Consider the following 57,671-nt stretch of genomic DNA (forward strand, 5'->3'; position numbering starts at 1 on the left):
AAGATTATGCTGAAATGGACGGGGAAAAAGTATTAAGGCAAGGGTTAGACTTAATAGAAGACGGGCTCATGAAAGAATAAATGAGCTAAAATAATGAAAGAAACACAATCATGACAGCACTAAAAGGAGACCCTTATGACAGAAAAAGATTAGTTACAACAAAAAGCTTTTGGCATAATCGCAGAAGCAGGGAGTGCTAAAAGTTTAGCGATTTTAGCCCTCCAAGATGCAAAACAGCAACAAACTAAAGAGGCAGAACAGAAGCTAGAAAAAGCTAGACGTTACTTTAATGAGGCGCATCAGTATCATCGTGATCTAATCCAAAAAGAGGCTCAAGGCGATGATATCCAGTTATCATTAATTTTCATGCATGCAGAAGATCAATTGATGTCAACGGAGACGATTCTGATTCTCGTTGAAGAAATGTTGGCTATGTATCCACTTATTCACAAAAATTAAGAGAAGGTCATGATAGCAAAAACGAGAGGTATTAACCATTCGTCTCAACTCTTTGTGAGCGCAGTGTTAGTGCAGTAAAATGATAAACTTATGTTATACTACATGTGTGTGATTGGCGAAGCTATGGCTTGATTTTTTTTGAAAGTAGGGTGGATATGAAGTATCGTTATTTTTTGTTTTTAGCTGTGTTCGAATGCGTCCTTAGTATTGGGGTAGGACTATATAGTTATTCTCTCGGTAAATTCGATGTCTTTATCGTGGCACTGTTATTCATTGTCTTAATGGGGGCAGTGATTAATTTCGTCTTATACCGTTATTTTAAAAAGCTATCAACGCATACGGCAACAAATATAACAGAATAAACAAAAGGTGATCCGTTACGGTGGATCGCCTTTTTGTGTGAGTAATTATTGAGTGATTAATCCCTTGATTAAACATACGTATAAGAGTAGATGTAAGTAGGTGAATCACTTATATCTATGCGTATGTTTCCAACTAAAATCGAGAAAAATATAGCGCATTAAGGACTATTTACGGATAAAGATGTTATGTTTTTATAAAAAGTACTTGAATTCATCCGGACAAGTGACGATAATGTAAGTAGGAAGAACGAGAAAATATCTAGGAGTGGTACGAGTGAAAATTACTCAGAAATTATTAATGAATGCGATGATCGTCCTTGTTTTACTTGGGTTTGTTGGTTGGATGAGTATAGAAGCATTAAAAGAAACACGACAAAGTTCGGACGAAATGTACGAACAACGTATCGAGCCGATGCAAGATTTGAATCAAATGGTCCGGTTAGCTGAGAATGCGCAAGTGAACATGTTAACGGCGGTGACGTATGAAGATCCGTCATACATAGAAGTCGTAAGTGAGAATTTTTCAAAAATAGAGACACACATGACGAATTTTGAAAGCGCTATCCTAACAGAAGAAGAAGCAGAGTTGTTTAAAAAAGCGAAAGCTAATTGGATTAGGTTTGAACGTGTCGTCAATAATCATATGGTGATGATTGAAGCGGGTGACTATGAAACGTCAAGAGATGAACTGATGAATATCGGCATGTTTTATGAGTCATTAAGTGATTATTTAGAACAGTTGATGGACATGAATCAAGCGGCTGTCACTGACTTATATAGTGACACACAGACGGTCTTTCATAACAGCAAATGGATGATTTATATTGTTGTCGCTGTGGCGGCGATCTTTTCATTAGTGACAAGTACAATTTTAGGGCGCTCGATTACAGTACCACTTAAAGTTGTGACCAAACGCATGAAAGCCATGGCGACTGGGGACTTGACACAACAGCCATTATTTAAAAAGCGCCGTGATGAAATTGGAGAACTATCAAGACAGATGGCAGTTATGCAAAGAGATGTTACGGCGGTTATTTATGACATTAAAGAGACCGCTAAAGGTGTTATGGACCAAATCAACGTCCTCACGACATCCTCCCTACAAGTGAAAGAAGGTAGTGAGCAGATTGCCGAAACAATGACCGAATTATCGAGTGGGGCAGAAAACCAAGCACAACATGCTCAAGAACTCAACGAGTCCATGGAACGTTTCTTAGTGGCCGTCAACGACATGACACATGAAACAACGGCCTCTACAAAAGAAGCCGAAACGGTCATTGATTTAACAGCTAAGGGTGCTGATTCAATGGAACAAAGTGTCAAGCAGATGCAAGCGGTTGAGAAAGTCGTCAGAGCGGCGGTAGTCGGTGTGGAGGAGTTAAATACTGAAACAGAGAAAATCACAAAGTTAGTTGATGTGATTCAGAGTATCGCAGAACAAACAAATTTATTAGCGTTAAATGCGGCCATTGAAGCGGCCCGTGCGGGTGAACACGGTAAAGGTTTTGCCGTTGTCGCAGATGAAGTAAGAAAACTAGCAGAAGAAGTCTCTTCTTCTATCCATCAGATTACAACCATTACCGAGACGATTCAATCTGAGACCCAAACAGTGACAACAGGGCTAAAACGCGGGTATAGAGAAGTAGAAACAGGCTCCGCTCAAATTAATGAGACGAAAGCGATATTCTTAAACATGGACCAAGCTTATCATCGTGTCTCGCGTTCGCTGCAACAAGTAGCTGATCAATTACTATCATTAGAGAACGGCACAATAAACATGCAACAGTCCATTGAAGAAGTCGCATCACTAACAGAGCAGTCAGCCGCGGGTGTTGAAGAAACAGCGGCTTCGAGTGAAGAAGCCGTGCAGTCTATGAGTCAAATAACAACAGTGGGCCTTGAATTGACAACGCTCTCAAAAGAGTTAACAGATAAGGTGAATCGTTTCAAATTATCGTAAAGGCACCTTTAATGCATAGACCGGTTGTTATATTTTGGTCGCGTAGTTTAAGTGGACCATCTGGTATAGATTTGTCCTATTTTCGTGTATAATAGGCCTAAAGAGATGCAGAAATGAGGCGACTATGATGAGAAATGATGAACGATTTATTGTAGCTTTTAATAAGATTGAGAAATATTTTGATCAACAAATCCTTGATACACGCTACGTTCCTTTTCACCGCGCGGTCCAACGATTAAGAAAAACGAATCCGATTGTGAGTCATTATCAACAAGATTTACTGGAGTTTTCAGAACTTAGAAATGCGATTGTTCATGGGCGCACAGGGCACGAATATACGATTGCCGACCCGCATGATGATATTGTTGAATTGATTGAAAAAATCGAACAAGAACTTACCGCACCTAAAAAGGTCATTGATTTATTCGGTAAAACACTGCGGTCCATTCAAGCAGACTTAACGATTGAAGAAGTATTGAACATCATCAAAGAAACAACGTTTTCACAATTCCCAGTGTACGTAAGTAAGCAATTTATCGGTCTCTTAACGGATAAATGTATTTTACATTTTATCGCACAACATATGAATGGCGACTGTCGCAAGTTATTTCATACCGAAGTGCGTGAATTGGTACAGGAAGATGCGATAAAGGAAGCGAATTATCGATTTATTCCGAGTGATATGAGTGTATTTGAAGCGGAGGCCATTTTTATGGAAGCAATGAAAAAAGATAAACTGATTGATGCGCTTCTTATTACGGATACAGGTGAAAGTCATAAAAAACTAAAAGGCATGATTTCACCAACGGATCTTATTAAAATTGACTAAGGTTTTTTAACGTTTCATAAAACAAAACTAAAACACCTGGCATCGTGATGAAGTCAGGTGTTTTAGTCTGTGACAGACTCTATTCATTGTAATAGCCGTCAACGATTTTACTTACCTTGTCGCGGAACGGTTCGATTGGTACGATTCGCGCTTCTCTTAAATACTCTTTGCCATCCACAAATAGAATCAAAACGGGTACGGTAAAGATATTAAAGCGACCCGCCACCTCTGGTACATTGGCTTGATTAACATAAGCTGTTTTCACTTGTGGGAAATCTTCAAATACAGTTTCAATTTGTGGGAGTAAACTCACACAGACGCTGCAATTTGGTCTTGAAATGTACAGGAATGAGACACCTTCGGTTGATAAAAAGTCATCAAGAGTGTCGTTAGAATCAATGGTATTAAACGTTGTCATAGGTTCACCTCATTAAATGATTATCTGATGTGTATTTAAGCACGTCTGGCGAACTTCTGCAACCTAATTGCTTGGGCTTTAGTAAACAATCGGGATGACCGATATTAAAACTAGTGACTTAGGGACCGTTTATTGTTTGATAGGTAAGGGAATACTTATACATGAGTTTAAACATGATTTATGTCGGTTTGTTAAAAGTCACTGTTGGTTTAATATGATGTTTGGAGTGAATCGAATGAAGTCATCACTACGTATCACATCAATTTATTTTATTATTTCAGCTTTATGGATCACCTTTTCTGATTATCTCGTAGAAGATACAGACTTTAGGTTATTTGATGTTGTGTCTGTCCAAACGTTGAAAGGTTATTTCTTTATTTTAATGACATCTGTCCTCATCTACTACCTTGTTGATCGTCTTGAGATGAAACAACAAGAAGCGCTTAATCAACGTTTAAATAAAGAACGTGAACTAGAGGAAATCTCACACATCAATGCCCGTTATAAACATGTGATGGAACAGATCACACAAGGGATCGTGTTAATAAATCCGAATAAACCACATCATCCGGTTATCTTTATGAATCGCGCGGCTGAAAGCCTTACCGGCTTTAATGAAACGGATATGTTTGGTCGAGAGTATCTTAAGATGCACCAAGTGCCGATGCCTGAGTTGGAACAGCAGCGGTTAAATGAAGCGATAAAGGATCAACAGCCATATGCGACAATATTACCTAACGTCAAAAAGGATGGGACATTTTACTGGCAAGCGATTAAAATGTCACCGATCTTTAGTGCAACGTCTCAATTAGAAAATTATTTAGTCATTCAAGAAGATGTGACCGATCAAACAGAACAACAACGTCTGATTGAAAATCAATTAGATATGTTTGAAGCGATTATTCGAGTGAGGGAGGAACATCAATTGCTCGAGTACTTAATCGATCGGGTCAGACACCACTTGGAAGGTGAAGTAGTGTTTTTACGACTGACAGAACCGTCTCACACGCTTCGATTTTATTCGAAGAATGTAAAAAAACCAACCCGCGAATTTTTCGATGCGCAACCATTGGACGGTCGCTTCATGACGTATTTAAGTGAAGATAAACAGGTCATTCATGCACAAAAGGTAACGATAAAAGAAGTTGATCCGATCTTTAACCAACAGTTGGGCTACCGATCGATGTATTCTGTGCCGGTGTATTCTGAAGCGAAGGAAGTTTACGGCATTTTAATCGTCTTAGTATGTGATGATGTCACAACGTTATCGATTCTCGATTCCGCCGTCTTATCGTATACCTCACTGTTTGCGATTGCGATGCAAAAACTTCGTTTTATGCAACAAATTACAGAAAGTGAACGCGTCTATCGGCTAATTTCTGAACACTCAACCGATATGATTGTCTTAATCAATGAGAAAGAGGGCATTGATTATATCTCACCTGCGGCTGAAAAGTTCTTTGGTGAGCTGCCGCATATGTATCGCTTACTCATGCAGCTCCCTGCGCGTTATCGTGATCAATTTGAAAGTTTCTTGCGCTTAGTGAAAAATACAAAAGAAAGCGATACATTAGAGTTAGACGTTCATCATCCTTTAGATGGTGATATGACAATGGAAGTTAATGCGGCTGTCTTCTTTGATCATGATGATTTAGAGGAGAAGCTACTGCTTAACATCCGTGATATTAGCGAACGCAAAACATTTGAACAAGCACTTAACCGATCACTATACTTTGATCCGTTAACGCAACTGCCGAACCGGTTCTATTTTAAACAAAAATTAAAGGATCGACTAAAAAGTCATTTAGCAACGAGTTTAGTGATGATTAGTTTTGATGAAATCAATCATATCCAACACGCCTACGGTGAAGATACGATGACGTTTATTTTAAAAGAACTCTCAGATTTAATGTCACCTTATAGCTTCATTCAACTGTTATCTAGAACGGGTGAAAGTGAATTTTCTTTCATTGTCAATACGAATGAACAAGAGAAATTAGATGAATACATTCAGACGGTTATTAAGGCAATCGAAGAGCCGTGGCATTTAAATGAAAAAGATGTGATTACGACGATTTCTGTTGGGGTCTCGATTTCACAGGATCAGTCCATCGATCAATTAATGATCGAAGCAGAGATGGCTCTAAAAGAAGCGCAGTTAGATGATGAAGTGAAAACGCACTACTATCACCCTGACCAACGCGAACAATCTAAACGTCAACTACAACTAAAGAATGATTTGTATTATGCGAGTGATTACCAAGAGTTTGAGCTGTTTTATCAGCCGATTGTTGATGTAAGAGAAGAACGCCTCTATGGTTTCGAATCGTTATTACGATGGAAACATCCGTCATATGGTTATGTTAGCCCAACGGAGTTTATTCCTATTGCTGAACAATCCGGACGTATTGTTCAGATTGGTTATTGGGTGATGGAAAAAGCTTGTCAGCAATTAAAATTATGGGAAGATAGTGGTTTAGAAGCAGTTGTGTCTGTCAATATTTCATATCGTCAAATCATTGAGGAAGATTTTGTGGAACGCGTTAAAACGATTATCAATCATTGCGGGTGTCATCGACATCACTTAGTCTTTGAATTGACAGAGAATATTCTAATGAAAGATATTGCTTTATCCAATCGTGTACTGAATGAATTAAAAGCCATCGGCATCCGGATTTCGGTGGATGATTTCGGTATTGGTTACTCGTCGTTGTCGTATATTAAGAAGTTCCCGATTGATATATTAAAAATTGACCGAGCTTTCGTAAGAAATCTCGATGAAGAAACAAATGATTTAGCGATTATTCGAGCCATTGTGGAAATGAGTCGTTCGCTTAACTTACGTGTCGTGATTGAAGGTGTTGAAACGGAAGCGCAATTAAAGTTATTAAAACAATTACGCTGTCAACTCATCCAAGGTTATCTCTTTAGTAAACCCTTGCCACCTAAAGAGGTTGTGAAGCAAATAGCAGGTATTCAACAACATCTAGAAGGCATATCCTAACTGATTAAGCTTGGGGCTAAAGAAAAAAGCGATGATACAAACATTAGCTTTTTTCTTTTTTGCCCTTTTTACTTGCCTATCTATCTCATGCTGATGGTTAGTTTAAAAAAGTGGTAAAGATAGGCTGGGATGGGAGTCTGAATCTTGCCTAGCGCAGAGGATATAAAAAAACAAAACAAAACAGTTGACTAGATACCCTTAGGGGTATATAATCAAATTAACAACGAATCATTAGGAGGTTATCAAATGAATAAAGTCACTGTTTATACAACCAATTCTTGTCCTTACTGCGTCATGTTAAAAAACTTCTTAGAAGCACAAAATATTGAATATACAGATGTCAATGTCCAACAAGACCCATTAGCGATGCAATATGTGATGAATCAAACGGGTCAAATGGGAGTGCCGCAAACAATAGTGAATGAAGAATGGGTGCTTGGGTTTGACCCTGAAAAGATTATGTCTCTCGTTAACTAATCGCATAGTGTGAGAAATGTTGAGGAGCGTTTAAAATGAAATATGATAAAAAACTAACCAATCGTCTTAAACGAGTAGAGGGGCAAATTAGAGGTCTCATTAAAATGATGGAAGAAGATCAATCTTGTCGTGACGTTGTGACACAGATGTCCGCTGTGCGCAATGCGGTTGATAAAACGATGGGGCTTGTCGTGAGTGAAAATTTACAACAATGATTAATCAACCCGCAAAGTGATGAAGAAAAAGATCAACTCATCCAAGAGGCGATGGAATTATTAATTAAGAGTAGAAAATAACACGTTGTGTGTATCAAAGGAGAAAACGATGAAAGCTATTGCTATAAATGATATTATTGAGAAATTAGAGAATAAAGAAGACGTACATGTGATTGATGTACGTGAACCATACGAATTACTAGACGGGAAAATTCCAGGTGCTATCAACATTCCGTTAGGTCAGATTCCATATCGCTTAAGTGATTTAGAGAAAACTACGCCCTATTATATCGTCTGTTTATCTGGAGCAAGAAGTCAAAGTGCGGTACAGTTTTTAGAAAGTCAAGGGTATGACGTCACCAATTTAACGGGTGGTATGATGTTTTATCAGGGACCGCAAGGGGTATAGGTATATTAACGTTAAAATATGAGAAGGAGTGATGGATTCGATGTATCATTATGTTGTCACATCAGAAAAATCAGCAGCTGAATTAAAGGATGCTTTATATGAGGTCGTTCCGACCATACAATTCGGGATTTTAGGTGAGCTTGATTTAACGGCGATTATGCAGAAAAAAGGTGTGGATCATCACACGCAGTCATACGAGTTTGAAGTATGTAATCCAAAGCATGCTAAAAAGTTAATTGACCAAAACCCACTTGCGCACATGTTTTTACCATGTAAAGTAACGATTTTCGAAGCGGACGGAAAAACACACATCGGTATGCCGCGACCATCTACGCAAGCGAGCATGCTAGAAGATACTAAACTAGAAGAACTGGCAAAAGAAGTGGAAGATATTTTAATTGGTGCGATTGACCAAATTAAATAACGAATGATGAAGATGCCCCTTTTTATCTGTAGCTATCTGATAAAGAGGGGCGTCTTATTTTTGTGGGCAAATAAGTGTCAACTTAATACCATATAAGGTATAATACTATACGATAAGGTTTATAAAGGGGGAAGCAACATGTTACCAGAAGCCATATTACTAGGACCGCTCGTAATAAAAGCAACACTGATTGTGACAATTTTAGGTTTGCTCGGTGGTGCACTGTTCTTTTATTATACCAGTCCACATGATAAGGCATTAAAAAAAATACATAGCAATAAAATACTAGACGGTGTGTTATATACGATGATCTTTACTATTGTAGCGAAAGTGATACTTAACCTGCCGTTATTTATTGACGACCCCGTTGCGGTATTAGCTTATCCAAGTGGTTCAAGCGCCCTTTATTTAGCTCTCGTCGGTGTCGTAGGTGTACTGGCTTGGTCTCTCAATAAAGAAGCAATCCGTCATCATCCGTTCATGGATAGCCTTTTCCGTTTCATCGTAGGGAGTCAATTTGTTCAATTATTTTTAACATTAACCGTCACGACTTATCACGTATCAATCTACCAACTGGGTTTATTATTTATCACGTTACTGCTGTTAGTGTTGCTAACGAAAACCCAGCTTGCTTTACCTAAACTCATTGGCTTGATAGCTTTTTACAGTGTGACGTCATTTGGTTTATACTTTATTGAAACAGTTCCGTTTTTTAGCTTTTACGTTAACGGGAGCTACTATCTTGTTCTTGGTTTTCTATTGATAGGCACACTCGTATGGTCACAAACACACACAACAGAAAGTAGGTAAACAATGCAACCAGCAACTGATGTTACACTATGGCTTGCGCTTTCCGCAGGTATTCTATCTTTTATGTCACCTTGTACCTTGCCAATTTTTCCGGCATATTTATCCTATATTACCGGCGTTAGTGTGAAAGATTTAAATGAAAAAAGAGACATGAAATTACAAGGACGTTTACTGCTGCATGCGGTGTTCTTTTTACTAGGAATGTCGACGGTATTTTTAAGCCTTGGTTTATCGGTCTCATTTTTAGGTGAATGGCTACAAACTTTATTAACCGGGGATACCGGCTTGTTCGTTCAACGAATAGCGGGGATCTTCCTCGTACTTATTGGCTTAGTTGTCGGTGGATGGGCGAAGATTCCGTTCCTTATGCAAGAACGTCGGATGCGGATTAAAAATAAGCCGGCGGGTTTATTTGGTAGCTTCTTTGTTGGGATTGGTTTTTCCGCCGGATGGACACCATGTATCGGCCCGATTTTTGCCTCCATCCTTATTTTAGCGGCGACTAGTCCAGCAGCGGGAGCGCTATATACTGTTGTCTATATTATTGGCTTTAGCTTACCGTTTTTGCTCTTTACCTTTTTCTTAGGCTCACAGCGCTGGTTAGTGAAGTACAGTGAAAAGCTGACGAAAGTCGGCGGCATATTGATTATCATGTTTGGGTTACTGCTGTTTACGGGAGAACTTGCACGATTATCAAATTGGTTATTGCGCCTTGTCGAAGACACATGGTTTGAAAATCTAGGATAATGAAAGGAGAAAGGTGAATGAAAAAAATAATCATTGCGGCCTTATTATTGTTGATGTTTGGATATAGCTTATATGAATTTGTTGATCCATTTGGTGATGACGGGACAAGTGAAGACTTTGATATAGTAGAAGGCGACGGATCACTTGAAGAAAGTGATGAGGCCAGTGATCAAACTGACGCGGGTCCATCAGTAGGGACAAGTGTCGGTAACCTGGCACCTGACTTTACGTTGTCATCAACAAATGGTGAGACGGTGACACTATCTGATTATCGTGGCCAACGGATCATGGTTAATTTCTGGGGCACTTGGTGTCCACCGTGCCGTGCGGAAATGCCTGACATGGAGAAGTTTTACCAAGAAAACGATGTTGAAATCCTAGCGGTTAACTTAACGCCAACGGAGTCTAGCGTAAGTGATGTCACGGAATTTATCGATGAATTTGGCTTGTCATTTCAAGTGCTTTTAGATGAAGAGTTGGCCGTCTCGTCTCGTTACGGTATTCAACCGGTACCGACATCCTTTATGGTTGATTCAAACGGTATCATTCAGTACGTGGCCCTTGGAGCCGTTAATTATGAACAAATGGTCGAAGCGCTTAATACGATGGAGTAAGCACACTCAAATTAAATAATCTGTAAAGAAAACAGCGACACCAAGAGATGCTTGGTGTCGCTGTTTCTTTATTTAAACGTTTGTTTTAACTGCATTTGTTCTGTAAATAAGGTTGGATAGGATAAGAAACCTAACATAATACTCGTTAAAATCGCTGTTGTGAGTAAAATAAATAGAATTAATAGTTGAAACTGAACGGCTTGAATCGGGTCCGCACCAGCAATGATTTGACCACTCATCATCCCAGGTAACTGAACGAGTCCCATCGTTTTTTGTTTCTCAATCGTTGGCACGGTACTCGCTTTAATTGACGTGAGCAGTTGCCTGTGAATCGCTTGTTTTGTCGAACCGCCGAGTGAGAGAATGAGTTCAATTTCATCTTGTTTATCCTCAACTTCAGATGTTAATCGATTGAGGAACAGAATCGATAAAACCATCGCATTGCCGACAACCATTCCGCTGATGGGAATGACATATTGAGGTGTCGCGGGGGTAATATTTAAACCAATTAAGATGGCTTGTGTCAGCAGTTCAATTGTTGTATACGTTAAGATCAACTTCCACGTGATGCCTTTGTAATTGATCCCTTTTTTTCTGGCATTATGGGTGGCCGCAAAAATAATTAAGCCTACCATAAGCATCATAAAGATAGGAGAATCCTGGTCAAAGATAAACTGTAGTAAGTAACCGACAATCAGTAGCTGAATAACTGAGCGCGCGGTCGCCACAAGAATATCTTTTTCAATGCCTAACTTTAAATAGTAAGCCAGTAAGAGTGGAATCAGAACGAATAGTAATGTCAGTGACAGAGTAAAGTAAGTCATGATTGATCGCCTCCTTCTAAAAAGTCGATGACCCTTTGATCGGTTGCTTCATCTAATTGATTTGTTGGTCCTTGGTAACGGCATTTACCGTCAATTAATACCCATGTATTGTCGCTTAACCGTTTGGCTTGGTCAATATTATGTGTGATCCACAGAATCGTCTGATGATCCTCTTTGTTAAGCTGTTTAATTAATGTTTCGATTGCTTGGGTGGAGACTTGGTCTAATGAAGAGGTGATCTCATCCATTAATAAAACCTCGGGTTGATTGACTAATGTGCGGGCAATCGATACTTTTTGTTTTTGACCGCCTGAGAGCTCCTTCGCTTTTTTGTGTAAGAAGCGTTCTTCTAAACCAACCTTTAGTAAAAAAGACAGCGCGTCGTCTTCGCTCAATGTGTCATTCTGTAACTGACGAGGTAAAGCTAAATTGTCATACACTGTCCCCGGTGTCATGACGCCTTCTTGTAAGACAATGCCGATGTTTTTTCTTAAGATCATCGGATGTATTGTTTTAACATCTTCATTATTAAAAGTAATGGTTCCTTTTGTGTGGGTTTTTAATTGATTGATTAATCGGAATAAGGTGGATTTTCCAGCGCCAGATGGACCAACGAAAGCTGTAATTTTGCCAGCTTCAATCGTACCAGAAATGTCTTTAATAATAGCTACATCATCTATATGAAAAGACACGTGATCAAGTGTAAGTGCAGTTTGCGTCATCGTCATTCTCCTTTTTCTCCTTATTACTTAAATAAATTAATTGTCTGACTCTTATTTAATATGTTTTAAAAATAGAGAGTCGGGTATATTTAAATGTAAGTGAACACTAACTTTATTAATTCTCCTATATTATAAGATAGAAAAGGGATGAAAGTAAAATCATTTATCTTTTAATCCTAGCGCACAAAGAGTCAAAAATCGATTGACAAATAATTATTATTAGATTATAATAATTATAAAGTAATAATTAATAACTTCTCTTTTTTGAGGGATGTTTATCAAATTGAGAAAAGGGAACAGTAACAAGGGAGAGAAAACGATGCAGTTACAAACAATTCAAGGAGGCTATTGGATGACACAACTACACGATCACGTAAACACAATCGTCGCAACACAAGGGGTGCTTTTTACGAAGTTACACCAACACCACTGGTATGTGAAGGGCGATAAATTCTTTACGTTACATGAAAAGTTTGAAGAGTTATATGATGAAGTAAACGGACAATTTGATGCATTTGCTGAGCGTTTATTAACGATTGGTGGTCGTCCTTATTCGACGCTACAAGAATTTATTGACCACTCAAGTATTAGTGAAGCACCATACACAAAAGAGGTCTCATCAGAAGAGATGGTCAAGACCGTCCTAGCTGATTTTGGCACGGTCGTCAAAGACTTAGCTAAAGGGATTGAACTGGCTGGTGAAGCGGGAGACGATGTGACGGAAGATTTATGTATCGGCTATAAAGCGTCACTAGAGAAGCATATGTGGATGTTACGTTTTTACTTAGGTTAAGTTTTTTACGCTGTACAAAAATGCTTTTACAAAACACATGAACGCATGTTATCAACATCCATCTAAACATATTCAATAAACAAAAAGGAGCTGTTTTCATTGACACAACTACATGATCACGTAAACAAAATCGTCGCAACACAAGGGGTATTATTCACGAAGTTACACCAACATCACTGGTATGTAAAAGGAAATAAGTTTTTCGTTTTACATGAAAAGTTTGAAGAATTATACGATGAAGTGAATGGGCAATTTGATGAATTTGCGGAGCGTTTATTAACGATTGGTGGAAGCCCTTATTCTACACTACAAGAGTTTCTTGATCACTCAAGTATAAGTGAGTCGCCATATACGAAAGAAGTTTCATCAGACGAGATGGTTAAAACGGTCCTAGCTGATTTTGAAACAGTCGTTGAGGACCTAGAAAAAGGGATTGAACTGGCTGGTGAAGCAGGTGATGACGTGACAGAAGACATGTGCATCGGCTATAAAACATCACTTGAAAAACATATGTGGATGTTACGTTACTATTTAGGCTAAGTAATCAAATGAAGTAAGAGACGTCAAATAGACGCAATAGCAGAGTTTCGTAGTGGATGAATCGAATGAATAAACTATTAAAGGAGTTGTTTTCATTGACACAATTACACGATCACTTAAACAAAATTGTCGCAACGCAAGGGGTATTATTCACGAAATTACACCAGCATCATTGGTATGTGAAAGGACCGAACTTCTTTACGTTACATGAAAAATTCGAAGCGTTATACGATGAAGTCAATCAGCAATTCGATGAATTTGCGGAGCGTTTGTTAACGATTGGTGGAACTCCATATTCTACACTACAAGAGTTTCTTGACCACTCAAGCATTAGTGAAGCACCTTACACAGATAAAGTACCGGCAGAAGAGATGGTTAAGTCGGTCCTTTCGGACTTTGAAACAGTCGTCAAAGAGTTAGAAAATGGGATTGAACTTGCTGGTGAAGCGGGCGATGACGATACAGAAGATTTATGTATTGGCTATAAAACATCACTCGAAAAACATATGTGGATGCTTAAGTACTATTTAGATTAATTTCACATGAGTGAAGTCACCATTTGTTCTTTTGTCGATAGACATATAGGTGAACGCAAGCGAATGTAACTAAAATAGCATGAAACAAGAGAAGCGAAAGACGAGAAGATAGAAAAAAGACTCACATGGCGTGAGTCTTTTTGTATGTCAAGCTAGTCTTAATAGAAAGATGCGCCAACGATGACAAGTAAAATAAACAAAACAACAATTAAAGCAAACGTATTGTAGCTGTTTGATTGGCATGGGTTTGGTTGGCAAGGATACATAAACGTCACCACCTTTACTCGAGATATAATAGTATATCCGATTAGTGATAAAAAGGTAGGGCGATTATCTTTAAAGAAACAGATTCTATTTTGATTAGCTCAATACGAGCCAATACTATTTAATCAAACGTCTTCCGATTCTTTTGCATTTATAGTCAACGCACGTTCGATCGCTTTTTTTACCCCATCATCATTATTTGATGTGGTCGTATAGGCGGCGTTTGCTTTAATTAAATCTGCAGCATTGTCCATCGCGACACCGTATTTAACGTTTGTTAACATCGGTAAATCATTTTCGTTATCACCAATAGCCATAATCTCATCTGACGTAATGCCGAGCGACTTGGCGTAACGTAATAGCGCATGGCCTTTCGTTGCTTCTTTATGATTAAATTCAACATTATCAAATCCTGAGCTTGTCACATAAATGTCTTCTCTATTTGAAAACATATGACGCAACGATTCAAGATCACCTTTATTATAAGAGAAAGCAAGTAATTTATAGGGGATAATATTCGGGTCATGTAAGACTGATAGAAAATCATCTGTAAAGGTGAATGTTTCTTCTTGGAAACGTCGATCAATATACGCTTTAATTTCATCATCACTGAACCCAACAAACTTTTCTCGTAAAATCGTTAACAACATATCGATAAAGTGATCTTTTTCTGGCGCGTAGACGCCGTTGTTTGTATACATTTCTAAATAAATTTTATTTGTGTCAACCGCTGCAATAATTTCTTTTGCGATAGGCACATCAAAGGGTGTGTCCACGACAAGATTATGCTCATGGTCGAATAGATTAGCCCCATTCATGCAAAGAATAGGCACGTCAAGTCCTGCCTTTGAAATTGCTTGTTTTGCAGAGCCGTATGAGCGGCCAGTTGCGACCATAAAACGAATACCTTGTTGTTCTGCTTTGTTAATCATCTGAACGGTTTCTTTTGAAATCGTCCCACCTTCTTGTAGTAAGGTGCCATCTAAGTCTGATGCAATTAATTTAATCATTTGCTTGCTCCTCATTATGTTTATATAGTAAATGGATGTAAATAGATGTTTCTAATGAAACGAAGATCAGTTACGATGATGATTCAATAATGCCTAAATGAATAAAGGCATCATATAAGCCCCCTTCATCAACAGAGGTCGTCTGATAATCGCTATAAGCGATTAAGTCAGGATGAGCGTTCCCCATCGCGATACCGGTACCGGCAAGTTTCAACATGTCTTTATCATTCATTCCGTCGCCAATGGCAGCTACCTGTTCCATGTTTAGACCTTCTTGTTTTACAATGGCTTCGATTGCTTTGCCTTTATTGACAGCTTGTTGAATAATATCATAGTGATTAGTCATACCTTCGACGTGTACTTCAGAAAAGAAAAGTGTCTCATCTTTTTGATATAAGTAGATGTTGTCTTTTGGACAGTTCATTAAAGTCATACCATATATATGACTTTTTTGATCATCGGTGTATAAAGCGTTGTACACAATACCGAAGTGTTGAATAAACGTTTGAACAAAGTCAGGTTCAAAAGAGGTAAACAAATTATGTGTGTCAGAATATAACACGATTTCTTGATTATGAGCTTGTGCGGTCTGAATCAAATCATCGACAACTTGTTCATTCATATGTTGTTCATATAGAACACGGTCGCCTTTTCTCGCATAAGCCCCGTTATATCCAACAACATTGGTAATGCCGAGTGTGTCCATTAATGGCTTTAGTTCATGTACCGGTCGCCCCGTCGCGAGCCATAGTTCAACGCCTTTTGCTTTAGCAGCTTTAAGGGCGGCGATGGTTTTGCTGTGAATCGATTGATCATGTCTTACGATAGTACCGTCAACATCGATAAAAAGGTGTGTGATCTGTGTCATGGTTATTCCTCCGGATAAATAATTAGTGAAATATAAGCTATATTTAAAACGCCATGTTCATCGCTTGTTCTTCCTCATATTCTAGTGTACCATGAAAAGGAATCATCTGTGTATTGTAGAACATCATGTAAGGGCATACATATTAAAGGAGCGATTTTTTTGGGTAGTTTTAATCAACAATTCATTTTATCGATTATTATTATCGTGCTAGGTTTTTTTATTAACCGTTTCGGCTGGTTGGGAGAGAATGAGGGGGATGGCCTCTCGCGTTTGATCATCAACGTTACCTTACCAAGCTTAATTATCTATTCGTTTCATGATTTAACAATTGAACCCTCCTTGTTAGTACTTGTATTGTGTGGCATTATTTATGGTTTGATCTTAATGGGAGTAGGCTACTTGTTTTTTCGTAAGAAAGTAGGCAAATCAAAAGGCATGTTGCTTATGATGATGCCAGGTTTAAATATTGGCTTATTCGCTTATCCTTTAGTAGAAGGCTTATTTGGCCAAGAAGGCATTCAGTTTTTTGGGATGCTTGACGTTGGGAATGCTTTAATTACCTTTGGTATGTGTTATGTCATTGGTAGTTATTATTCAGGTCAACATCAGGCCTTTGATTTTTTATCCATATTAAAGAAGTTAGGGCGATCGGTACCGCTGATGACTTATCTCGTCGTCTTTATCCTTTCAGTTCTAAACTTGCAGCTGCCTATGCTATTGATTGATACGGCGGAAGTCATTTCAAGAGCGAATATGCCGCTGTCTTTAATTGTGCTCGGGATGTTTATTCATATCCACATGGACAAGTCACAACGCCATGATTTACTATCGTTTCTATCAGCGCGATTTGGGGTGGGTATAATCGTTGGTTTGATTTGTTATTACATGCTACCGCTAAGTGAGATGGTAAGACTCACATTATTCATTGGGGCGATTCTTCCCTTGCCACTTGTCCACTTACCGTATGCGGTTGATTTTGATTATGATCGCCGCTTTGTCGGGACGGTATCCAGTTTTTCGCTTGTTATCAGTTTTCTATTGATTTGGCTCGTCGCGATGTTGATCGTTTAACTTGTTTATAAATGAAGAAATTTAATTTGCTTGAACCGTTTTTAATCACAAGATTTAAGGGTATAGTCTAGCATAATCGTTATAAAGTGAGGGGTTTATTATGGATGACTACTTAAACATTTTACGTGTATTTGAAGATAATGTCTTAAAACTAAAAAAGCGTTACCGCTGGCGTTTTGACTCAAAAAGTATTGCGCTCGTATCACTACAATTTGCGCTTAGTCATCAACCGCTAGATTTAAATGTATTTGAGCATGTTAGTCAAACGCTCAGTAAAAAACTATCGCCTTTCTCCACGTTAAAACAATCGGAACAGTACTTTATTGCTGCATCTTTAATTATTAAGACAGACGATCCGATCGCAGCGATTGATGATTTTTTAACGCAACAAAAAGCGTTAATGAAAGAGGGTATGATCAAAGAAACGGTCAGTTATTACTTAGCACTTATGTTAGTAGAGAAAAAGGCGCCGCTTTCTTCTGTAGGGTCAGCTAATCAGCTGTATCGCCGCTTAAAGCATCGACATAGCTTTATGCTAAATCGAACCATTTTTCCATTTGTATTTAAAATTACTGTCGAACAACAGCATAATAAACGCTTGCAAGATGAACAAGCTGTTGTTGAAGTGATTGAATCGAATTATGATCAATTAGTCAAACATGGGTTTAAGGCGGGGACGCACCTTTATGTCATGAGTATGGTCTTTTCATTACCGGCCTTCCGTCACCATTTAAGTCATGCGATTCAGTTATTCAAACAGTTAAGTGAGGTAAACTTTACGATAGAACCAGAACAATATCTCTCGTTTGCGATTTTATCACATTCATCTTTTGAGAAGAAACATGTAATTGAACTGGAGATATTAGTTAATGACTTAGTGAAACGAACGAAAATTAAGCAAGATAAAAAGTTTCAAAAACAGTTAGCGATGCATATGCTACTGATTGATTATTTGCCGCATCAAACAGGGGCGAGTCAAGACGTGCTGACGCTTGCGTACGAATTAATTGAAGTGGAGCACATGGCCATTATGTCGGCTGTGTCATCTAGTTCTATTGGGTTATATTAAAAATAATTATAGGGAAAGTAGGAGAAGATTATATGGCGCAAATGACGTGTCACTTTTTTTCAGATGTTTTACAAAAGCATACGGGAATGACTGTGATAATTCCGGAACAAACAAGCAACCAATATGGCGGGGTAAATAAAGACCAACAAGCAAAGTTACCTCTTCTTTATTTACTTCATGGCTTTTCCGATGATCATACGATTTGGAGCAGACGAACATCAATTGAACGCTACGCGGATGAACATGGGATAGCTGTTGTAATGCCTGATGGTGACCATAGTTTTTATACTGATATGCATCAAGGGAGAAACTACTTTACTTTCTTATCGGAAGAGCTACCTAAAAAAGTGGCCTACTTATTTCCGGTATCAATGGAACCTAAGGATACTTATGTCGCCGGTTTATCGATGGGGGGATATGGGGCGCTTAAATGGGCGTTAAGTAGACCGGACGCTTTCCATAAAGTCGCTTCGCTCTCTGGGGCTGTTGATATGGCGAGACTACGACAAGAACGCGAGACGGGCGATATGGGACCATTAATGGATCGCATTTTTGCGGATAAAGATATTACCGATACGACACATGATCTGTTTTACTTACTCAAGCAGTTAATCAACAATAAAAAGGATGTACCAGATATTTATCTTGCATGTGGAACAGAAGACTTTCTTTACGAGGATAATCAACGTTTAGCAGAACAGTTAACAGCCTATGACCTTCGGTCAAAAGTGACGTTTGATTCAGGTACCCATGAATGGGGCTATTGGGACCGACATATAAAAGAAGTGTTGGACTGGATGATGAAATGAAACAGATCTCATAAGTCTTGCGTGTATTCGAGACTTAAACCTAGCGGTCCCCAGCGATCTCTAGGTTTTTTTAATACCTATATATGTGTTAAACAGGACCAGTAACATCGATAGGTGTGGTAGACTATGGTTAATGAGGTGAAAATAATGACAATATTAGTGGTAGAAGATGAAGTGAAATTGGCACGTGCTTTAGAACTTGAGTTAAAGTTTGAAGGTTATGATGTGTTATTATGTCATGACGGGAAAGAAGCACTTCAACTTATGTTAGATCAAACGTTTGAATTAGTCATTTTAGACGTTATGTTACCTAATTTAAGCGGGATGGATATTTTGCGTCGCTTACGAAAAGAAAATGAAACATTGCCAGTGATCATGCTGACAGCGCGTGATCAAATTTATGATAAAGTGAGTGGCTTAGACTACGGTGCGAATGATTATATTACCAAGCCGTTTGAAATTGAAGAATTGCTTGCTAGAATCAGAGTGCAACTGCGCAAGAATCCATTAGCGCTTGAGACCGATCAAGCAGATCAATTAGCTATCAAAGATGTCGTGATTTATTTAAGTACTTACGAAGTAAAGAAAGATGACCGACTTGTTGAATTAACGAAACGAGAATTTGAGTTAATGGCTTATTTAGCGAGGAATAAAAATCACGTGTTGACTCGTGATCAACTCTTGGCAGAAGTGTGGGGATATGATTATATGGGCGAGACAAACGTCGTTGATGTCTATGTCAGATATTTACGACAGAAGTTAGGTTATGAGCTGATTGAAACGGTGCGGGGTGTCGGTTATATGGTGCGGAGTGAATAAAGATGAAACTGAAGACAAAGCTTGTCTTATTTAACACGCTCGGCTTTCTCTTGTTTTTATTTGTGATTGAAGCGCTCATTTATTTTAGTTTTATTCAAATTATGACGAGTCAAGAAATCGACCGGATTGAAGCGCAAGCGACGACATTACTTGAAGCTTTTGCTCAAGATGAGGTCAGCAATGTAGACCCGGCCCAATTATTAAAAGCTTATGTTCCCGCTGATGGGATGATTCGTCTCATAGACGATGAAGGGGAGATTATTCAAGTCGTGACACAAGATGAACGCTTGACGAATCTTGATGCCTCATTTATTAATCGATCAGCGACAGAAGAATTCACTATCGAAGATGGTGAGCGCTTTGCTAAAGTATCTGTGCCAATTATTTATGTCGATCAACAAGTAAGAGCGCTCGAATTAGTGCAACCACTCAAATATATTGATGATGCCCTCGATGTCTTAATGCTCGTGCTCATCTTAAGTTTTTTCATTATGATCATTCCGGGTGTATTAATTGGGAAGACAATTGCCAGACTCATCATTCAACCAATCGAACGATTGTCGCACGCGATGCAACATAATCAAACGGATGGGAAGTGGGAAACGGTCGAATTTAGTGATCGGAAAGATGAACTTGGACAAATGGCGCTTAACTTTAATGAAATGAATACCCGACTTAAGTCAATGTTTGATACACAAGAACAGTTTGTCGCCAATGCTTCGCATGAATTAAAGACTCCCCTAGCGGTGATTAAGAGTTATGTAAGGTTGATGGAACGTCAAGGGAAGATTAATCCAGAGGTGATGGAAGAATCACTTGAAACGATAAATGATGAAACAGACCGTATGCATCGCTTAATCCAACAAATGTTAACGCTCGTATCAATTGAAAAAGGTGAGAGGTTTACGTTTGAACAAGTATCTTTAAGACCGCTTTTAAAACAAGCGAGTAAATCCATTGCTTTAGCTTTTGACCGAACCATTGCGCTAGATATGGTAGAACAAGAGATAACGATTGTTGGTGATCAAGAGAAGCTAAAACAATTGGTCTATATTTTGTTAGATAATGCTCAGAAGTATTCAGAAGCCGCTATTATGTTAAGGTTAAAACAAACGGCGACTGAGGCGATTATTGAAGTGGAAGATAAGGGTGAAGGATTAAGTGAACAAGATCAATTAGCTATTTTTGATCGGTTTTATCGTGTGGATAAGGCTCGTGCACGCGAAACCGGGGGAACAGGTCTCGGTTTAACGATTGCCAAAGCGATTGTTGACCAACATGATGGGCGGATTGAAGTAGCGTCAACCTTAGGTAAAGGGACGACATTTCGTATCTTTTTACCATTCTAACCATCTTCTCATTAATTTCTCATGAAGCCTTTACAGTGCTTTCATCTTCTATTGCTATACTAAAAGTAACAAAGGGAGGATGATAAAAATGAAATCAACAATGGTAAAAGTAATCGGAAGTCTTGTCGGTGGGCTGGCTGTCTTTCTTATCAGTGCGTATGTATTCCAATATGCTATGGGCACAACAGAAGCTAAGATGTCGATCGAAGAGATTGAGTCGCTTGCTAGCGAACGCTTTCCTGGAGAAGTAGTCGAAGTTGAATATGATGACAACACGTACGAAATTGAAATTAAAATGGATACGCAGTCATTTGAATTGGTATTAGATGCAACAACGGGAGAAATCCTTTACTTAGAAGAAAAGAATCATTCCGTCGCAACAGCGAATGATCGTGAACAAGCGGATCAACCTAAACAAGAAGCAACTGCTGATCAATCAGGTGAAGTAACAACGACAGATGAAGAACAAGTAGATACATCTACTGACTCAGATCCTGCCTCTGAATCTGACAGCTCAACTGTTGATGGAACGACAGATGACTCAAAAGAACCAGTGTCAGAACAAGAAGAATCGAAAGGTGATGAAGAACTGTCATCTAATCAATCGATTCCAAATGAAAATGCCTCCGATGTAGCTAAAGAAACAGTAGCCAATACACCGGCTGTTATGATTAATCGAGGACAGGCACAGAAAATCGCAAGAGAAAAAGCAAACAATGCAAAAGTGACTGAAATTGAACTTGAAGAAGATGATGGCATGACTTACTATCAAGTCGAACTTGAAAATGATACGCATGAATTTGAAGTAGAGATTGATGCTTTTACCGGAAAAGTGCTCATTATTGAGATGGAGCAGCGCGATGACCAAACAACCGCTAAAAGTCAAGTCATGTCACGTGATGCTGTGCGTCAATTATTAACTAAAAATTATGCGGACTATCGAATTGAAAAAATAGAGTTAGATAACGATGATGGTCGTATGGTATATGACATTGAATTAAAAGCTGGTCGGGTAGAAATTGAGATGGCATTAGATGCTGTCTCTGGCGATGTTTTAGACTTTGATAAAGAAGTAGACGACGAAGATGATCGGGATGATGATTAAAGTAAAAGGGGCTAAGGCCTCTTTTTTTCTTTTTTAAAACAACGCCATTATGGTGTAAGTCATTGATCACGATGGGTCATCTCACAAGTATATGCGGGGTTGATAAATAAAAATAATCAACAAAAAAAGGAAGCGACAGAATCGCTTCCTTTGTGTGTTAGGTCTAATTAGTTCTTTTCAACGTTAGCTGCTTGTGGTCCGCGGTTACCTTCTTCGATATCGAAAGTTACTGCTTGTCCTTCTTCAAGTGTTTTAAAGCCATCGCCTTGGATTGCTGAGAAGTGTACGAATACATCGTCTTGTCCTTCTACTTCGATAAATCCAAAACCTTTGTCTGCGTTAAACCATTTTACTGTACCTTGTGCCATATTACTTTTCCTCCTAGTGTGGTTATTCCACACAATTGTATTACTATTCTTGCTCAAGCATCAAAACGAAAACTTTCACGTTGCTAGTTACTTGAAGTGTTTTTGCAGTCGAACAAAATAGCTAAGTTCATTATAGCAGGCGTTTTTAATAAATGCAACCCTATCGGAAGAGAAATTGTTGCTTTCGTCTATAAAATTCTGACTTTTTTTAAAAATATAGAAATGAAGCTTGATATGATAGGGTTTAGCACGGTAAAAATAAAAGAAAAAAATATAAATTTATTTTGAGATAGCGCTTGAATAGCACGTTTTTTCGTTGGCTTCATCATTTTTTAGCTATATAATGAGAGGAAAAGGTTGCGTAAAAAGACGTGAACCTATAATATAAGTAAGTGATTTAACTGTACGGTGGATTTAACAACAAAGGGGAAATGATTTATGTCAAACAAACCATCCATTTATGGCTTAACGAAAGACCAATTAACCGATTGGTTTTTAAGTCAAGGATTAAAGAAATTTAGAGCGACACAAGTGTGGGATTGGTTATATGTTAAACGTGTTAAAAACTTTGAAGATATGACGAACCTACCTAAAGACACGCGTGATTTATTAGAAGCGCATTTTACGATCGGGACATTAGAAGAAGAGATCAAGCAGGAATCAAAAGATGGGACAATTAAGTTCCTATTTAAATTATCAGATGGTAACTTAATTGAAACAGTTTTGATGCGTTTTTCTTATGGTCTATCCGTATGTGTGACAACACAGGTTGGCTGTAACATCGGCTGTACGTTTTGTGCCAGTGGGTTATTAAAGAAGAATCGCGACTTAACGAGCGGTGAAATTGTTGAACAAATTATGAAGGTGCAACATGCCCTTGATGAAAAAGGTTTAGATGAACGCGTGAGTCATATCGTTGTGATGGGTATTGGCGAACCATTTGATAACTATGATCATACGATGGCGTTCTTACGTATCGTAAATGATCAAAAAGGATTATCGATTGGTGCACGGCACATTACTGTTTCAACAAGTGGTCTTGCGCATAAAATCAGAGATTTTGCTGATGAGAACTTACAAGTAAACTTAGCTGTCTCACTCCATGCACCAAATGATGAACTAAGAACGTCTATTATGAAGATCAATCGAGCTTTCCCGATTCAAAAGTTAATGGACAGTATTGATTATTACTTAAAAACGACCAATCGACGGATCACATTTGAATATATTCTTTTAAAAGATGTGAATGATCATGTGAAAGAAGCAAAACAATTGGCGAAGTTATTAAAAGATAAACGTCATTTGAGTTATGTGAATCTCATTCCGTATAATCCTGTTGCTGAACATAATCAATATGATCGTAGTGAAAAGAAACAAATTTTAGCTTTCTATGAAGCCCTACTTAAAGAAGGGATCAACTGCGGGGTCCGAGTTGAACAAGGGTCAGACATTGACGCGGCCTGTGGTCAACTGCGCAGTAAACAAATGAAAAAACAACAAGCTTAACTAAAAGACAAAACCTATGAGCATCATTCTAGGTTTTGTCTTATTTTTGTGGATGTATTAAACGTGCTGTTGATACTACCATAGCATTCCTTCAATTTATAGGAAGCGTATGTGAGAAAGTAAGAGACATAAATATTTTGACAGAAAGATCTAATCCTTGTATACCCATAGGGGTATATAAGGAGGGGTTGTATGACTCAATCAATATTTTTATATAGCATCATTATGCTATTGACAGCTTTATCATGGTTTAAGGACCGGCAAAAAACAAAAAAAGCGCTGATGAAAGCTAAAAATATGTTAGTCAAGCTCGCACCAGAGCTGCTAGCTATTTTACTGTTTGTCGGTTTAAGTTTATCCATATTCACACCCGAGACCATTTCATCATTGATCGGTGATCAATCAGGCGTTGTGGGTGTCTTCATCGCTAGTTTTATTGGATCATTTGCGATGCTACCAAGTTTTGTCGTGTTTCCACTGGCGGATACATTAGTGGACAATGGGGCAGGATTAGTCCAAGTATCAGCGTTTATTGCGACCCTTGTCTCTGTTGGTTTTGCTAGTTTACCGATGGAAAGAAAAATCTTCGGTAAAGAGTTTACGTACATGCGAAACTTATCAGCGGTACTCATGGCGTTTGTTTTTAGTTTCGTCATTTGGGTGGTGTTACCATGGCTATAATTAAACGCTTCCGTGCGCTGACCATCTTAAGTATTATCCTGCTTGGTTTGACATGGATCAGTCCTGACCGAGGGACGAATGCTTTATCACTGACAGGCGATAGCTTAATTGACATGTTTTCGTTACTACCACCTATTCTCGTCCTTGTTGGATTAATAGATCAGTGGGTTGATAAAAAAGTCTTAATTAAGTTTATGGGAGATGACTCGAAGTTTCTAGGTGTTATCGTCGCGTTGTTATTAGGAGGACTTGCGGCGGGGCCGATGTATATAGCCTTTCCAATCGCTATTACATTATTAAAGAAAGGTGCGAATATTCGTTATGTCGTGTTTTTCTTAGGGGTATGGACAACCGCAAAGCTACCGATTGTGTTATTCGAAGTGGCGGCATTTGGTTGGCAGTATACATTCATTCATGTGTCTGTTGGACTGATCTTCTTCTATTTTGTCGGTGTATTTTTCGAGAAGCGATTTGATCCAAAAACATTAGTAAAGGAAGATATTACAAGTAATGATAAATAGTCTGCTTAAAACCTCTCATGCGGTTTGTCCGTTTGAGAGGTTTTTTGTGAAAAAAACGTCGTCTTCTCTCAATTTGTATAAGAAAATAAGGTAAGGCATGCCAGGTCACTTTAAATGGATAAAAATAACGGGTGGATTTAAACAGAAAGAATGAAAGCTATTATAAATTAATTTAAGTAAATATATTGCGACCTGAAATGAATTGTGCTATTCTTTTGATAGCGATTAAGTGCAACCGTTTGCCTTAAGGTTTGTTATGGCTAATAATGTATCCGGTTGCAAATGATTTTATACTGTGGCTGATTTAGCGGTCATTCATAATTCGATTAACATGTAATGAGAGAAAAATAGTTATTTGTAAAAAATGCAAAATTGCGCAACTTTTTCATGAATAATATTAAGGAGGCATTAAAATGGGGAAATGGTGGCAAAATTCTACTGTCTATCAGATTTATCCACGTAGTTTTAATGATTCAAATGGCGATGGTATTGGAGATATTAACGGGATTACAGAGCGCTTACCGTACTTAAAACAGTTAGGTATTGAAGTCATTTGGTTATCACCGGTGTATCAATCACCGAATGATGATAATGGCTATGATATTAGTGATTATGAAGCCATTATGGATGAGTTTGGTACAATGGAAGATTATGATCGTATGTTAGCGGAAGCGAACCGGTTAGGATTAAAAATTATGATGGATTTAGTTGTAAATCATACATCAGATGAACATCACTGGTTTATTGAATCAAGACAAAGTAAAGCAAGTGAGAAACGAGACTATTATATTTGGCATGACCCAAAAACAAACGGTGAACCACCAACAAACTGGGCGGCCGCATTTGGTGGCAGTGTGTGGGAGTTTGATGAGGCAACGGGTCAATACTACTTACATCTTTTCAGTAAGAAACAACCTGATTTAAACTGGGAAAATGAAAATATGCGTCACGACATTTATCAGATGATGCGTAACTGGTTAGATAAAGGCGTCGCTGGCTTTAGAATGGATGTCATCAACATGATTTCAAAAGATCCGCGCTATCCAGAAGGTGAATTACTAAAAACGGGTTATAACGATGGCAGTCCGTATTATTTTAATGGACCGAAGGTCCATGACTTCTTACAAGAGATACATCAGGAAGTGTTGGCGGATTATGAAACAATCACCGTTGGTGAAATGCCCAATGTGAATGTAGACCAAGCGAAGCTCTATACAGGTGAGGACCGGAAGGAATTAGATATGGTGTTTCACTTTGATCACGTCGGCTTAGGTGACGGTGAACTCGGTAAGTGGACACCGAAAGAATGGAAACTTACCGAATTAAAAAAGATTTTCACTCGTTGGCAAGAAGGGCTCGACCAAGTGGGGTGGAATAGCTTATATTGGAGCAATCATGATCAACCCCGGGCGATTTCTCGCTTTGGTGATGACCGCGCGCAATACCGGGAAAAGTCAGGTAAGATGCTTGCGACGTGTCTGCATATGTTGAAAGGTACCCCTTACGTGTTCCAAGGTGAAGAGATAGGCATGACCAATGTAAAGTTTGATTCGATTGACGATTACCGGGACCTTGAGTCGATTAATGCTTATCATGAATTAACGGACAAAGGTTTACTGACAGAAGATGAGATGATAAGAGCGATTCATCAACGCGGCCGCGATAATGCGAGAACACCAATGCAGTGGTCAAGTGAGAATCATGCTGGATTTACAACGGGTGAACCTTGGATCAAGGTGAATCCAAACTATCCAGATATTAATGTGAAAGACGCATTAGCACGGGAGGATTCGATTTTTTATTACTACAAACAATTAATTGAACTGAGAAAGCAACATGAGATTTTTGTTAAAGGACGTTATCAGCTGCTTCATCCTGACCGTGAGGATGTATACGTCTATGAGCGCGTATTAGATGACCAAGTGCTTGTTGTCTTAACAAACTTTACGGACCAAGTTGTTTCAGTCGATATGACTGTTGATTTAACGAAGGCTACATGCTTAATTACGAATGAAACAGAAGCAATCAAACAAACAGAAGCTGGCTATACATTACAACCTTACGGGGCGTATGCTTTTTTGTTAAAACGCTAAATAATACTGTAATGAAGTAAGCTGTAATAGCCAACTTAACAGTGTAAGCTATTTAATAACAGTTTTAAAAAAATGAAAGAGATAATAGGGGTGCAGCAACATGACAAAGAAAATTTGGTGGAAAGAAGCGGTCGCTTATCAAGTGTATCCGCGTAGTTTTAATGATTCAAATGGTGATGGTATTGGTGATATTAGAGGGATTATTGAAAAGCTCGATTACTTAAAGAATTTCGGCATCGATGTTATTTGGGTCTCACCGATTTATGAATCGCCTAACGATGATAATGGTTATGATATCAGTGATTACCAGGACATTATGGCTGACTTTGGTACAATGGAAGATTTCGATGAGTTACTTAAAGAAACACATAAGCGTGGAATGAAAATCATTATGGACTTAGTAATCAACCATACGTCTGATGAACACCCGTGGTTTATTGAGTCACGTGCGTCAAAAGATAATCCAAAACGTGATTGGTATATTTGGCATCCGGGGAAAGACGGAAAAGAACCGAATAACTGGGAATCTATCTTTAGTGGCTCTGTTTGGGAACATGATGCACAAACCGATGAATACTATATGCATGTCTTTAGTAAAAAGCAGCCGGATTTAAACTGGGAAAATAAAGACGTACGAGATGCTCTCTATGATATGGTTAACTGGTGGTTAGATAAAGGGATTGACGGCTTTAGAGTCGATGCTATCTCCCACATCAAAAAACGTGAAGGTTTTCCTGACTTACCTAATCCAGAGAATAAGAAGTATGTCCCGTCATTTGATCATCATATGAATCAACCGGGGATCGATACATTCTTATCAGAGTTCGCCCAAAAAACATTAAAAAACTATGATATTATGACTGTGGGTGAAGCTAACGGGGTTACGCTAGAAGATGCAGATAAGTGGATTGGCGAAGAAGATGGTTATTTTAATATGATCTTCCAATTTGATCATTTAAGTCTTTGGGGGACAAGTGTGGACGGCGGTCTTGATTTAGACGCCTTAAAAGCCGCTTTAACGAAATGGCAAGTTGGCTTAGATGGCCATGGTTGGAATGCGTTATTTTTAGAAAACCATGATCAACCGCGTTCGGTCTCAACGTGGGGGAATGATACCGATCTACGTCAAACATCCGCAAAAGCACTTGCGACCCTTTATTTCTTAATGCAAGGGACGCCGTTTATTTATCAAGGCCAAGAGATTGGGATGACCAATGTCCAGTTTGATTCAATTGATGATTATAATGATGTGGCGATTAAGAATCGTTACAAACATGAAAGAGAAGACGGCAAGTCTCATGAAGAAATCATGGCCTCGATTTGGAAAAACGGCCGCGATAATTCACGAACACCGATGCAGTGGGATCAGTCGCCTATGGCTGGCTTTACGACGGGCACACCTTGGCTTAAAGTGAATCCAAATTATCCAGATATTAATGTGAAGCACAACGTTGAAGACCCACATTCGGTCTATCATTACTACAAACGGTTAATTGAAATAAGAAAAGCGAGTGATGTATTAATCTATGGTCATTACACGCTCATTGAAGGTGAACATGAACAAGTCTATAGTTATTTACGTCACGACGAAGAACATGACGAAAGGTATATCATTGTCGTGAACATGTTTGATGTGAATACAACCATCGACTTTACCGGTGACTATGAGCTGGTCGATTGTGTCTTATCAAATTACGTTGTAACAGAAAAGACGCTAAATCTTCACTTACGTCCTTATGAGGCGCGGGTCTATAAAGTCTTACCGAAAAAATTAGTGTAACAAGTTAATTAAACATTAAATAGCCTTCTTTTATAGTAAGATGAAAAAAACCAAGTGACGGGTAAAATCTCGGCCACTTGGTTTTTTGTTTTTTAATCCCACTTAAACGGGGTTTCTTGATACACGTAATAGTTTAACCAGTTTGAAAACAGTAAATAGGCTAGCGAACGCCAGCGATTTCTAGGGGTGGCATCCGTATTGTTATTAGGGAAATAGTTTACCGGTGCATCAATTTTGATGCCTTTATTTAAGTCGCGAATAAATTCTTCATTTAAAGTATCGGCATCATATTCGATATGACCGGTAATCATCACGTGTCGTTCGTCTTTTGAGGCGATCAGTAACGGACCGGCTTCTTTTGAATCATCTAACATCAAGAGGTCAGGGTGATGTTTCAGCTGGTCATAGATTGCATCCGTGTTACGTGAATGTGGCGCTAAAAATTCATCGTTAATGCCGCGCATCAGCTTATTTGTCGCTTCTATTCGGTTATGCATAAAAATCCCAGAGATTTTTTTCTCGCGAGGCTGTTTATTAATGCCGTAATGATGATACAGAGCTGCTTGTGCGCCCCAACAAATATGCAAGGTTGAAGTGACGTGGTCTTTGGTCCAGTTCATGATCTCTACCATTTCAGGCCAGTAATCAACGTTTTCAAAATCGAGATGTTCAACCGGTGCACCGGTGATGATCATCCCATCATAGTGACGTGACTTTACAGCTTCAAAAGTTTGATAAAACTTTTCTAAGTGTGATTTAGTGACATTTTTTGATTCATACGTAGCGGTATGAATGAAGTCTACATTGACCTGAAGTGGTGAGTTACTGAGTAACCTTAACAGTTGTGTCTCTGTACGTTCTTTTTCAGGCATGAGATTCAACAACAATAAATTAAGCGGACGGATATCTTGTGTCGTCGCTCGATCGGATTCCATAATAAAGATATTTTCTTTTTCTAATATCGGTCGTGCAGGTAATGCATGTGGTACATTAATAGGCAATCAAAATCCCCCCGTTCGTCAAATCTATTTGTCTATTATAGCTTGATTGACGTATGTATTCAATAAATAAAGAAAATTCAGATATAAACCCATCATTGTCTATTATAAAAGAGACAATGATGGGTTATATTAGATTTTTAAGCGATCAGGTAAGGTAACAATTGACTCAATTAATGTGTTGAGTTTCGTTTCAATCCGGTGTAGTAAATAAAAGGTCACTACAATCGGAAAACCTAAATCAGCGATTAATTGGATCCATTGAGGGTCCATTTAAAATTCCTCCTCTCAAAAGGTGATAGACAAACAGGAGGCCGTATGGCCTCCTAATGTCAGGTCGGGTTATTAACCAAGCGTAATATCTGTAACTTGACGTTCAACGATACGCGCACTCTCTTTTTTAACGAGATCACCGCCTGATGAGATAAAGGCATTCTCGGTCACGATTGTATCCATGACCGTGTTGATTAAGGCAGGATCAACCGGTTCAACCGGTGCATCGAGTGACAATGTCACGATTTTATCATCGGCATTTCTAAATTTAAGTTCTAAAACTTTCATAGTATAGCCACCTCCTTTCTTAAAAAATCAGCGTGATTGATTACTCTGGAGAGATCAGAGACGTGTCATTACGCTTGATTTCCATTAAGGGATACTGTTGAAGCGAGCTAAGCGCGTTACTTACGACAAGTAATGCATCCGGTGTTGCGTCGGTTTTGACGTTGTTAAATGACTTTGTTTTCACAACGTCTTTACCTTCTAAATCTACGCCAGTAATGAAGTATAACTGTAAACGTGTGTTTGTGGTTACTTGAGTTGCCATGGTGCCTCACCTCCTTTCACAACTATAATCGTCATGAGAAAATAAAGGAGGCGGGAAATAGGTGACTAATTGTGCTATGATAATATCTAATTTTCAAATTATATTATCTAATCCAATTTTGAGTAGAGGTGCAAAATGATAACATATCCAGTATTTACAAATGATTCAACAATCGGAGTAACAGCGCCATCATCGGGTGTTGGAGAAGATCTACATAATATACTCAATCAAGCAATTAAAAGAATGCAAACTAAAGGATTTAACGTTGTTTCAGGGGACACTGCTTGGACTCAAATTAAAGCAAAGTCCGCATCTGCAATCCAACGTGCCAAAGAGTTTAACTCAATGATTCAAAGTGATGAAATTGAAGTTATTATTCCTCCATGGGGTGGGGAGCTTTTAATCGAAATACTAGAATATGTTGAATTCGATAAGGTGCAAAACAAGTGGATCTTAGGCTATTCTGATCTAAGTGTATTGCTATTAGCTATCACATTAACAAAAGGTCTTGCAACAGCCCATGGAACAAATTTAGTTGATTTAAGAGGAGAATATTCGGATGAAACAACGGCTATGTGGGAGCCTGTTTTAGCAACTAATAGAGATGAAACGATTGTTCAAAAGTCGTCACAACTATATCAAAAGGAGTGGAGTCACAATAGTCCATCACCTTGCGTCTTTAATCTAACTGAAAAAACGTATTGGAAAACTATCGATAATGAACCATTTCATATAGAAGGTCGTCTTCTTGGTGGGTGCATTGATGTAATTCGCCATTTAATTGGAACGCCTTTTGGTGACGTAAGAACATTTAGAGATAAATACATAACTAATGAACCAGTTGTATGGTATTTAGAGAACTGTGAATTGAATACGACTGATTTAAGAAGGTCTTTGGTACAAATGAAGTTAGCAGGTTGGTTTGAAGGATGTTCAGGCATACTATTCGGTCGAAGTGATGCAAACGTACCTGTAAGTGGTTACACAATTGAAGACGTGTATGCAGATATTGCCCGTGAATTGCAAATACCGATTGCCTATGATATTGATTGCGGCCATGTGCCGCCACAGATTACTTTTATAAATGGGGCATATGCAGAACTCCGAGTAGAAGATGGAGAAGGCACTGTAAAACAGACTTTTAAGCCTTGATAAACACACTATCTAGAACAGGGATGTATGACGGTTAGTATCGGAAATGTCACTACATAAATACCGAATTCACCCATTAGAATCCGATGTAGTTTTATCAACGTATTTTTTACTGACAAGACAACAAATATAAATACACTCCGAAGCCTCTATATGTAAACATATTGACTGAATCATTGGTATTGTTATTTTGATTGGTGTGATAAAGTGGCTTACGTACCTGATGGCGGAGCCATAGAATCAAATCAGAGCCGTGTTTCTTATCGCATGAAGAAGCGTGGCGTGCATTGGAGTTAAGCAGGTGCTCTAGGTATGGTCAAGCTTCGTCAAGTACGCGCGAATAACATGTTAAGAACTGTGTGCCTAAATCATTCATCGCGGTAGAAAAAAACGCACACTTAAATCTTTATTTAATCATCTTACCGAGAACAACTTGATACACACTGACTAAAATGTCCGACAGAAATTCCACGATAGATATGGTATACTATTGGGAGAAATTAAAAAGAGACAAAGGCGGGAGCAATCATGACAAAAAAACTCATCTTCTTCGATATTGATGGCACGCTGTTAAACCATGATAAACAGTTACCAGAAAAAGCGATCGAAGCGATACACAGATTAAAAGAAAAAGGCCATATCGTCGCCATCGCGACTGGACGTGGTCCATTTATGTATGAAGATATTCGCAAAACACTCGGCGTAGATACTTACGTCAGTTATAATGGATCGTTCGTCGTCTATGAAGAAAATGTGATTTATACAGCACCTCTTGATAAGCGTGCCCTGCTTCAACTTGAAGTAGAGGGACATGAAAATAACCATCCGATGATGTTTATGGATCATCAAAATATGCGTCAAAACGTGGAGAATCACCCATCGATTGATGAAAGTATCGCGACCCTTAAGTTAACTTTTACCCCAGATTATGATCCGAGTTATCATGCAGGACGTGACCTTTATCAAGCATTGTTCTTTGTGGACCAAGAAGAAATCAAACAATATGAAGGTCGTTATCCAGAGTTTGAATTTGTCCGTTGGCACCCACTTTCCGTTGATATTTTACCGGCAGGTGGCTCGAAATGGCGCGGAATTAAACAATTAATTGACTACTTAAACATCGACCCAAGTGATGTCTATGCTTTTGGCGATGGATTGAATGACGTTGAGATGCTCGAAAATATTCACAACAGTGTGGCGATGGGCAACGGCTGTTCAGAGGCGAAGCAAGTCGCAGATTATGTAACGGCTGATGTTGACGAAGATGGGTTGTATCTAGGTATTAAAGAAATGGGCTTGATTTAAAGCGTAAAACAGTTCAAATGCATAACTGTACGAAGAATTAGGAGGGTCTGGTGGATGGATAAAGTGCTACATCTGTTGCTGGTGATCATGTTACTTGTTATAGTGGTATTAACGTATCGTGTTTTTTTTCATTTACCAACGGACCCACTAGCATTAGGAGAGCTCCAAGTAAGTCTAGCCAGTGCTTACCTGATTTTTTTAGTCCTATTATTTTTTCAACAACATAAAAAGTAACCCGATTTTCTTGAATAATGAAGGCATAACAAAAGACTATTACTTTCAGCGCTTTTTCTGAAGGGTAGTCTTTTTTTATTGTATGATAATGGTAAGACAGTGAGCGAAGACTGATTCAGTGCTTATCTGACTAGTGAATAAGCAAAAGAAGTTCGTTCGTTAGACTATTCGTTTTCATTATTTTCTGATATTATATTAGTCATTGGGATAAAGAGGTGAGGTAGTGATGGTATGTTATGGGTGCACTGAAACAGTCAGGCGTACACCAGAAGAAGTGGAACAACTCGTGAGTGAACAATTATCGTTTGAAACAGACCTTGTTTCAGAAGATACTTATCAAAAACGACTGGCACATTGTTACGCTTGTGATCAGTTAGATTATGATACAACGTGCCGTGTATGTGGCTGCTTTGTGCAATTTAGAGCTAGACTCAGTTATAAAGCGTGCCCACATATAGAAGAAAAAAGATGGGATAAGGTTAATACATAAACGAAGGGGAAGATAAAGATGGAACAACAAATATTTGACTGGATGGATCAGATTGAACAGGATTTACTTGATATTCGGACGCACTTATTTGAAAACCCAGAGCTCGGCGATCAGGAATTTATCGCACAAGAAACGTTAGTCGATTATTTAACGCAACATGCCTTTACGGTAGAGACGGGATTGGTTGAGCGACCAACGTCATTCCGGGCGACGTATAAAGGGAATAAAGAGGGTCCGACGATTGGTATTATGGCTGAATATGATGCCTTACCGGGTGTTGGTCATGGTTGTGGCCATAACTTAATTGCGACGATGGGAATTGGTGCAGGTATTCTATTAAGTAAAGTGATTGATGAATCTGGTGGCACAGTCATTGTTTACGGAACGCCAGCTGAAGAAACAAATGGTGCGAAAGTGCCGATGGCAGACGAAGGTCTGTTTGATGTGTGTGACGTGGCGATGATGGTGCACCCAGCAGGCGTATCAGCGAAAAGTGGCGAGTCACTGGCGATGGATGCGATTGAGTTTCGTTATGAAGGGAAGACAAGCCATGCGGCAGCGTCACCTGAAGAGGGCATTAATGCGCTTGACAGTGTGATTCAACTCTTTAACGGTATTAACGCTTTAAGACAGCACGTAAAAGATGACGTCAGAATTCATGGCGTGATTACAGAAGGTGGTCAAGCAGCCAACGTTGTCCCAGATCTTGCGATCAGCCAGTTCTATATTCGTGCAAAAGAACGTTACTATGTCGATGACGTCGTAGAAAAAGTGAAGAAAATCGCTGAAGGTGCAGCTCTTATGACCGGTGCAACGTTATCGATGAGAAATTACGAACTCAGCTATGATAACATGATTACGAATGAAACATTATCGAATATTTATACAGAACAACTTTATAAGGCTGGTGAGACGGAGATTGAAGAAGCGCGTGGTGGTTTAGGTTCTATGGACATCGGTAATGTCAGTCATAGAGTGCCGTCGATTCATCCTTACATTGGTATGGGTAAAGCAGGACTTGTCGCACATACGACGGATTTTAGAGACCAAACGATGACAGAGGGCGGGGAACTTGCCTTAAGACGTGGGGCGCTTTCGATGGCATTAACTGGCCTGAAATGCTTGACAGATCAAGATTTATTGGCAGAAATCAAACAAGAATTTGCGAACAGAAAAAAATAATTTAATGATTTTTAAATTTTTCACTTCCCAAAAGCAAATAAATTTGTTAAAATTCATAATCATGAATAAATATACAAATGAAGGGGAGAAAAAAATGAAAAAACTTACGATGCTTTTTCTTATGTTAGTGGCGACATTAATGATTGGTTTAACAGCTTGTGGTGCTGGTGAAGGAGATGCCTTACCAGATGTCGATAATACAGGCGGAGATGAATCAGCAGAAGATACAGACAGTGAAACAGATGATACAGACGCAGAATCAGATGATGAAGATAATATTTTAGTGATGGCCACATCACCGGATTACCCACCGTTTGAGTCATTAGATGTGGACGGGGAATTTGTTGGTTTTGATATTGAACTGGCGAAACTCATTGCGGAAGAACTCGGTATGGAACTTGAGATTCGCGATATGAAATTTGATGGGTTAATTGGTGCGCTACAAGCAGAGCGTGTGGATATGGTGCTTTCAGGCATGTCAGCAACAGAGAATCGTCGTCAAAACGTTGATTTCTCAATCGAGTATCACTCATCAGGTGAAATGTTTGTGACACGTAAAGATGAACCAATGACAGATTTAGCTGATTTAGAAGGAAAAACGGTTGGGGTTCAGCTTGGGACAATCCAAGAAGAAGGCGCAAAAGCGATTCAAGAAGACTATGACTTTGAGCTAAAAGCTTTAGATGATGCGCAGATGCTTGTCCAAGAACTAATCACAAACCGTGTCGATGTGATTTACTTAGATAAGCAAGTAGCTAAAGGCTTTATTGAAGCACAAGACTTAGCTGGATTTGACGATCCAACGGATGCTTCACCAGGTATGGCTGTTGCCCTACCTAAAGGAAGTGCTCTTTTAGAAGATGTGAACGCAGCGCTTGAGAGCATTATCGATAGTGGGAAACTACAAGAGCTAGAAGATGAGTTTTTAGCTGAAGAAGAATAAATAGTTTAAAAAAGTATTTTTAAACAAAACAACAAGAAATTTAATAAGGAATGAGGTGTAAGGCATGAATTTGGATTGGAGCCAAATCGTGCCTTATATTCCTTTTATGTTGGAAGGAATATGGGTCACGTTACAATTCGTCATCGTCTCGATTGTGATTGGATTTATTATTGGGACAGTACTGGCATTATTTAAAATAGGATCAATGAAACCGCTCCGTATATTTGCGGATTTTTATACATCGATGTTCCGCGGAACACCGCTGATTTTACAATTAATGATTATTTATTTAGCTGTACCGCAGTTAACAGGTTATGATATTTCGCCGTTCTTATCTGCCATCTTAGCGTTCGGGTTAAATTCATCCGCGTACGTATCAGAAATTATTCGAGCGGGTATTAGTGCGGTCGATAAAGGACAAACAGAAGCGGCCATGGCCCTTGGTGTGCCGTATCGACAGATGATGATTGATATTATCTTGCCGCAAGCACTTAAAAACATTTTACCTGCTTTAATGAACGAATTTATTACGTTAACAAAGGAATCGGCGATTGTGTCAACGATTGGTTATTTGGATTTGATGCGCCGTGGACAGGTCGTAGGCGCCAATCTTTACCGTCCTTTCGAGCCATTGTTGTTCATTGGTCTGATTTACTGGGGCCTCGTGATGGTGTTAAGCTTAATGGGTAAATGGGTTGAAGGGAGATTGAGTAAAGGTGATTAATGTCGAGCATTTATATAAGCGTTTTGGTAAAAACGAGGTATTGAAGGATATTTCGATTGATATTAAACAAGGGGAAGTTGTCTCCGTCATTGGACCGAGTGGTTCTGGTAAATCAACATTTTTACGTTGTATTAACTTACTTGAGACACCAACGGAAGGCAAAATCAGTGTCGCTGGTGTGGATTTAACGGATAAAAACACGAACGTCACAAAGGCGCGCGAAAAAATAGGGATGGTGTTTCAACATTTTCATTTATTTCCTCACCTAACCGTGCTTGAGAATTTAACTTATGCGCCGTTAAAGGTAAAACGATTGTCAAAAGCTGAGGCTGAAGAAAAGGCGTTAGTATTACTTGACCGTGTCGGTTTAAGTGATAAAAAAGATAGCTATCCAAATAGCTTATCGGGTGGACAAAAACAGCGGGTGGCCATTGCGAGAGCGTTAGCGATGGAACCAGACCTCATGTTATTTGATGAACCTACATCGGCCCTTGATCCAGAAATGGTAAAAGAAGTGTTAGATGTTATGAAAGACTTGGCTGAGTCTGGCATGACGATGCTTGTCGTGACCCATGAGATGGGCTTTGCGCGTGAAGTCGCAGACCGGGTGATTTTCTTAGATCAAGGCTTATTAATTGAAGAAGGCGAACCTCATGCATTTTTCAGTCAGCCTAAATCAGAACGAGCGAAAGATTTTCTGGATAAAATTTTATAAACACACCCTCGAACATCAGTGGCACGTGCTACTGATGTTTTCTTGTTATCATCCATCCACTAAAGGTCATGGTCAAATGCGTTGCTTAATCAATAGAATCATCATATAATGTGACTAAGAGCACAAGAATGATAGTAAAACAGGGAGGAGGATCGTTATGCAAACCATTAACCCAAAGGCGTTACCCCCATTTATTCAACAAGAAATGGATAAAATTGCGACGATGATCCGTCCATTAATGAAAAAAGTGTCGCTCTTTTATATGATTGGCTTGCCGCTCTTCATTGTAGGGGTCTTAAATATGGTGTTGCCGTTTCTTAGTTCCGAATTCAGTTCGATTTCGATGACGGCTCGTACGGTATATGCGCTCGTTGCGGCCGTTGGTCTCAGTTTGTTTAGAGAATCACAGTTTTTGAAAAAACAAATGCACCAAATTGTAAAGCGTTATATCGCTGAACGCATTAAAAAAAGCCTTGTCATTGAAGAACATGAGAAAACACGCTACGTCACGCGAGTGAATAAACAAAAACAGATGGACTTGCCACTCTTCTTTCATTTTCTAACTGAAGAACATAAACGAAAAGAAAGACAATATAGGTAACGACTTAAACCAATCACGACGCTACGTGGTTGGTTTTTAATAGTTAAAACAAAGAAACGGCGGCATTGGTCGTAAAAATGTGTTTTTCTGTTGTTTTACATCGAATGATACATTAAAATGGAAAGAGATAATCTAGTGAAAGTGCAAGAGATGAGGTGAGAGAATGGATTTAATCAGAGCGGCGATGGCTGACCCATTTAATAATATTTTAGGCCTATTTATTTATTTCTTAGCTGTTGTAGGCATTACCGTACTAACATTGACTTTATTGTTACATTTGATTCCTAATCCGTTATCAAGGCGTATAAGAAGTGCGATTATCGGTACATTGACGGTCATCATTATTGTACTGTGGGTGTTGCTTGTTTTTTAATAAGTACGGTGAATAAGTGGTCTTCGGCCATTTATTTTTTTTGCTTTTTTGTAACCGCATTCAACTATGTTATAATGGGATTGATTAATATGTTAAAAGAGTAAAATAAAGGAGTGAGGACATGGAAGTCACAGAAATAAAACCGATGATGGACCAGATTAGAAAAGAGATACATAAAGTGATGGTTGGTCAAGACGCGGCGATTGATTTAGTATTAATGAGCTTACTTGCCAATCGTCATACATTATTAGAAGACGTGCCGGGTACAGGTAAGACGTTACTTGCCAAGACACTGGCTAAAGCGATTGATTGTTCGTTTAACCGAGTACAGTTTACCCCGGATTTATTGCCGAGTGACGTGATTGGTTCAACGATTTTCCGGCAAAAAGATGAAGTGTTTGAATTTAATCAAGGACCGATTTTTACGAATATCTTATTAGCCGATGAAATCAACCGGGCGACGCCAAGAACACAGTCAAGTTTATTGGAAGCAATGGAAGAACGTCAAGTCACCGTAGATCGAACCACCCACACATTAGCTTCGCCTTTCTTCGTGTTAGCTACCCAAAATCCGCTTGAAAGTCAAGGGACCTTTCCGTTGCCTGAAGCACAACTGGACCGGTTTTTTATTAAAATCAGCTTAGGCTATCCAACGCATGACGATGCTTTAGCGGTACTGAAGCGATTTAAAACAGCGGATCCTTTAACAACGGTTGAGCCGGTTATTACAAAGGAGACGTTAATTGAAGCTCAAGCAGTTTTTACCGATGTCTATATCGACGAGGTCATGTATGACTATATCATTCATTTAACTGAAGCAACGCGACACCATGAAGCGGTGGAAGTTGGATTATCTCCAAGAGGGATGCAAAATCTATTGCGGGCGACGCTTAGTTACGCGGCAATTAAGGGGAGAGACTACGTGATACCAGATGACGTGAAAGCAGTCTTTGGTCCTGTTGTGGCGCACCGCTTAAGTTTTGAACCCATGGCATCTGAACGACCTCTGGTCCTGGTAAAAGATATCCTTGAAAGTGTAGCAGCTCCAACAGAAGTTAAAGGTTCTGATTCAAAATGAATCTTGCCTGGCTGATTATCTTTGTTGTGGCGATTATTTATCTTCAAAGTGTTTTCTTTCAAAAGTTTGGTTTTAAAGGGCTCACGTATAACCGGTCATTTAATAAACAGACCGCATTTCCAAACGAAAAAATTGAAATTATTGATGAGATAACGAATCGAAAATTATTGCCGCTCCCTTGGGTGAGTGTTGAAGCGAAAATGAGTCGTTATCTTGTGTCTGTCGTTAATGAAGAGATCTTAGAAGAAGATGCGTTTCATCAAACGTTGTTCTCGCTATTACCTTATCAACAAATTAAGCGGCGCCACCATATGGTCGTTAAAAAACGCGGCGTCTATCATTTGGCCTCAGTTGCTCTTACTTTAGGAGATATGTTTGGTTTTAGCGATACCTATCAATCACACGAAACGACGGGTAAATTAATTGTTTATCCGAAACTGTACCGAAAAAACACGTTACCTGAAGATGTCCAAGTTTTTTTAGGTGAACATGCGGTGAATCGGTGGATTATTGACGACCCCTTTTTAAAAATTGGGACACGTGACTATCAAACAGGTGATGCCAGTCATAAAATCAACTGGAAACAAACAGCTAAAAGGCGAGACTTACAAGTGAATGAACATGACCATACGCGAGAACTTGACTTAACGATTGTATTAAATGTTGATCAATCGGATGATATTTGGTTACCGGTCAATGATGATGCGCTATTTGAGGAAAGTATATCTATCGTTGGTTCCATGTTTTATCAACTCAATCAACAAGCGGCGCCGTTTCGTTTCTTAACAAATGCGGTCACAATCAACAATCGTCAGCCAGATTTAAATGATGTTCAATTGTTAGAGCAAGGCGTAGGGCAAGGCCACTATCAACAAGGATTAACCACGCTTAGTTACTTAATACCCGAACGTCAACATCATTTTAAACATGTCTTAGACTATTTGATCCGCCGTTCAACAGATGAAACACTCGTTATTCTAACACCAGTCATCACCGAAGTTATTACCACTCGCGTGGAGGCGTTAAAGAAAAACGGGAACCAGGTGACGCTGATTCTAATTAAGGCACCAAAGGAGGTGAGGTGATGTTTGGTCGCGCACTGTTTTTTAGTATGCTGGAAGCCTTCAGTCTCTTTCCAGTCTTTCTCTGGTTAAATGCCTTACTATTTAACGGGGTGTTTGAGGGAGAACGCCTCTTATTGTATTTTCTGATTTATCCACTTGCGACCGCATTGAGTTATATGCATCATCATCTCGTCTCACGCATCGTTTATACGATAGGCATTTTAGCTCTATATGCTGCGATGATTGATTTTTCTTCACGTGCAGTGATGCTTAGTGTGGGGTTATTTATTGCGATAGCTGTCCAACGCGGCTTCTTATACCGCTTATCTGACGCTGAAGCGGTCTTTCCACGTACCTTAATGTGGACCGTTAGTCTGCCGAGTTATTTTGTCAGTTATTTTTTCTTTCAATCAAGCACATTAGAAGATTGGCTTGTTGGCAGTGCCATTATTTTGATAGTAGGGTTATTGTTGTTGACCAATCATGAGCATTTGCAAGCAAAAGACCGACATCATGCTCATCAAAAAAGTATGTTAACAACGATTAAACGACAGAACTCTTTATATTTATTTGTCATTGTGATCGGTATCTTTCTACTTGTAAGGTACAATGTTGTGGCAGCTGGTATTGTTTTTCTTTTACGTCAATTGTTCTACTTACTCGGTCAAGGTGAACCGACAGAAGCCCCACCTGAAGAGAGCATGGGTCCGGTGGCGATGGATTTATCGAATATAGAGGTAAAGGACCCCTCACTGTTTGCACAAATCATGGACAAAGTATTAGAAATCTTAGCAATCGGTATTTTCTCGGTTGTTATACTCTTTTTAATCTACGTGTTATTGAAACGGCTACCGGGAATCGGCAAAAAAATTGAACGAGTTGTTGTCCGCCTTTATCACGTCTTATTTCATCGGCGGTTTCGAACAACCGATGTATCTACGGCTGCTTTTGAGGACGAAACACAACAAGTATTTCAGTGGCAAGCTTGGTTAAACAAGCGCAAAAATAGCTGGAAGAAAGCTGATAAAACGGTAAATTGGCGTGAATTAGATGTGAACAGTCAAGTGCGCTATTTGTTTAGACAACTAGTGGAAAAGGGAACGGCGATGGGTCTAGACTACAGAAAAAGCCAGACGGCTGCTGAGTATGTGTCGATGATGCCAGACGAATTATTTGACCAAGACGACTGGCAATCTCATGTGACAGAGTTGTATCAATTGGCGCGTTATTCCAAACATGATAGCCAATCGGTCGTAAGCTACCTGGAACAACTTGAGCGCCATCATTGAAGTGATGCTTCGGATATGTTATATTTATCTTGAAGTCAAGATAAAAGGTTACGCGGACTTCATTCTTAACGCACAGAATTATTTGAGAGGAGTCGAATCATGAAACATCTCTTTATTGAAAAAGATAAACAAAAACCTGTCTTTTTATTGCTGCACGGGACAGGAGGAACAGAACGTGATTTAATACCGGTTGCTGAACATATAGACCCTGACGCCTCCATTTTATCAGTCAGAGGCAATGTGAATGAAAATGGTATGGCCCGATACTTTAAACGGTTACGTGAAGGTGTTTTTGATGAGGAAAGCCTCGTGTCAGAAACAGAGACGCTTCATCAATTTTTAAATCAAGCAGCGAAAGAATATGACTTTGATCGACAAAAACTTGTCGCTTTAGGCTATTCGAATGGGGCTAACATTGCAGGGAGTTTACTGATGCATTATGAACATAGTTTAAGAAAAGCGATGCTCCTGCACCCAATGGTACCAAGACGCGGGATTGCTTATCCAACACAAGACAAAGTCAAGGTTTTTATCGGAGCGGGTCATAATGATCCACTCGTAGATAAAAGTGAAACAGAAGAATTAGTCGGTCTCTTTGAAGGACAAGGCATCGATGTATCGGTGACCTACACCAATCATGGACATGCGCTCTCAAATGAAGAAATAGCGAGCGCTAAAGCGTGGTATGAACAAAATGTGGTACATGAATGATAAATAAGAGCTGATCAACTTATGAACACTTACAGAAGCATCTCTTCTGTAAGTGTTTTTTGGTGCGCTTTTTAACTTTTTAAAAGCTATAAAGTTAGGTCCTATTTTGTGAAAATATAAAATAATATTAAAATAGGTCTTTACAAATAGCATTTATATACTATACTAATAAGTGTACTACTTGAACTAATACAGTTAATACACGTCATACAGTTAAGGTATAAATAGATGATCTCTAAGCATCATAAGTGGATGAGTGAAGGAAGGGGTGAGCCAAGTGTTTGATATTGATTTGCGCAGCCGGGATCCCATTTATCAGCAGCTTGTTGATAAATTTAAACAATTGATTATGAATCATATTTTAGAACCAGATGAAAAACTGCCATCCGTTCGTCAATTGGCTGAAGAGTTAACGGTGAACCCTAATACAATTCAAAAAGCTTACCGTCAATTGGAACAAGAAAATTTTATTTACTCAGTTAAAGGACGGGGTAGTTTTGTCCAAGTTCTTGAAAGTAATGTCGCGAGTGAAAAAATTCAAGACATTCGTAAAGATTTTGAGCACTTGTTAAAAGAAGCGTTGTTTCTTGGTGTAGAGGAAACAACATTGATTGAATGGGTTCAATCCGTTACAAAGAAAGCGAAGGAGGTAAGTGAAGATGATTAATGTGAGACAGGTACAGAAAAAATTCGAAAAAGAGCTTGTGGTTAATATAGATGAAGTGACGATTGAGCAAGGGACGATTTATGGCTTACTCGGATCTAATGGGGCGGGAAAAACAACGTTTCTGAAAATGTTATCAGGTATCATCAAACCAACGTCAGGCACGATTGTATTTGAAGACGAACCCATCTACGAGAATAAAAGATTGAAAGAACGTGTGATTTTCATTCCAGATCAACCGTTTTTCTTTCAACATTACTCAATTAAGCAACTAGCTGACTTTTACCGGGAACAATATCCATCGTTTAATGAAGCACGGTTTAATGAATGCGAGCGGATTTTTAAACTCGATACCAAGAAAAAAGTGCATACTTTCTCAAAAGGGATGCAGCGCCAAGTATCTTTTTGGCTCGCGCTATCCGCGATGCCGGATTACTTAATCTTGGATGAACCGTTTGATGGGCTAGATGCCGTTGTGAGAAAGAAAATAAAAAACTTAATTGTCCGTGACGTTGCTGAGCGCAATATGACCGTATTGATTTCATCACATAACTTGCGCGAAGTTGAAGATCTATGTAACTACATCGGCATTATTCACCGCGGTAAATATGTCATACACCGTGATATTGATGATTTGAAGACGGATGTGCATAAAGTTCAGATTGCTTATAAAACAGCACCTGACGATTTATTTGATGCCTTTAACGTGTTACATCATGAATCAAGAGGTTCTGTTCATATGTTTATTATAAAAGGTGACTTAGATATAATTGAAGGCTATATTCATACGACGTCACCAATCTTATATGATATTTTACCACTGACACTAGAAGAAATATTTGTGTATGAAATGGAGGGGATTGGCTATGCGATGGATCACGTCTTGGTGTAAAAAAGAATTAACCAAACAAAATTTTAGATTAGCAGGCTGGCTCTCTGTTGGATATTTTATCGTTTTATTTTTAAGTATCGTGATAGGACAAATCGATCGGTTTTCCCATATTAATAAAAACCCAAGCAATTATTACTATTATGATAATTTAATGATACACGGGGGATTTATTCCGGCCGTCCTTCTATTTATTATGCCGACATTAACTGCACTTGTCTTGTTTCGTTATCTACATAAGCAAGATGCCAGTGACTTTATTCATAGCTTACCAAGCACCCGAAAGACGATTTACTTGCACCATACGGTCTTTGGTATATTCAGCATCTTAATACCGCAAATTCTAACATATATCAGTCTTTTTATTGTGGATCAAGCAATGGATCATCAGAATTTGCTTGATTTGGCTGATATTAACCGTTGGTTTCACTTAAGTGCTTCAACAGGCCTTATCGTCTTTGCGGTTAGTGTGTTTGTGGCTATGTTGACAGGGGTTACGCTCGTTCAACTGATTTTCACGTATATTTTCTTATTCTTACCAGTCGGTTTAACATTTCTAGTGGTATTCAATATGCATTATGCCTTGCCAGGTCTATCGATGAATTATCTCGTAGAGGATGTGATTATTCACTTTTCACCCCTGACAGATTTAGAGCACGTGTTTATGGAAACTGATATGAACTGGACAAAAGTGATGATTTATTACGGGCTTGCGCTAACCATACTCGTTTTCAGTTATTTTCTATACAAGCGTCGTCCCGTTGAATCAGCCAACCAAGCGATTGCGTTCCATTCGTTGAAACCAATTTTTATCTACAGTTTTACTAGTAGCTTTACACTCATAGGTGGGATGTATTCAGGTATCTTTCAATATGAATTACCCATACTCTTTTTAATGTATATCATTTTTTCAGTGATTGGTTATTACATTAGTCAAATGATTGTTGAGAAAACATGGCGTGTATTTGGGAAAGTGAAACAATTGGGTTACTTTTTTGTTGTTGCGGCGTTAGTAATGATTGGCTTTAGCTTAGACGTGACAGGTTTTGTTCATCGTGTACCAGACCCTGATAAGGTTAAGGAAGTCTACGTGATTGATGATGATTATAATTTTACTGAGCGCGTAAACTATTACGGTAGACAACCTGGGTTCAATGACCCCGAAGATATAAAAAACATTCAAGCCCTTCATGAAGATTTAATCGACTCAGTCGAGCGTCATGACTTTTTAAATTATTATCGTTCAATTAAGATTGTGTACATTCTAGAGAATGGTTCTGAGATGGTTAGAGAATATAGTTTGGATGATGAAGAGTTTGAGCTATACGAGAACTATCACATCACCAACCATCCGATGTACCGCCGCTACAGTGAACCGTTGTTTTATATAAATCCAGCAAAAGCAAATAAAATTGAGGTTAAGTCTGAACATTATAACTATAAAGAATTAAAGATAACGAATCGCGATCAGATAATCGAGCTCATTGAACGCTTGCGTCAAGATACGTTGGCCTTACCCCAGGAAGATCATCTTAACTATATGATGAATTACCTAACAATCCATACTCCTGGTGAACAAGAAGTCTATATTAACTTAGCATATGAATATGAATCAACTTTACAATGGCTTGACGAACAAGGTTTAACAAAAGAAGCGTTAATTCTAACGGAGGATGTAGAAAGAATCGTTATCACGCCGTATAAAGAGGATTTATATCATGAGGCGGCGAGCTATGAAACAGCCTTTACTGATGATGAACGGACTATTTATACATCACCGGAAGCGATTGATCAATTGCTTAGACAAATGACAGCCGGCACAGGTGAACCCACTTATATGATGATGGTTTATTTAAAACAACTGAGTGAACCGTTGATGCGATCACTTGATGAAACGATTGTCTTTCCAGAATAACTGTCTTAAACGTTCCTAATCTAACGAAAAAACATCAAAAAATAAAAAGGAGGTGATCACCATGGAAGCTGTTGCGATGAAAGAAACATCACTGGATATTCACCATCTCTTTAGCTATTATCAAGAAATGGTCTATGTAGCAAAACGGGTCGTCTATGATTACCAAAAGGCTGAAGATGTGGTACAAGAGGCACTGATGAAAGCGATGCGGTCCTACCAACACTTAAAAGAACAAGACAAAGTAAAAGCGTGGTTCCGTACCATCGTGATTCGAACCGCGATTGATACGTATCGAAAAGAGAAAAAAAAAGAACTTGTATCTTTTGACGTTTTAACAGAACAAGGTATTGAGCTTTGTTATTGCGATGATACGGTTGAAAAATCAGTGACATTTCAATGTATGTACCAAGAAGTGCATAACTTGCTCGATGATTTATCACCAAAGCTTAAAGAGGTGATCACGTTAAAATATGAAGATGATTTAAGTGATCAACAAATTGCGGACACGCTGGGTATTTCATTATCAGCAGCTAAAACCCGTATTCACCGAGCCAGAAAACAATTGACAGAATTACGTGAGCAATCGTTATGTCTTTAAAAAAATAGGTAAAGCTTTCATCTTATAGTTTAACCTCTTTCCGGACAAACTAACCGGTAAAGGAGGTGAAAGTGATGAAACAATCGAAAAAAATGTTGCCATTTGCTTTATCTGTTGGTGTAGGAGCGATCACGTATTTATCAATGACGAATAAAGAAACGAAAGACATGGTAAAACCTATGATGAACATGGTGAAGAAAACAACTTTTTAAACCTAACACTTAGCATGAGTATTGACCATATTGACGTGATTTTTAAAAAAATCTCACTAAATATAACCTCAATATCAATGTGCTAAGTAAGCTTATCCATTGATTAAGGCAAAAGAAGCAGATGACTTCTTTTGCCTTTTGTTTTAAAAAAAATAAAAAACTTGTTATAATGAACAGGGAATATACAAATATTTTGACAAAGGGAGACGATTAATTTTGGGACAAGTATTAACAGGCTATCTCGGTACATATACAAAAAAAGACAGTGAGGGGGTGTATCGCTTTACTTTTGATGTGGATAAAGAAAGCGTGACATCAGTGGATGCGGTCGGTGAGGTTGATAATCCAACGTATGTCACCCCTTCAGCAGATGGGAACTATTTATATGCGGTATCTAAAGAAGGTGATGAAGGTGGTGTGACGGCTTTTAAGGTTGATTCGGATACGAAAGCACTCACAAAACTAAATAGTGTATCAAAAGCAGGTTCTCCGCCATGTCACGTGAGTGTCAATCAAGCGAATACGTTACTTGTCACGGCCAATTACCATACGAAAGAAATTATAAGTTATCATTTAAATGAAGATGGTTCAATTAAAGGGATGGCGGATATTAAAGAACATGAAGGAAGCGGCCCACATGAGCGTCAAGAGAAACCACATATGCACTTTAGTGGTTTTACACCTGATGAGCGCTATGTGATCGCGGTTGATTTAGGAAGCGATAAAATCACGTCATATTTAGTCGAAGCAGACGGATCATTAACAAAAGAAGCGGTCTTTGTAGCACCGCACGGTAGTGGACCGAGACATATTGCTTTTCACCCGAATAAAAAAATCGCTTATGTGATGACGGAATTAACGTCGGTTGTGCTAACGTTGGCGTATGATGCAAATACGGGAATCTTTACGTTAATCAATACAATTAAAGCGATTCCGGATACACACACAACGGTGAATGATGGTAGTGCCGTCCACGTGACAAAAGACGGGAAGTTTGTGTATGTTGGAAATAGAGGGCATAATTCTGTCACCATCTTCAAGGTGAATCAATCAGACTTTAGTATTGAACTTGTAGATTATCAATCGTCACTCGGTGATTGGCCACGTGATTTCGCCTTAACACCAGATGATCGTTATCTTATCTGTTCTAATCAAAATAGTGGCACACTCACCGTGTTTAAGCGTGACGCTGAATCAGGTAAGTTAACACCACTTCAACAAGATACTACGGCACCAGAAGCTGTCTGTGTGAAATTTCTGTAGTAAATGACGCATCTCCATAAAAGGTTAATTTATCCTAGGTTATTCTTCATGTTTTATAGAATAGCCTAGGTCTTTTTAATGTGTATAACTAGAGAGAAGGGGTCAATTGAGGTACAATATGAAAGAGAAGGTATAGGTAAGAGAGAGGAGGTCTCATATTGAAGCCGATACGAAATAAAAGACAATCGCCTTCACATTTTCGTAAAAGGATTGTGATAGTGCTGATTGTTTTATTTGTAGGGTTGTTTTTTGTGAGCGATATAAGATTTGTCAAAAACGAGCCGCTTGTATTAATAGGCAATAGAGACCTTGCTCCGATTGTTTATGATGATGGACAAGCAAATGGTGTGGCAGTGGATCTTGCAGAAGCGATTGGAGAAGTGATTGATCGTGATGTCACAGTTAAAACAATGGATTGGGAAGAAGCACAACAACGGGTATTAACGGGAGAAGCAGATGGCTTACTTCATATTAATGCTGATACTGAGCGGCAAGAGTTATTTAGTTTTTCAGAAGATTTACTATTATCTGAGTTTGTCATCTTCACTCGCCAAGATAATCGAGATGTCAATGGTCTTGAAGATTTAAACGGTACATCCGTTGGTGTGGAACAATCTGGTTATCCATATCGGCTCATCCAAAGCTATGAGGCAATTAAACCAACGGTTATAGAAAACTGGAAGACAGCTTTTAGACAACTTGCCTCAGGCGAAATAGAAGCGATTTTAGTCGATCGATGGATTGGGGAATATGAGTTAGCCAAAAGTCGAGTCACGGGAATTCAAGCGTTAGATCAACCAGTCGATCAGACTTATTCAAGTATCGCAGTGAAAAAGGGAAATGACGTTGTATTAAGACAGCTTAATCAGGGGATAAGAGAGATCAAAGATTCAGGAAAATTAGTAGATATATTAGCGTCTTGGAGCGGCGAACGCGTGGTCTATTTAACAGAAAACCGTTTAAACCGCTACCTGTTGTTTGGTGTAATTACCATTCTTTCGGTTGCTATTCTATCTGTTGTGTTTGTCATGATTCATTTACGCAAAGTGAATCAAGGATTAGAAAAAGAAGTCAGGAGACGAACCCATGAATTAGAAGAAAAAAACCGTGAACTCAAAAAACTTAATCGACAATTAGAGAAAATATCACTTGTTGATAAGACAACAATGATTCCTAATAGGCGACGATTTGATATGGAGATTGAAAAATCATGGGCGATAAAAAAACAAGAACAAGAATTCTTAGCTGTTATAATGATTGACATTGATTATTTTAAAGACTTTAATGACCAGTATGGTCATATTGCAGGGGACAAATACTTGAAAAAAGTGGCACAGACATTACAGTCAGTCATAAGTAACCCTGGTGACATTGTCGCAAGGTATGGAGGAGAAGAGTTTATCGTTCAATTACTTCGGCAAGACCACAGTCAGGCAAAAGCTGTTGCTGAAAAAATGCGAATGGCTGTGAGAGACTTAAATATAAAGAATCATCAAGGATTGTTGACCATCAGTCTTGGTGTTAGCGCTGTTATTCCACATGATGACTTAACGTTAGAAGCGTTTATACACGAGGCTGACATGGCACTATATCAAGCAAAAGAAAGTGGAAGAGATTGTGTCGTTGTCTTTGAACAAAACTAGTAGAACCCAACCGTTAATTAACTCGGTTGGGTTCTACTAGTTCTTTAGTAAACAATATGCTCTTTTTCAAAAGCAGTAATTTTATCTTCGTACGTGAGGGTTACTGAAATTTCATCCCAACCGTTTAACAACATTTGACGCGAATACTCAGCTAAGTCAAACGTCGCCTTAAATCCGTGATTATCTGTGACAACTTTATTTTCTAAGTCAACCGTCAGGTGATAATCACCTTTTTCAGCGTTGTCCATTAGCTTCTGTACCTCATCTTCTGTAAGTACAACAGGCAAAATCCCGTTTTTCGTACAGTTGTTGTAAAAAATATCGGCAAAACTTGGGGCAATAATGATACGGAAACCATAATCTTCTAGTGCCCAAGGGGCGTGTTCACGTGATGAACCACAACCAAAGTTTTCACCACCAACTAAGATGGACGTGCCTTTATATTTAGGATCATTTAGTGAGAAATCTTCACGTGGACGATCTTTTTCATCAAAGCGCCAATTATAAAATAAATACTGACCAAATCCTTGACGCGAGATGCGTTTCAGGAATTGCTTTGGAATGATTTGATCGGTATCGACATTGCTTCGATTTAAAGGGTATACGAGACCTCTATGCATTTTTAGTGGTTCCATTTGAATGCCTCCTTTAGATTAAAATGAACGGACATCGACAAAATGTCCAGCAATGGCGGCCGCTGCAGCCATTTCAGGGCTCACAAGGTGAGTTCTTGCATCAGCACCTTGACGACCTTCAAAGTTACGGTTTGACGTTGATGCACATCGTTCATGTGGTGGAACAGCGTCACCATTCATCGCGAGACACATACTACATCCTGGTTCGCGCCATTCAAAACCTGCATCAATAAACAGTTTATCTAAGCCTTTTTCTTCAGCTTGTCGTTTAACCGTTTGTGAGCCAGGGACGACGATCGCCGTCACATTTTTATTTACTTTACGGCCATGAATCACACTAGCAGCTTGTTCAAGGTCTTCAACACGTGAGTTGGTACATGAGCCAATAAAGACGTGTTGAATGGGTACATCTGTAATTTTTACATCAGGCTCGAGTCCCATATAGGTTAACGCATGTTTGATTTCATTTTTATCATTTTCTGTTGTGACACTCTCAGGATTAGGTATCTGAGCATTAACCGAAATACACTGTGCCGGGTTTGTTCCCCATGTCACTTGTGGTTCAACTTCTGATGCGTTTAAAGTGACGGTTTTGTCATAAGTAGCTCCTTCATCAGAACGTAGAGACAACCACATCTCTTTTGCTTGTTCAAATGCTTCGCCTTTAGGTGCGTGAAGACGACCTTTAATAAAGTTCACAGTCGTTTCATCAGGCCCAACAAGTCCTGCGCGTGCACCGGCTTCAATAGACATATTACAAATCGTCATACGGCCTTCCATCGATAGGTTACGCACAGCTTCACCGGTGTACTCAAGCACGTAGCCGGTACCGAAGTTGACGCCGTATTTGGCGATTAAAGCAAGGACAAGGTCTTTTGCTGTGACGCCTGTACCGAGGGTGCCATCGATTTGTACGTTTAATGTTTTAGGTTTTTGCTGCCAAACCGTTTGTGTTGCGAGCACGTGTTCGACCTCACTCGTACCAATACCGAAGGCAAGGGCACCGAAGGCGCCGTGAGTGGAGGTATGAGAGTCACCACAGACAATCGTTTTGCCTGGTTGTGTTAGACCAAGTTCTGGTCCAATCACGTGAACAATCCCTTGATGTTCATGCCCCATGCCGGCAAGTGGAACACCAAACTCTTCACAATTTTTTCTTAACGTATCCATTTGTAGTTTTGAGATTTCATCTTTAATGACATTGGTATGCACAGTTGGCACGTTGTGGTCCATCGTCGCAAATGTTCGTTTCGGTTGTCGAACGGTGCGCCCCTTTAGACGTAAACCTTCAAAAGCTTGTGGAGAGGTGACCTCATGGACCAAATGAAGATCGATATATAAGATGGCCGGTTTACCTTCTTCTTCATAAACGACGTTTTTATCCCAAATCTTCTCAACAATAGTTTTTGGTGTTGTCATGTGTTGTCACTCCTTTATTCTTTCGTTATCTGTTTAATAATTTGATCAGTCATATCAGTAGTAGATAGGCATGTGCCACCTTCGACTTGTAAATCTTTTGTGTGATAGCCGTTGTTAACAGCTTGTTCCACGGCACGTTCAATCGCAGTTGCTTCAGCATCAAGATTAAAAGAGTGTCTTAGCATCATCGCAGCAGAAAGAATCATCGCTATTGGATTAGCTATATTTTGCCCGGCAATGTCAGGCGCAGAACCGTGAGCTGGTTCATATAGACCTACACCATTTTCTGCGAGCGAGGCAGAAGGGAGCATCCCGAGTGAGCCGGTTAGAACACTTGCCTCGTCACTCAGAATATCACCAAACATATTCTCCGTAACAATCGTATCAAAGTCTTTTGGTGAGGTAATGAGCTTCATCGCGCAAGCATCCACAAGGACGTGTTCAACAGTAACGTCTGGATAGTTTTTGCTTTCTGTTTCAACAATTTCGCGCCACATTTTACTGGATTCGAGTACATTCGCTTTATCAACCGACGTTAATTTTTTGCTGCGTAACTCAGCGCTTTCAAATGCCTTTTTAATGATACGCGTCATCTCATTTTTCGTGTAATGTAACGTATCGACAACGACGTTGCCATTGTCACGACGTTCACTTGGACGACCAAAGTATAAGCCACCAGTAAGTTCACGAACAATCAGCAAGTCAGAACCTTCAATAACTTCACGTTTTAGTGGGGAAGCATCGGTTAATGTTTTAAATCCTTTGACGGGTCTAAGGTTTGCATATAAATCAAGGGCTTTTCTAATGCCGAGTAACCCACGTTCTGGACGTAAGTTAGACGGGTTTTGATCCCATTTGGGCCCGCCGACTGCACCAAGTAAGACCGCATCACTTGATTTAGCTTTTTCAATAGTTTCTTCAGGTAACGGTGTGCCTGCTTCGTCAATAGCAGCCCCACCAATTAATCCATCGGTTAAATGAAACGAATGACCAAATGTCTCGCCAATTGTGTGTAAGACGCGAATGGCTTGGTCCATAATTTCTGGACCAATACCATCGCCTCTTAAAATTAAAATCTGTTTATCCATACTTGTCACTCCTTTTCAGCTACCTGAATGATAAATACGCGGTTAATCGCATTTATAAAAGCATTCAGCGATGCTTCTAACACGTCTTGCGCTGTTGCTCGACCACTGACGGGTTGATCATTGACTGTCATACTAACGTGGACTTCAGCAAGGGCATCTTTTCCTTTACCAACGGAACTGAGGGTAAAGTCTGTTAATTGAATCTGTTCTTCAATTAATTCTTCAATGGTATTGTATAGGGCTTCAACGCTACCATTACCTGTACCTTGACCTTCAATTGTATCATGGTTAGGTGTCACAAGTGACACGGTCGCAGTAGGGGAGGTGGCTGAATTATATTCTACTTTAAAGTTGTTCAATTGATATTGCACGCGTGCTTTAATATCTGTTTGGACATCCATCAGAATGACGAATAAGTCATCATCTGTGACTTCTTTCTTACGATCGGTGAGTTGTTTGAATTGATCAAACGCCACCGATACTTTGTCTTCATCTAAACTAAAGCCAAGTTGTTTCATTTTATCTTTAAATGCATGGCGTCCGGAGTGTTTACCGAGGACGAGGCTATTAGACGTCACCCCAACAAGTTCTGGTGTAATAATTTCGTAAGTCTGAGCATTTTTAAGCACACCATCTTGGTGAATGCCAGACTCATGGGCAAAAGCATTACGACCGACAACCGCTTTATTGCCTGGAACCACCATACCTGTTAATTTCGAAATAATATCACTCGTACGTTTAATTTCATTTAATGTTAAATTCGTTTTAAATGGATAGAAGTCTTTACGAATCTCGAAAGTCACGGCCATTTCTTCTAAAGCGACATTACCTGCTCGCTCGCCAATACCGTTAATGGTTCCTTCGACTTGCGTTGCCCCATTTTCAACACCGGCAATAGAATTGATTAAAGCCATACCTAAATCATCGTGACAGTGGGTAGAGAGATCGACTTGGTCAATGTTTTTTACATGATTTTTCATATATTTAAACATAGCGCCGTATTCTTTCGGTGTTGTATAACCAACGGTATCAGGTAGGTTAATCACGGTCGCACCAGCATCAATCACTTTTTCAACAATAGTAGCTAAGAAGGGAAGTTCAGAGCGAGAGGCATCTTCTGCTGAGAATTCGATATCATCGCACTTACTTTTTGCGTAGCTAACCATGTTGACGGCAATGTCAATCACTTCCTCAGGTGTTTTCTTCAGTTTATCTTTCATATGAATAGGAGAAGTAGCGATAAAGACATGAATCCGAGGTTTTTTAGCGCCTTTAATCGCGTCCCATGCTCGGTCAATATCTTGTTTATTAGCTCTTGCGAGTGCAGCAACCGTAGATGTTGTCACCGTATCAGCAATTTTCTTTACCGCATCAAAATCGCCTTGTGAGGAAGCAGGAAAGCCTGCTTCCATCACGTCAACGCCTAAGCGTTCAAGTTGTTTAGCGATTTCAAGTTTTTCTAGTTGATTCAAGTTTACGCCCGGTGATTGTTCACCATCACGTAAAGTCGTATCGAAAATCTTAATTGTTGTCATTACCAGCCACTTCCTTTTTCGCTGTCTTTCTTTGATTCACGAAAGGCATTAAGTCGCGCAGTTCTTTACCTACCTTCTCAATTAAGTGATTATTTTCAGCATTATTGATAGCTGTAAATTGTGGACGATTGGCTTGGTTTTCTAACAACCATTCTTTTGCAAATTTACCCGTTTGGATATCGGTTAGAACATCCTTCATGCGTGTTTTTGTACCAGCGTCGATGACACGTGGGCCAGATACGAAGTCACCCCACTGAGCTGTATCAGAGATAGAATAACGCATGTTTTCAAGTCCACCTTCATAAAGCAAATCAACAATCAGTTTTAGTTCGTGTAGACATTCAAAGTAAGCAACCTCTGGTTGGTATCCAGCTTCAACAAGTGTTTCAAAACCAGCTTTGACAAGGCTTGTTGCCCCACCACAAAGCACAGCTTGTTCACCAAAAAGATCTGTTTCTGTTTCTTCTTGGAAGGTTGTTTCTAAGATACCGGCACGTCCGGCACCAATCCCCTTAGCGTAAGCAAGAGCGACTTCTTTTGCTTTTCCTGTGAAGTCTTGGTAGATACCAAATAGAGCTGGTACGCCAGCGCCTTCTTCATACGTACGACGTACAAGGTGACCAGGTCCTTTAGGTGCAACAAGGAATACATCCACGTTTTCTGGTGGTTGGATTTGGTTAAAGTGTACGTTAAAACCGTGAGCAAAGACTAACGCATTGCCTTCTTCAAGGTTATCTTTAATGCTTTCATTGTATACTTTTGGTTGGTATTCATCTGGAAGCAAGATCATGATCACATCTGCTTCTTTTGATGCTTCAGCGACTGATTTTACATCCACACCGTCTTCAACGGCTTGATCCCAAGACTTTCCTTTTCTTAAACCTACAACAACATCAAAACCACTTTCCTTTAAGTTAAGTGCGTGTGCATGTCCTTGTGAACCGTAACCGATGATGGCTACTTTCTTATCTTTTAATACTGCCTCATTAATATCTTGATTGTAAACTACTTTTGCCATTTGTCATCTTCCTTTCAATTTGTCTCATTATATTTTTATATGTGTAAATGTAAATACATCTAACAATAGGGTAGGGGGGAGGTTACTCCCCGGTAAAACTTTTAAATAAGTCGAGTTAATGTAGAAGGCTAAAGCTCGATTGATCAGAACTTGACGGTTGTTGACCACGTAAAAAGGCAGTTAAGCCTGTACGCGCGATATCTTTAACGCCGTAAGGTCGCAGTAATTCAATCAGCGCTTCCACTTTTTCTTGTTTACCTGTCACTTGAATTGACATCGTATCTTTAGATACATCGATCACCGTTGCTCTAAATGGATCAATGATGCTTTGAATTTCATGTCGTAATTGCGGGTTGCTTTGAATTTTAATTAAAGCAAGTTCACGCGCAACAATCGCTTTATCGGTAATATCAGAAACTTTAATCACATCGATTTGTTTATTGAGTTGTTTCGTGACTTGTTCAAGTTTTTGAAAATCTTCAACATCAACAACAAAGGTAATCCGTGACATTTCTTCATGCTCCGTGCGACCAACAGAAATACTTTCAATATTAAACTGTCGACGTTGGAGTAAGCCAGTAATGCGGTTTAAGACACCACTACGGTTTTTAACTTTGGCAGTAATGATTCGTTTCATGGTTTCACTCCTATCATTTCATGTAGTCCTTTGCCAGGGGCAATCATTGGATACACATTTTCTTGTTGCAAGACGCGTGCATCGATTAAGACGGGACCATCGGTATGAAGTAGCTCGTTTATTTGAGCTTCAAAATCAGCTTGTGATTCAATTTTCACACCTTTCACTTCATAAGCTGTCGCTAATTTAACGAAGTCTGGTTGAATGCTGAAAATCGATTCAGAATAGCGTTCAGAGTAGAACTTTTCTTGCCATTGTCTGACCATACCAAGTGCCGCATTATTCACGATAATAATCTTTACCGGAAGCCGACGTTCTTGAAGAATAGATAGTTCTTGAAGGGTCATTTGGAAACCACCGTCACCAACAATGGCGACAACGAGATCATTTGGTTTAGCAAGTTGTGCCCCAATCGAAGCAGGGAAACCGAAGCCCATCGTACCTAAACCACCACTAGTGACCCAACGATTTGGTTGATTAAACTTATAATACTGGGCAGACCACATTTGGTGTTGGCCGACATCTGTGGCAATAATCGCTTCACCTTTAGTCGCTTTGTATACTTCTGAGATCACCCATTGACCAACCATATCTTGTTCAGGTTTGTTAAACCATAATGGGTAGTCTGTTTTATTTTTTTGACAGTTTGTGAGCCATTCGTTAAAGTCAGGCGTGTCTTTGATTTGTTTTTTCATTTCTTTTAAAGCTTCTTTTGCATCCCCAACGATGGGGATGTGGGTATTAATATTTTTGCCAATCTCAGCCGGGTCAATATCAATATGGGCGACAATGGCTGATGGGGCGAAATGATCAAGATTACCTGTTAGACGGTCATCAAAACGTGAACCAATATTAATGAGTAAATCTGTTTCGTACAGGGCCATATTCGATGCATATGTTCCGTGCATCCCGCCCATACCGAGTGAGAGTTCATGTTCACCCGGGAATGTGCCAAGACCAAGTAGCGTGTTGACAACTGGAATTTGGTGTGTTTCCGCAAATTCAATCAGCTCTTTT

General features: G+C 39.2%; 66 protein-coding genes (2 of these 66 cut by a window edge). 48 read left to right on the forward strand and 18 right to left on the reverse strand.

Annotated elements, in window-relative coordinates; genetic code table 11:
• From BM390_RS04760 to BM390_RS04780, 5 genes are all read left to right on the forward strand, one after another.
• A protein-coding gene (locus BM390_RS04760) for a PTS sugar transporter subunit IIB (protein ID WP_062321494.1) crosses the window boundary here: on the forward strand, window positions 1-80 show its final stretch. 238 nt of this gene lie to the left of the window's left edge; the window shows 80 of its 318 coding nt (coding positions 239-318); its start codon lies beyond the left edge, outside the window; it ends in the stop codon at window positions 78-80.
• Between the two features lie 94 nt (window positions 81-174).
• A complete protein-coding gene (locus BM390_RS15835; RefSeq protein WP_255349950.1) occupies window positions 175-459 on the forward strand; it encodes a PTS sugar transporter subunit IIA in 285 nt (94 codons plus the stop codon).
• A 155-nt stretch (window positions 460-614) separates the two neighbouring features.
• Window positions 615-821, forward strand: a complete 207-nt coding sequence (locus tag BM390_RS04770) for a hypothetical protein (RefSeq protein WP_062321492.1) — start codon at window positions 615-617, stop codon at window positions 819-821.
• A gap of 274 nt (window positions 822-1,095) precedes the next feature.
• The gene (locus BM390_RS04775) at window positions 1,096-2,781 is read left to right on the forward strand and encodes a methyl-accepting chemotaxis protein (protein WP_062321490.1); all 1,686 of its coding nucleotides are present in this window, start codon (window positions 1,096-1,098) and stop codon (window positions 2,779-2,781) included.
• Window positions 2,782-2,908: 127 nt separating this feature from the next.
• Window positions 2,909-3,610: a CBS domain-containing protein gene (locus tag BM390_RS04780; protein ID WP_062321488.1), complete on the forward strand. Its 702-nt coding sequence runs from the start codon at window positions 2,909-2,911 to the stop codon at window positions 3,608-3,610.
• Window positions 3,611-3,689: 79 nt separating this feature from the next.
• Here BM390_RS04780 and BM390_RS04785 read toward each other — a convergent pair whose 3' ends face one another.
• Entirely contained in the window at window positions 3,690-4,028 is a 339-nt protein-coding gene (locus BM390_RS04785) for a thioredoxin family protein (RefSeq protein WP_062321485.1), read from the reverse strand.
• 235 nt (window positions 4,029-4,263) lie between these two features.
• Between BM390_RS04785 and BM390_RS04790 the strand changes: the two genes are divergently transcribed.
• The 8 genes from BM390_RS04790 to BM390_RS04825 all read left to right on the forward strand — a co-directional run bounded on the left by BM390_RS04790 (window position 4,264) and on the right by BM390_RS04825 (window position 10,728).
• Complete coding sequence (locus BM390_RS04790; RefSeq protein WP_177220627.1) at window positions 4,264-7,032, forward strand: bifunctional diguanylate cyclase/phosphodiesterase; 2,769 nt, start codon at window positions 4,264-4,266, stop codon at window positions 7,030-7,032.
• Window positions 7,033-7,278: 246 nt separating this feature from the next.
• On the forward strand, window positions 7,279-7,509 hold the full coding sequence (locus BM390_RS04795) for a glutaredoxin family protein (RefSeq protein WP_062321481.1): 231 nt from the start codon (window positions 7,279-7,281) through the stop codon (window positions 7,507-7,509).
• Window positions 7,510-7,544: 35 nt separating this feature from the next.
• A complete protein-coding gene (locus BM390_RS04800; protein WP_307725268.1) occupies window positions 7,545-7,724 on the forward strand; it encodes a metal-sensing transcriptional repressor in 180 nt (59 codons plus the stop codon).
• Between the two features lie 109 nt (window positions 7,725-7,833).
• Window positions 7,834-8,133, forward strand: coding sequence for a rhodanese-like domain-containing protein (locus BM390_RS04805; protein ID WP_062321479.1), 300 nt, complete (start codon window positions 7,834-7,836; stop codon window positions 8,131-8,133).
• 40 nt (window positions 8,134-8,173) lie between these two features.
• Window positions 8,174-8,557 (forward strand): DUF302 domain-containing protein, encoded by a 384-nt coding sequence (locus tag BM390_RS04810; protein WP_062321477.1) that lies wholly within the window; start codon window positions 8,174-8,176, stop codon window positions 8,555-8,557.
• A 138-nt stretch (window positions 8,558-8,695) separates the two neighbouring features.
• Complete coding sequence (locus BM390_RS04815; RefSeq protein WP_062321475.1) at window positions 8,696-9,367, forward strand: hypothetical protein; 672 nt, start codon at window positions 8,696-8,698, stop codon at window positions 9,365-9,367.
• A 3-nt stretch (window positions 9,368-9,370) separates the two neighbouring features.
• Window positions 9,371-10,114, forward strand: a complete 744-nt coding sequence (locus BM390_RS04820) for a cytochrome c biogenesis CcdA family protein (protein WP_089853114.1) — start codon at window positions 9,371-9,373, stop codon at window positions 10,112-10,114.
• Window positions 10,115-10,131: 17 nt separating this feature from the next.
• Complete coding sequence (locus BM390_RS04825; RefSeq protein ID WP_089853115.1) at window positions 10,132-10,728, forward strand: peroxiredoxin family protein; 597 nt, start codon at window positions 10,132-10,134, stop codon at window positions 10,726-10,728.
• A gap of 68 nt (window positions 10,729-10,796) precedes the next feature.
• Here BM390_RS04825 and BM390_RS04830 read toward each other — a convergent pair whose 3' ends face one another.
• Window positions 10,797-11,552, reverse strand: a complete 756-nt coding sequence (locus BM390_RS04830; RefSeq protein ID WP_062321473.1) for an ABC transporter permease — start codon at window positions 11,550-11,552, stop codon at window positions 10,797-10,799.
• Complete coding sequence (locus BM390_RS04835) at window positions 11,549-12,280, reverse strand: ABC transporter ATP-binding protein (RefSeq protein ID WP_062321471.1); 732 nt, start codon at window positions 12,278-12,280, stop codon at window positions 11,549-11,551. The genes BM390_RS04830 and BM390_RS04835 overlap by 4 nt, the downstream gene beginning before the upstream one ends.
• Window positions 12,281-12,626: 346 nt before the next feature.
• Here BM390_RS04835 and BM390_RS04840 point away from each other — a divergent pair, with 346 nt between their 5' ends.
• The 3 genes from BM390_RS04840 (at window position 12,627) to BM390_RS04850 (ending at window position 14,143) form a co-directional block, all read left to right on the forward strand.
• Window positions 12,627-13,067 carry a Dps family protein gene (locus tag BM390_RS04840; RefSeq protein WP_062322222.1) on the forward strand — a complete coding sequence of 147 codons (441 nt, stop codon included), beginning with the start codon at window positions 12,627-12,629 and terminating at the stop codon, window positions 13,065-13,067.
• Between the two features lie 99 nt (window positions 13,068-13,166).
• Complete coding sequence (locus BM390_RS04845; RefSeq protein WP_062322218.1) at window positions 13,167-13,607, forward strand: Dps family protein; 441 nt, start codon at window positions 13,167-13,169, stop codon at window positions 13,605-13,607.
• Between the two features lie 65 nt (window positions 13,608-13,672).
• The gene (locus BM390_RS04850; protein ID WP_062322216.1) at window positions 13,673-14,143 is read left to right on the forward strand and encodes a Dps family protein; all 471 of its coding nucleotides are present in this window, start codon (window positions 13,673-13,675) and stop codon (window positions 14,141-14,143) included.
• A 158-nt stretch (window positions 14,144-14,301) separates the two neighbouring features.
• On the opposite strand, the gene BM390_RS04855 is transcribed toward BM390_RS04850, so the two are convergent.
• The 3 genes from BM390_RS04855 to BM390_RS04865 form a co-directional block, all read right to left on the reverse strand.
• Window positions 14,302-14,409, reverse strand: coding sequence for a YjcZ family sporulation protein (locus BM390_RS04855; RefSeq protein ID WP_082394521.1), 108 nt, complete (start codon window positions 14,407-14,409; stop codon window positions 14,302-14,304).
• Between the two features lie 123 nt (window positions 14,410-14,532).
• Complete coding sequence (locus BM390_RS04860; RefSeq protein WP_177220628.1) at window positions 14,533-15,417, reverse strand: HAD family hydrolase; 885 nt, start codon at window positions 15,415-15,417, stop codon at window positions 14,533-14,535.
• Between the two features lie 70 nt (window positions 15,418-15,487).
• Entirely contained in the window at window positions 15,488-16,285 is a 798-nt protein-coding gene (locus tag BM390_RS04865; protein ID WP_062322210.1) for an HAD family hydrolase, read from the reverse strand.
• Window positions 16,286-16,444: 159 nt separating this feature from the next.
• On the opposite strand from BM390_RS04865, the gene BM390_RS04870 reads away from it, so the two are divergent.
• The 6 genes from BM390_RS04870 to BM390_RS04895 all read left to right on the forward strand — a co-directional run bounded on the left by BM390_RS04870 (window position 16,445) and on the right by BM390_RS04895 (window position 22,507).
• Window positions 16,445-17,356 (forward strand): AEC family transporter, encoded by a 912-nt coding sequence (locus BM390_RS04870; protein ID WP_089853121.1) that lies wholly within the window; start codon window positions 16,445-16,447, stop codon window positions 17,354-17,356.
• A gap of 100 nt (window positions 17,357-17,456) precedes the next feature.
• Window positions 17,457-18,425: a DUF4003 family protein gene (locus tag BM390_RS04875; RefSeq protein WP_062322204.1), complete on the forward strand. Its 969-nt coding sequence runs from the start codon at window positions 17,457-17,459 to the stop codon at window positions 18,423-18,425.
• Between the two features lie 32 nt (window positions 18,426-18,457).
• Entirely contained in the window at window positions 18,458-19,234 is a 777-nt protein-coding gene (locus tag BM390_RS04880; RefSeq protein WP_062322202.1) for an alpha/beta hydrolase, read from the forward strand.
• A 147-nt stretch (window positions 19,235-19,381) separates the two neighbouring features.
• Window positions 19,382-20,053, forward strand: a complete 672-nt coding sequence (locus BM390_RS04885; protein ID WP_089853123.1) for a response regulator transcription factor — start codon at window positions 19,382-19,384, stop codon at window positions 20,051-20,053.
• 2 nt (window positions 20,054-20,055) lie between these two features.
• On the forward strand, window positions 20,056-21,402 hold the full coding sequence (locus tag BM390_RS04890; protein WP_062322200.1) for a sensor histidine kinase: 1,347 nt from the start codon (window positions 20,056-20,058) through the stop codon (window positions 21,400-21,402).
• Between the two features lie 88 nt (window positions 21,403-21,490).
• Window positions 21,491-22,507, forward strand: a complete 1,017-nt coding sequence (locus BM390_RS04895; RefSeq protein WP_062322198.1) for a PepSY domain-containing protein — start codon at window positions 21,491-21,493, stop codon at window positions 22,505-22,507.
• Window positions 22,508-22,674: 167 nt separating this feature from the next.
• On the opposite strand, the gene BM390_RS04900 is transcribed toward BM390_RS04895, so the two are convergent.
• Window positions 22,675-22,875, reverse strand: a complete 201-nt coding sequence (locus tag BM390_RS04900; RefSeq protein ID WP_062322196.1) for a cold-shock protein — start codon at window positions 22,873-22,875, stop codon at window positions 22,675-22,677.
• A 438-nt stretch (window positions 22,876-23,313) separates the two neighbouring features.
• Between BM390_RS04900 and rlmN the strand changes: the two genes are divergently transcribed.
• The 5 genes from rlmN (at window position 23,314) to BM390_RS04930 (ending at window position 29,456) form a co-directional block, all read left to right on the forward strand.
• A complete protein-coding gene (rlmN, locus tag BM390_RS04910; RefSeq protein ID WP_062322191.1) occupies window positions 23,314-24,381 on the forward strand; it encodes a dual-specificity RNA methyltransferase RlmN in 1,068 nt (355 codons plus the stop codon).
• Window positions 24,382-24,573: 192 nt separating this feature from the next.
• The gene (locus BM390_RS04915; protein WP_062322190.1) at window positions 24,574-25,062 is read left to right on the forward strand and encodes a hypothetical protein; all 489 of its coding nucleotides are present in this window, start codon (window positions 24,574-24,576) and stop codon (window positions 25,060-25,062) included.
• Window positions 25,053-25,583, forward strand: a complete 531-nt coding sequence (locus BM390_RS04920) for a permease (protein WP_062322187.1) — start codon at window positions 25,053-25,055, stop codon at window positions 25,581-25,583. Before BM390_RS04915 ends, BM390_RS04920 begins: the two co-directional genes overlap by 10 nt.
• A 413-nt stretch (window positions 25,584-25,996) precedes the next feature.
• A complete protein-coding gene (locus tag BM390_RS04925) occupies window positions 25,997-27,676 on the forward strand; it encodes a glycoside hydrolase family 13 protein (RefSeq protein WP_062322185.1) in 1,680 nt (559 codons plus the stop codon).
• Between the two features lie 100 nt (window positions 27,677-27,776).
• Complete coding sequence (locus tag BM390_RS04930; RefSeq protein ID WP_089853125.1) at window positions 27,777-29,456, forward strand: glycoside hydrolase family 13 protein; 1,680 nt, start codon at window positions 27,777-27,779, stop codon at window positions 29,454-29,456.
• 92 nt (window positions 29,457-29,548) lie between these two features.
• On the opposite strand, the gene BM390_RS04935 is transcribed toward BM390_RS04930, so the two are convergent.
• The 4 genes from BM390_RS04935 to BM390_RS04950 form a co-directional block, all read right to left on the reverse strand.
• A complete protein-coding gene (locus tag BM390_RS04935) occupies window positions 29,549-30,457 on the reverse strand; it encodes a homoserine O-succinyltransferase (RefSeq protein ID WP_089853126.1) in 909 nt (302 codons plus the stop codon).
• Between the two features lie 129 nt (window positions 30,458-30,586).
• Window positions 30,587-30,727 carry a YvrJ family protein gene (locus BM390_RS04940; RefSeq protein ID WP_062322183.1) on the reverse strand — a complete coding sequence of 47 codons (141 nt, stop codon included), beginning with the start codon at window positions 30,725-30,727 and terminating at the stop codon, window positions 30,587-30,589.
• Between the two features lie 72 nt (window positions 30,728-30,799).
• On the reverse strand, window positions 30,800-31,015 hold the full coding sequence (locus tag BM390_RS04945; protein WP_062322181.1) for a DUF2922 domain-containing protein: 216 nt from the start codon (window positions 31,013-31,015) through the stop codon (window positions 30,800-30,802).
• Between the two features lie 40 nt (window positions 31,016-31,055).
• Window positions 31,056-31,277 carry a DUF1659 domain-containing protein gene (locus tag BM390_RS04950; protein ID WP_062322179.1) on the reverse strand — a complete coding sequence of 74 codons (222 nt, stop codon included), beginning with the start codon at window positions 31,275-31,277 and terminating at the stop codon, window positions 31,056-31,058.
• Between the two features lie 135 nt (window positions 31,278-31,412).
• Between BM390_RS04950 and BM390_RS04955 the strand changes: the two genes are divergently transcribed.
• The 21 genes from BM390_RS04955 (at window position 31,413) to BM390_RS05050 (ending at window position 50,322) form a co-directional block, all read left to right on the forward strand.
• The gene (locus BM390_RS04955; RefSeq protein ID WP_062322177.1) at window positions 31,413-32,429 is read left to right on the forward strand and encodes a S66 family peptidase; all 1,017 of its coding nucleotides are present in this window, start codon (window positions 31,413-31,415) and stop codon (window positions 32,427-32,429) included.
• 528 nt (window positions 32,430-32,957) lie between these two features.
• Window positions 32,958-33,734 carry a Cof-type HAD-IIB family hydrolase gene (locus BM390_RS04960; RefSeq protein ID WP_062322175.1) on the forward strand — a complete coding sequence of 259 codons (777 nt, stop codon included), beginning with the start codon at window positions 32,958-32,960 and terminating at the stop codon, window positions 33,732-33,734.
• A 54-nt stretch (window positions 33,735-33,788) separates the two neighbouring features.
• Window positions 33,789-33,968 carry a hypothetical protein gene (locus tag BM390_RS04965; protein WP_062322173.1) on the forward strand — a complete coding sequence of 60 codons (180 nt, stop codon included), beginning with the start codon at window positions 33,789-33,791 and terminating at the stop codon, window positions 33,966-33,968.
• Between the two features lie 226 nt (window positions 33,969-34,194).
• Window positions 34,195-34,458: a DUF6171 family protein gene (locus tag BM390_RS04970; RefSeq protein WP_062322171.1), complete on the forward strand. Its 264-nt coding sequence runs from the start codon at window positions 34,195-34,197 to the stop codon at window positions 34,456-34,458.
• 18 nt (window positions 34,459-34,476) lie between these two features.
• The gene (locus BM390_RS04975) at window positions 34,477-35,640 is read left to right on the forward strand and encodes a M20 family metallopeptidase (RefSeq protein ID WP_062322169.1); all 1,164 of its coding nucleotides are present in this window, start codon (window positions 34,477-34,479) and stop codon (window positions 35,638-35,640) included.
• A gap of 94 nt (window positions 35,641-35,734) precedes the next feature.
• Window positions 35,735-36,583, forward strand: a complete 849-nt coding sequence (locus tag BM390_RS04980) for a transporter substrate-binding domain-containing protein (protein ID WP_062322167.1) — start codon at window positions 35,735-35,737, stop codon at window positions 36,581-36,583.
• A gap of 64 nt (window positions 36,584-36,647) precedes the next feature.
• Window positions 36,648-37,307 (forward strand): amino acid ABC transporter permease, encoded by a 660-nt coding sequence (locus BM390_RS04985; protein WP_062322166.1) that lies wholly within the window; start codon window positions 36,648-36,650, stop codon window positions 37,305-37,307.
• Window positions 37,300-38,022, forward strand: coding sequence for an amino acid ABC transporter ATP-binding protein (locus BM390_RS04990; protein WP_062322164.1), 723 nt, complete (start codon window positions 37,300-37,302; stop codon window positions 38,020-38,022). The genes BM390_RS04985 and BM390_RS04990 overlap by 8 nt, the downstream gene beginning before the upstream one ends.
• A gap of 157 nt (window positions 38,023-38,179) precedes the next feature.
• Window positions 38,180-38,623: a DUF5392 family protein gene (locus tag BM390_RS04995; RefSeq protein ID WP_231631492.1), complete on the forward strand. Its 444-nt coding sequence runs from the start codon at window positions 38,180-38,182 to the stop codon at window positions 38,621-38,623.
• Between the two features lie 163 nt (window positions 38,624-38,786).
• Window positions 38,787-38,996 carry a hypothetical protein gene (locus BM390_RS05000; protein ID WP_062322161.1) on the forward strand — a complete coding sequence of 70 codons (210 nt, stop codon included), beginning with the start codon at window positions 38,787-38,789 and terminating at the stop codon, window positions 38,994-38,996.
• A gap of 121 nt (window positions 38,997-39,117) precedes the next feature.
• Window positions 39,118-40,074 (forward strand): AAA family ATPase, encoded by a 957-nt coding sequence (locus BM390_RS05005; RefSeq protein WP_089853129.1) that lies wholly within the window; start codon window positions 39,118-39,120, stop codon window positions 40,072-40,074.
• A complete protein-coding gene (locus BM390_RS05010; protein WP_062322160.1) occupies window positions 40,071-41,159 on the forward strand; it encodes a DUF58 domain-containing protein in 1,089 nt (362 codons plus the stop codon). The genes BM390_RS05005 and BM390_RS05010 overlap by 4 nt, the downstream gene beginning before the upstream one ends.
• On the forward strand, window positions 41,159-42,427 hold the full coding sequence (locus BM390_RS05015; RefSeq protein WP_062322158.1) for a DUF4129 domain-containing protein: 1,269 nt from the start codon (window positions 41,159-41,161) through the stop codon (window positions 42,425-42,427). Before BM390_RS05010 ends, BM390_RS05015 begins: the two co-directional genes overlap by 1 nt.
• Before the next feature lie 99 nt (window positions 42,428-42,526).
• Complete coding sequence (locus BM390_RS05020) at window positions 42,527-43,138, forward strand: alpha/beta hydrolase (RefSeq protein ID WP_089853132.1); 612 nt, start codon at window positions 42,527-42,529, stop codon at window positions 43,136-43,138.
• Window positions 43,139-43,415: 277 nt separating this feature from the next.
• Window positions 43,416-43,805: a GntR family transcriptional regulator gene (locus BM390_RS05025; RefSeq protein ID WP_062322156.1), complete on the forward strand. Its 390-nt coding sequence runs from the start codon at window positions 43,416-43,418 to the stop codon at window positions 43,803-43,805.
• A complete protein-coding gene (locus tag BM390_RS05030; RefSeq protein ID WP_062322153.1) occupies window positions 43,798-44,694 on the forward strand; it encodes an ABC transporter ATP-binding protein in 897 nt (298 codons plus the stop codon). The genes BM390_RS05025 and BM390_RS05030 overlap by 8 nt, the downstream gene beginning before the upstream one ends.
• The gene (locus BM390_RS05035; RefSeq protein WP_062322151.1) at window positions 44,669-46,606 is read left to right on the forward strand and encodes an MFS transporter; all 1,938 of its coding nucleotides are present in this window, start codon (window positions 44,669-44,671) and stop codon (window positions 46,604-46,606) included. The genes BM390_RS05030 and BM390_RS05035 overlap by 26 nt, the downstream gene beginning before the upstream one ends.
• Before the next feature lie 61 nt (window positions 46,607-46,667).
• On the forward strand, window positions 46,668-47,204 hold the full coding sequence (locus tag BM390_RS05040; RefSeq protein ID WP_062322149.1) for an RNA polymerase sigma factor: 537 nt from the start codon (window positions 46,668-46,670) through the stop codon (window positions 47,202-47,204).
• 74 nt (window positions 47,205-47,278) lie between these two features.
• Window positions 47,279-47,416, forward strand: coding sequence for a hypothetical protein (locus tag BM390_RS15380; protein ID WP_156321390.1), 138 nt, complete (start codon window positions 47,279-47,281; stop codon window positions 47,414-47,416).
• Window positions 47,417-47,632: 216 nt separating this feature from the next.
• Window positions 47,633-48,679: a lactonase family protein gene (locus tag BM390_RS05045; RefSeq protein ID WP_062322147.1), complete on the forward strand. Its 1,047-nt coding sequence runs from the start codon at window positions 47,633-47,635 to the stop codon at window positions 48,677-48,679.
• A gap of 158 nt (window positions 48,680-48,837) precedes the next feature.
• Window positions 48,838-50,322: a transporter substrate-binding domain-containing diguanylate cyclase gene (locus tag BM390_RS05050; RefSeq protein WP_062322145.1), complete on the forward strand. Its 1,485-nt coding sequence runs from the start codon at window positions 48,838-48,840 to the stop codon at window positions 50,320-50,322.
• 44 nt (window positions 50,323-50,366) lie between these two features.
• Here BM390_RS05050 and leuD read toward each other — a convergent pair whose 3' ends face one another.
• The 7 genes from leuD to ilvB form a co-directional block, all read right to left on the reverse strand.
• Window positions 50,367-50,957, reverse strand: coding sequence for a 3-isopropylmalate dehydratase small subunit (leuD, locus tag BM390_RS05055; protein WP_062322143.1), 591 nt, complete (start codon window positions 50,955-50,957; stop codon window positions 50,367-50,369).
• Window positions 50,958-50,975: 18 nt separating this feature from the next.
• Window positions 50,976-52,376 carry a 3-isopropylmalate dehydratase large subunit gene (gene leuC, locus BM390_RS05060; protein ID WP_089853136.1) on the reverse strand — a complete coding sequence of 467 codons (1,401 nt, stop codon included), beginning with the start codon at window positions 52,374-52,376 and terminating at the stop codon, window positions 50,976-50,978.
• A gap of 14 nt (window positions 52,377-52,390) precedes the next feature.
• The gene (gene leuB, locus BM390_RS05065) at window positions 52,391-53,464 is read right to left on the reverse strand and encodes a 3-isopropylmalate dehydrogenase (protein WP_062322141.1); all 1,074 of its coding nucleotides are present in this window, start codon (window positions 53,462-53,464) and stop codon (window positions 52,391-52,393) included.
• 5 nt (window positions 53,465-53,469) lie between these two features.
• Complete coding sequence (locus tag BM390_RS05070; RefSeq protein WP_089853141.1) at window positions 53,470-54,999, reverse strand: 2-isopropylmalate synthase; 1,530 nt, start codon at window positions 54,997-54,999, stop codon at window positions 53,470-53,472.
• Entirely contained in the window at window positions 54,986-56,017 is a 1,032-nt protein-coding gene (gene ilvC, locus BM390_RS05075) for a ketol-acid reductoisomerase (protein WP_062322138.1), read from the reverse strand. The genes BM390_RS05070 and ilvC overlap by 14 nt, the downstream gene beginning before the upstream one ends.
• Before the next feature lie 115 nt (window positions 56,018-56,132).
• Window positions 56,133-56,654 carry an acetolactate synthase small subunit gene (gene ilvN / locus BM390_RS05080; protein WP_062322136.1) on the reverse strand — a complete coding sequence of 174 codons (522 nt, stop codon included), beginning with the start codon at window positions 56,652-56,654 and terminating at the stop codon, window positions 56,133-56,135.
• A protein-coding gene (ilvB, locus tag BM390_RS05085) for a biosynthetic-type acetolactate synthase large subunit (RefSeq protein WP_062322134.1) crosses the window boundary here: on the reverse strand, window positions 56,651-57,671 show its 3' portion. It continues 704 nt past the right edge of the window; the window shows 1,021 of its 1,725 coding nt (coding positions 705-1,725); its start codon lies off the right edge, out of view; the stop codon is at window positions 56,651-56,653. The genes ilvN and ilvB overlap by 4 nt, the downstream gene beginning before the upstream one ends.

Source organism: Halolactibacillus miurensis (assembly GCF_900116255.1).
GTDB classification, from domain to species: domain Bacteria; phylum Bacillota; class Bacilli; order Bacillales; family Amphibacillaceae; genus Halolactibacillus; species Halolactibacillus miurensis.

Bases quoted from the DNA above. Each gene is read 5' to 3' on its own strand.
- BM390_RS04770 (WP_062321492.1), top strand. From the start codon at position 615: ATGAAGTATCGTTATTTTTTGTTTTTAGCTGTGTTCGAATGCGTCCTT.
- BM390_RS04780 (WP_062321488.1), top strand. From the start codon at position 2,909: ATGAGAAATGATGAACGATTTATTGTAGCTTTTAATAAGATTGAGAAA.
- BM390_RS04785 (WP_062321485.1), bottom strand. From the start codon at position 4,028: ATGACAACGTTTAATACCATTGATTCTAACGACACTCTTGATGACTTT.
- BM390_RS04790 (WP_177220627.1), top strand. From the start codon at position 4,264: ATGAAGTCATCACTACGTATCACATCAATTTATTTTATTATTTCAGCT.
- BM390_RS04795 (WP_062321481.1), top strand. From the start codon at position 7,279: ATGAATAAAGTCACTGTTTATACAACCAATTCTTGTCCTTACTGCGTC.
- BM390_RS04800 (WP_307725268.1), top strand. From the start codon at position 7,545: ATGAAATATGATAAAAAACTAACCAATCGTCTTAAACGAGTAGAGGGG.
- BM390_RS04805 (WP_062321479.1), top strand. From the start codon at position 7,834: ATGAAAGCTATTGCTATAAATGATATTATTGAGAAATTAGAGAATAAA.
- BM390_RS04810 (WP_062321477.1), top strand. From the start codon at position 8,174: ATGTATCATTATGTTGTCACATCAGAAAAATCAGCAGCTGAATTAAAG.
- BM390_RS04815 (WP_062321475.1), top strand. From the start codon at position 8,696: ATGTTACCAGAAGCCATATTACTAGGACCGCTCGTAATAAAAGCAACA.
- BM390_RS04820 (WP_089853114.1), top strand. From the start codon at position 9,371: ATGCAACCAGCAACTGATGTTACACTATGGCTTGCGCTTTCCGCAGGT.
- BM390_RS04825 (WP_089853115.1), top strand. From the start codon at position 10,132: ATGAAAAAAATAATCATTGCGGCCTTATTATTGTTGATGTTTGGATAT.
- BM390_RS04830 (WP_062321473.1), bottom strand. From the start codon at position 11,552: ATGACTTACTTTACTCTGTCACTGACATTACTATTCGTTCTGATTCCA.
- BM390_RS04835 (WP_062321471.1), bottom strand. From the start codon at position 12,280: ATGACGATGACGCAAACTGCACTTACACTTGATCACGTGTCTTTTCAT.
- BM390_RS04840 (WP_062322222.1), top strand. From the start codon at position 12,627: ATGACACAACTACACGATCACGTAAACACAATCGTCGCAACACAAGGG.
- BM390_RS04850 (WP_062322216.1), top strand. From the start codon at position 13,673: ATGAATAAACTATTAAAGGAGTTGTTTTCATTGACACAATTACACGAT.
- BM390_RS04855 (WP_082394521.1), bottom strand. From the start codon at position 14,409: ATGTATCCTTGCCAACCAAACCCATGCCAATCAAACAGCTACAATACG.
- BM390_RS04860 (WP_177220628.1), bottom strand. From the start codon at position 15,417: ATGATTAAATTAATTGCATCAGACTTAGATGGCACCTTACTACAAGAA.
- BM390_RS04865 (WP_062322210.1), bottom strand. From the start codon at position 16,285: ATGACACAGATCACACACCTTTTTATCGATGTTGACGGTACTATCGTA.
- BM390_RS04875 (WP_062322204.1), top strand. From the start codon at position 17,457: ATGGATGACTACTTAAACATTTTACGTGTATTTGAAGATAATGTCTTA.
- BM390_RS04880 (WP_062322202.1), top strand. From the start codon at position 18,458: ATGGCGCAAATGACGTGTCACTTTTTTTCAGATGTTTTACAAAAGCAT.
- BM390_RS04885 (WP_089853123.1), top strand. From the start codon at position 19,382: ATGACAATATTAGTGGTAGAAGATGAAGTGAAATTGGCACGTGCTTTA.
- BM390_RS04890 (WP_062322200.1), top strand. From the start codon at position 20,056: ATGAAACTGAAGACAAAGCTTGTCTTATTTAACACGCTCGGCTTTCTC.
- BM390_RS04895 (WP_062322198.1), top strand. From the start codon at position 21,491: ATGAAATCAACAATGGTAAAAGTAATCGGAAGTCTTGTCGGTGGGCTG.
- BM390_RS04900 (WP_062322196.1), bottom strand. From the start codon at position 22,875: ATGGCACAAGGTACAGTAAAATGGTTTAACGCAGACAAAGGTTTTGGA.
- rlmN (WP_062322191.1), top strand. From the start codon at position 23,314: ATGTCAAACAAACCATCCATTTATGGCTTAACGAAAGACCAATTAACC.
- BM390_RS04915 (WP_062322190.1), top strand. From the start codon at position 24,574: ATGACTCAATCAATATTTTTATATAGCATCATTATGCTATTGACAGCT.
- BM390_RS04920 (WP_062322187.1), top strand. From the start codon at position 25,053: ATGGCTATAATTAAACGCTTCCGTGCGCTGACCATCTTAAGTATTATC.
- BM390_RS04925 (WP_062322185.1), top strand. From the start codon at position 25,997: ATGGGGAAATGGTGGCAAAATTCTACTGTCTATCAGATTTATCCACGT.
- BM390_RS04930 (WP_089853125.1), top strand. From the start codon at position 27,777: ATGACAAAGAAAATTTGGTGGAAAGAAGCGGTCGCTTATCAAGTGTAT.
- BM390_RS04940 (WP_062322183.1), bottom strand. From the start codon at position 30,727: ATGGACCCTCAATGGATCCAATTAATCGCTGATTTAGGTTTTCCGATT.
- BM390_RS04945 (WP_062322181.1), bottom strand. From the start codon at position 31,015: ATGAAAGTTTTAGAACTTAAATTTAGAAATGCCGATGATAAAATCGTG.
- BM390_RS04950 (WP_062322179.1), bottom strand. From the start codon at position 31,277: ATGGCAACTCAAGTAACCACAAACACACGTTTACAGTTATACTTCATT.
- BM390_RS04955 (WP_062322177.1), top strand. From the start codon at position 31,413: ATGATAACATATCCAGTATTTACAAATGATTCAACAATCGGAGTAACA.
- BM390_RS04960 (WP_062322175.1), top strand. From the start codon at position 32,958: ATGACAAAAAAACTCATCTTCTTCGATATTGATGGCACGCTGTTAAAC.
- BM390_RS04965 (WP_062322173.1), top strand. From the start codon at position 33,789: ATGGATAAAGTGCTACATCTGTTGCTGGTGATCATGTTACTTGTTATA.
- BM390_RS04970 (WP_062322171.1), top strand. From the start codon at position 34,195: ATGGTATGTTATGGGTGCACTGAAACAGTCAGGCGTACACCAGAAGAA.
- BM390_RS04975 (WP_062322169.1), top strand. From the start codon at position 34,477: ATGGAACAACAAATATTTGACTGGATGGATCAGATTGAACAGGATTTA.
- BM390_RS04980 (WP_062322167.1), top strand. From the start codon at position 35,735: ATGAAAAAACTTACGATGCTTTTTCTTATGTTAGTGGCGACATTAATG.
- BM390_RS04985 (WP_062322166.1), top strand. From the start codon at position 36,648: ATGAATTTGGATTGGAGCCAAATCGTGCCTTATATTCCTTTTATGTTG.
- BM390_RS04995 (WP_231631492.1), top strand. From the start codon at position 38,180: ATGCAAACCATTAACCCAAAGGCGTTACCCCCATTTATTCAACAAGAA.
- BM390_RS05000 (WP_062322161.1), top strand. From the start codon at position 38,787: ATGGATTTAATCAGAGCGGCGATGGCTGACCCATTTAATAATATTTTA.
- BM390_RS05005 (WP_089853129.1), top strand. From the start codon at position 39,118: ATGGAAGTCACAGAAATAAAACCGATGATGGACCAGATTAGAAAAGAG.
- BM390_RS05010 (WP_062322160.1), top strand. From the start codon at position 40,071: ATGAATCTTGCCTGGCTGATTATCTTTGTTGTGGCGATTATTTATCTT.
- BM390_RS05015 (WP_062322158.1), top strand. From the start codon at position 41,159: ATGTTTGGTCGCGCACTGTTTTTTAGTATGCTGGAAGCCTTCAGTCTC.
- BM390_RS05020 (WP_089853132.1), top strand. From the start codon at position 42,527: ATGAAACATCTCTTTATTGAAAAAGATAAACAAAAACCTGTCTTTTTA.
- BM390_RS05030 (WP_062322153.1), top strand. From the start codon at position 43,798: ATGATTAATGTGAGACAGGTACAGAAAAAATTCGAAAAAGAGCTTGTG.
- BM390_RS05035 (WP_062322151.1), top strand. From the start codon at position 44,669: ATGCGATGGATCACGTCTTGGTGTAAAAAAGAATTAACCAAACAAAAT.
- BM390_RS05040 (WP_062322149.1), top strand. From the start codon at position 46,668: ATGGAAGCTGTTGCGATGAAAGAAACATCACTGGATATTCACCATCTC.
- BM390_RS15380 (WP_156321390.1), top strand. From the start codon at position 47,279: ATGAAACAATCGAAAAAAATGTTGCCATTTGCTTTATCTGTTGGTGTA.
- leuD (WP_062322143.1), bottom strand. From the start codon at position 50,957: ATGGAACCACTAAAAATGCATAGAGGTCTCGTATACCCTTTAAATCGA.
- leuC (WP_089853136.1), bottom strand. From the start codon at position 52,376: ATGACAACACCAAAAACTATTGTTGAGAAGATTTGGGATAAAAACGTC.
- leuB (WP_062322141.1), bottom strand. From the start codon at position 53,464: ATGGATAAACAGATTTTAATTTTAAGAGGCGATGGTATTGGTCCAGAA.
- BM390_RS05070 (WP_089853141.1), bottom strand. From the start codon at position 54,999: ATGACAACAATTAAGATTTTCGATACGACTTTACGTGATGGTGAACAA.
- ilvC (WP_062322138.1), bottom strand. From the start codon at position 56,017: ATGGCAAAAGTAGTTTACAATCAAGATATTAATGAGGCAGTATTAAAA.
- ilvN (WP_062322136.1), bottom strand. From the start codon at position 56,654: ATGAAACGAATCATTACTGCCAAAGTTAAAAACCGTAGTGGTGTCTTA.